At 35.9% G+C, this 57,671-nt stretch carries 51 protein-coding genes (1 of these 51 running past the window's edge); 45 read left to right on the top strand and 6 right to left on the bottom strand.

All coding sequences use genetic code 11. From position 1 onward, the window contains the following. The 26 genes from ACTND6_RS02130 to ACTND6_RS02005 all read left to right on the top strand — a co-directional run. Positions 1-326, top strand: partial view of a ParA family protein gene (locus ACTND6_RS02130; RefSeq protein WP_244343618.1) — the 3' portion only. 499 nt of this gene lie to the left of the window's left edge; the window shows 326 of its 825 coding nt (coding positions 500-825); its start codon lies off the left edge, out of view; its stop codon occupies positions 324-326. Then, positions 283-1,230 (top strand): ParB/RepB/Spo0J family partition protein, encoded by a 948-nt coding sequence (locus ACTND6_RS02125; protein ID WP_441021501.1) that lies wholly within the window; start codon positions 283-285, stop codon positions 1,228-1,230. The genes ACTND6_RS02130 and ACTND6_RS02125 overlap by 44 nt, the downstream gene beginning before the upstream one ends. 259 nt (positions 1,231-1,489) lie before the next feature. Next, complete coding sequence (locus tag ACTND6_RS02120) at positions 1,490-4,516, top strand: SpaA isopeptide-forming pilin-related protein (protein ID WP_441021503.1); 3,027 nt, start codon at positions 1,490-1,492, stop codon at positions 4,514-4,516. 2 nt (positions 4,517-4,518) lie between these two features. Next, a complete protein-coding gene (locus ACTND6_RS02115) occupies positions 4,519-5,271 on the top strand; it encodes a class B sortase (protein WP_441021505.1) in 753 nt (250 codons plus the stop codon). A gap of 100 nt (positions 5,272-5,371) precedes the next feature. Continuing rightward, positions 5,372-5,701: a hypothetical protein gene (locus ACTND6_RS02110; RefSeq protein ID WP_441021507.1), complete on the top strand. Its 330-nt coding sequence runs from the start codon at positions 5,372-5,374 to the stop codon at positions 5,699-5,701. Positions 5,702-5,704: 3 nt separating this feature from the next. Then, a complete protein-coding gene (locus ACTND6_RS02105; protein ID WP_441021509.1) occupies positions 5,705-5,950 on the top strand; it encodes a hypothetical protein in 246 nt (81 codons plus the stop codon). Next, the gene (locus ACTND6_RS02100) at positions 5,943-13,511 is read left to right on the top strand and encodes a DEAD/DEAH box helicase family protein (protein ID WP_441021511.1); all 7,569 of its coding nucleotides are present in this window, start codon (positions 5,943-5,945) and stop codon (positions 13,509-13,511) included. The genes ACTND6_RS02105 and ACTND6_RS02100 overlap by 8 nt, the downstream gene beginning before the upstream one ends. Positions 13,512-13,520: 9 nt before the next feature. Next, the gene (locus tag ACTND6_RS02095) at positions 13,521-13,853 is read left to right on the top strand and encodes a DUF3848 domain-containing protein (protein WP_441021512.1); all 333 of its coding nucleotides are present in this window, start codon (positions 13,521-13,523) and stop codon (positions 13,851-13,853) included. Positions 13,854-13,857: 4 nt separating this feature from the next. Continuing rightward, positions 13,858-14,811: a DUF3991 domain-containing protein gene (locus tag ACTND6_RS02090; RefSeq protein WP_441021514.1), complete on the top strand. Its 954-nt coding sequence runs from the start codon at positions 13,858-13,860 to the stop codon at positions 14,809-14,811. Further along, complete coding sequence (locus tag ACTND6_RS02085; protein WP_441021516.1) at positions 14,808-15,413, top strand: DUF3846 domain-containing protein; 606 nt, start codon at positions 14,808-14,810, stop codon at positions 15,411-15,413. Before ACTND6_RS02090 ends, ACTND6_RS02085 begins: the two co-directional genes overlap by 4 nt. Positions 15,414-15,546: 133 nt before the next feature. After that, complete coding sequence (locus ACTND6_RS02080; protein ID WP_441021518.1) at positions 15,547-15,681, top strand: hypothetical protein; 135 nt, start codon at positions 15,547-15,549, stop codon at positions 15,679-15,681. Further along, the gene (locus ACTND6_RS02075; protein WP_441021520.1) at positions 15,665-16,003 is read left to right on the top strand and encodes a plasmid mobilization protein; all 339 of its coding nucleotides are present in this window, start codon (positions 15,665-15,667) and stop codon (positions 16,001-16,003) included. The genes ACTND6_RS02080 and ACTND6_RS02075 overlap by 17 nt, the downstream gene beginning before the upstream one ends. Next, on the top strand, positions 15,994-17,352 hold the full coding sequence (locus ACTND6_RS02070; protein WP_441021522.1) for a relaxase/mobilization nuclease domain-containing protein: 1,359 nt from the start codon (positions 15,994-15,996) through the stop codon (positions 17,350-17,352). Before ACTND6_RS02075 ends, ACTND6_RS02070 begins: the two co-directional genes overlap by 10 nt. Further along, a complete protein-coding gene (locus ACTND6_RS02065; protein WP_441021524.1) occupies positions 17,349-18,128 on the top strand; it encodes a PcfB family protein in 780 nt (259 codons plus the stop codon). The genes ACTND6_RS02070 and ACTND6_RS02065 overlap by 4 nt, the downstream gene beginning before the upstream one ends. A gap of 5 nt (positions 18,129-18,133) precedes the next feature. Beyond that, entirely contained in the window at positions 18,134-19,015 is an 882-nt protein-coding gene (locus ACTND6_RS02060; RefSeq protein WP_441021526.1) for an ArdC-like ssDNA-binding domain-containing protein, read from the top strand. A 5-nt stretch (positions 19,016-19,020) separates the two neighbouring features. After that, positions 19,021-19,215 carry a hypothetical protein gene (locus tag ACTND6_RS02055; RefSeq protein ID WP_441021528.1) on the top strand — a complete coding sequence of 65 codons (195 nt, stop codon included), beginning with the start codon at positions 19,021-19,023 and terminating at the stop codon, positions 19,213-19,215. Beyond that, on the top strand, positions 19,202-20,995 hold the full coding sequence (locus ACTND6_RS02050) for a VirD4-like conjugal transfer protein, CD1115 family (RefSeq protein WP_441021530.1): 1,794 nt from the start codon (positions 19,202-19,204) through the stop codon (positions 20,993-20,995). The genes ACTND6_RS02055 and ACTND6_RS02050 overlap by 14 nt, the downstream gene beginning before the upstream one ends. Positions 20,996-21,012: 17 nt before the next feature. Beyond that, positions 21,013-21,369, top strand: coding sequence for a glutamyl-tRNA amidotransferase (locus tag ACTND6_RS02045; RefSeq protein ID WP_244343655.1), 357 nt, complete (start codon positions 21,013-21,015; stop codon positions 21,367-21,369). Positions 21,370-21,436: 67 nt separating this feature from the next. Then, entirely contained in the window at positions 21,437-22,273 is an 837-nt protein-coding gene (locus ACTND6_RS02040) for a hypothetical protein (RefSeq protein WP_441021532.1), read from the top strand. Between the two features lie 67 nt (positions 22,274-22,340). Next, positions 22,341-22,622: a hypothetical protein gene (locus ACTND6_RS02035; protein WP_441021534.1), complete on the top strand. Its 282-nt coding sequence runs from the start codon at positions 22,341-22,343 to the stop codon at positions 22,620-22,622. A 56-nt stretch (positions 22,623-22,678) separates the two neighbouring features. After that, positions 22,679-23,044, top strand: coding sequence for a PrgI family protein (locus tag ACTND6_RS02030; protein ID WP_441021536.1), 366 nt, complete (start codon positions 22,679-22,681; stop codon positions 23,042-23,044). After that, positions 23,037-25,376 (top strand): VirB4-like conjugal transfer ATPase, CD1110 family, encoded by a 2,340-nt coding sequence (locus tag ACTND6_RS02025; protein ID WP_441021538.1) that lies wholly within the window; start codon positions 23,037-23,039, stop codon positions 25,374-25,376. Before ACTND6_RS02030 ends, ACTND6_RS02025 begins: the two co-directional genes overlap by 8 nt. A gap of 75 nt (positions 25,377-25,451) precedes the next feature. After that, a complete protein-coding gene (locus ACTND6_RS02020) occupies positions 25,452-27,098 on the top strand; it encodes a CHAP domain-containing protein (RefSeq protein ID WP_441021539.1) in 1,647 nt (548 codons plus the stop codon). Positions 27,099-27,312: 214 nt separating this feature from the next. After that, on the top strand, positions 27,313-27,519 hold the full coding sequence (locus ACTND6_RS02015; protein WP_441021541.1) for a helix-turn-helix domain-containing protein: 207 nt from the start codon (positions 27,313-27,315) through the stop codon (positions 27,517-27,519). 18 nt (positions 27,520-27,537) lie between these two features. Beyond that, the gene (locus ACTND6_RS02010; protein WP_441021543.1) at positions 27,538-29,043 is read left to right on the top strand and encodes an N-6 DNA methylase; all 1,506 of its coding nucleotides are present in this window, start codon (positions 27,538-27,540) and stop codon (positions 29,041-29,043) included. Continuing rightward, positions 29,033-29,536, top strand: a complete 504-nt coding sequence (locus ACTND6_RS02005) for a restriction endonuclease subunit S (protein WP_441021545.1) — start codon at positions 29,033-29,035, stop codon at positions 29,534-29,536. Before ACTND6_RS02010 ends, ACTND6_RS02005 begins: the two co-directional genes overlap by 11 nt. On the opposite strand, the gene ACTND6_RS02000 is transcribed toward ACTND6_RS02005, so the two are convergent. After that, positions 29,533-30,213, bottom strand: a complete 681-nt coding sequence (locus ACTND6_RS02000; RefSeq protein WP_441021547.1) for a restriction endonuclease subunit S — start codon at positions 30,211-30,213, stop codon at positions 29,533-29,535. The genes ACTND6_RS02005 and ACTND6_RS02000 overlap by 4 nt on opposite strands. Positions 30,214-30,279: 66 nt before the next feature. On the opposite strand from ACTND6_RS02000, the gene xerA reads away from it, so the two are divergent. The 17 genes from xerA to ACTND6_RS01915 all read left to right on the top strand — a co-directional run bounded on the left by xerA (position 30,280) and on the right by ACTND6_RS01915 (position 51,884). After that, the gene (xerA, locus tag ACTND6_RS01995; protein ID WP_441021549.1) at positions 30,280-31,266 is read left to right on the top strand and encodes a site-specific tyrosine recombinase/integron integrase; all 987 of its coding nucleotides are present in this window, start codon (positions 30,280-30,282) and stop codon (positions 31,264-31,266) included. Positions 31,267-31,279: 13 nt separating this feature from the next. After that, complete coding sequence (locus ACTND6_RS01990) at positions 31,280-32,485, top strand: restriction endonuclease subunit S (RefSeq protein WP_441021551.1); 1,206 nt, start codon at positions 31,280-31,282, stop codon at positions 32,483-32,485. A gap of 83 nt (positions 32,486-32,568) precedes the next feature. Further along, entirely contained in the window at positions 32,569-35,643 is a 3,075-nt protein-coding gene (locus ACTND6_RS01985) for a type I restriction endonuclease subunit R (protein ID WP_441021553.1), read from the top strand. A gap of 23 nt (positions 35,644-35,666) precedes the next feature. Further along, on the top strand, positions 35,667-37,796 hold the full coding sequence (locus ACTND6_RS01980; RefSeq protein ID WP_441021555.1) for an AAA family ATPase: 2,130 nt from the start codon (positions 35,667-35,669) through the stop codon (positions 37,794-37,796). After that, the gene (gene mcrC, locus ACTND6_RS01975; RefSeq protein ID WP_441021557.1) at positions 37,793-38,812 is read left to right on the top strand and encodes a 5-methylcytosine-specific restriction endonuclease system specificity protein McrC; all 1,020 of its coding nucleotides are present in this window, start codon (positions 37,793-37,795) and stop codon (positions 38,810-38,812) included. The genes ACTND6_RS01980 and mcrC overlap by 4 nt, the downstream gene beginning before the upstream one ends. Continuing rightward, a complete protein-coding gene (locus tag ACTND6_RS01970; protein WP_441045039.1) occupies positions 38,793-41,195 on the top strand; it encodes a hypothetical protein in 2,403 nt (800 codons plus the stop codon). The genes mcrC and ACTND6_RS01970 overlap by 20 nt, the downstream gene beginning before the upstream one ends. Positions 41,196-41,207: 12 nt before the next feature. Then, positions 41,208-41,867: a hypothetical protein gene (locus tag ACTND6_RS01965; protein ID WP_441021561.1), complete on the top strand. Its 660-nt coding sequence runs from the start codon at positions 41,208-41,210 to the stop codon at positions 41,865-41,867. Then, a complete protein-coding gene (locus ACTND6_RS01960; RefSeq protein ID WP_441021563.1) occupies positions 41,864-42,862 on the top strand; it encodes a helix-turn-helix transcriptional regulator in 999 nt (332 codons plus the stop codon). Before ACTND6_RS01965 ends, ACTND6_RS01960 begins: the two co-directional genes overlap by 4 nt. A gap of 24 nt (positions 42,863-42,886) precedes the next feature. Beyond that, positions 42,887-44,332: a HamA C-terminal domain-containing protein gene (locus tag ACTND6_RS01955; protein ID WP_441021565.1), complete on the top strand. Its 1,446-nt coding sequence runs from the start codon at positions 42,887-42,889 to the stop codon at positions 44,330-44,332. A gap of 1 nt (position 44,333) precedes the next feature. Beyond that, the gene (locus tag ACTND6_RS01950) at positions 44,334-46,943 is read left to right on the top strand and encodes a DEAD/DEAH box helicase (protein ID WP_441021567.1); all 2,610 of its coding nucleotides are present in this window, start codon (positions 44,334-44,336) and stop codon (positions 46,941-46,943) included. Between the two features lie 150 nt (positions 46,944-47,093). After that, on the top strand, positions 47,094-47,231 hold the full coding sequence (locus ACTND6_RS01945) for a hypothetical protein (RefSeq protein WP_244343680.1): 138 nt from the start codon (positions 47,094-47,096) through the stop codon (positions 47,229-47,231). A 352-nt stretch (positions 47,232-47,583) separates the two neighbouring features. Then, a complete protein-coding gene (locus tag ACTND6_RS01940; RefSeq protein ID WP_441021569.1) occupies positions 47,584-48,171 on the top strand; it encodes a sigma factor-like helix-turn-helix DNA-binding protein in 588 nt (195 codons plus the stop codon). A gap of 102 nt (positions 48,172-48,273) precedes the next feature. After that, positions 48,274-48,807, top strand: coding sequence for a type II toxin-antitoxin system PemK/MazF family toxin (locus ACTND6_RS01935; RefSeq protein ID WP_441021571.1), 534 nt, complete (start codon positions 48,274-48,276; stop codon positions 48,805-48,807). A gap of 124 nt (positions 48,808-48,931) precedes the next feature. Further along, positions 48,932-49,138: a DNA-binding protein gene (locus ACTND6_RS01930; protein ID WP_244343686.1), complete on the top strand. Its 207-nt coding sequence runs from the start codon at positions 48,932-48,934 to the stop codon at positions 49,136-49,138. Position 49,139: 1 nt separating this feature from the next. After that, a complete protein-coding gene (locus ACTND6_RS01925; RefSeq protein ID WP_441021573.1) occupies positions 49,140-50,246 on the top strand; it encodes a tyrosine-type recombinase/integrase in 1,107 nt (368 codons plus the stop codon). 1 nt (position 50,247) lies between these two features. Further along, positions 50,248-50,595, top strand: a complete 348-nt coding sequence (locus ACTND6_RS01920) for a plasmid mobilization protein (RefSeq protein WP_441021575.1) — start codon at positions 50,248-50,250, stop codon at positions 50,593-50,595. 140 nt (positions 50,596-50,735) lie between these two features. Next, positions 50,736-51,884, top strand: a complete 1,149-nt coding sequence (locus tag ACTND6_RS01915) for an AlbA family DNA-binding domain-containing protein (RefSeq protein WP_441021577.1) — start codon at positions 50,736-50,738, stop codon at positions 51,882-51,884. Between the two features lie 667 nt (positions 51,885-52,551). On the opposite strand, the gene ACTND6_RS01910 is transcribed toward ACTND6_RS01915, so the two are convergent. The 5 genes from ACTND6_RS01910 to ACTND6_RS01890 form a co-directional block, all read right to left on the bottom strand. Beyond that, positions 52,552-52,878 carry a plasmid mobilization protein gene (locus tag ACTND6_RS01910; protein WP_441021579.1) on the bottom strand — a complete coding sequence of 109 codons (327 nt, stop codon included), beginning with the start codon at positions 52,876-52,878 and terminating at the stop codon, positions 52,552-52,554. Continuing rightward, positions 52,871-53,956, bottom strand: a complete 1,086-nt coding sequence (locus ACTND6_RS01905; RefSeq protein ID WP_441021581.1) for a tyrosine-type recombinase/integrase — start codon at positions 53,954-53,956, stop codon at positions 52,871-52,873. Before ACTND6_RS01905 ends, ACTND6_RS01910 begins: the two co-directional genes overlap by 8 nt. Next, positions 53,943-54,149, bottom strand: a complete 207-nt coding sequence (locus ACTND6_RS01900) for a helix-turn-helix transcriptional regulator (protein ID WP_154459559.1) — start codon at positions 54,147-54,149, stop codon at positions 53,943-53,945. Before ACTND6_RS01900 ends, ACTND6_RS01905 begins: the two co-directional genes overlap by 14 nt. 73 nt (positions 54,150-54,222) lie before the next feature. After that, positions 54,223-54,591 carry a type II toxin-antitoxin system PemK/MazF family toxin gene (locus tag ACTND6_RS01895; protein WP_154459558.1) on the bottom strand — a complete coding sequence of 123 codons (369 nt, stop codon included), beginning with the start codon at positions 54,589-54,591 and terminating at the stop codon, positions 54,223-54,225. A gap of 619 nt (positions 54,592-55,210) precedes the next feature. Further along, entirely contained in the window at positions 55,211-56,485 is a 1,275-nt protein-coding gene (locus ACTND6_RS01890) for a DUF4368 domain-containing protein (RefSeq protein WP_441021584.1), read from the bottom strand. Between the two features lie 160 nt (positions 56,486-56,645). On the opposite strand from ACTND6_RS01890, the gene ACTND6_RS01885 reads away from it, so the two are divergent. Together ACTND6_RS01885 and ACTND6_RS01880 are read left to right on the top strand one after the other, a co-directional pair. Beyond that, a complete protein-coding gene (locus ACTND6_RS01885; RefSeq protein WP_441021586.1) occupies positions 56,646-56,921 on the top strand; it encodes a DUF3847 domain-containing protein in 276 nt (91 codons plus the stop codon). A gap of 435 nt (positions 56,922-57,356) precedes the next feature. After that, the gene (locus ACTND6_RS01880; protein WP_441021588.1) at positions 57,357-57,545 is read left to right on the top strand and encodes a cysteine-rich KTR domain-containing protein; all 189 of its coding nucleotides are present in this window, start codon (positions 57,357-57,359) and stop codon (positions 57,543-57,545) included. Positions 57,546-57,671: the final 126 nt, after the last annotated feature.

The raw sequence follows: 57,671 nt of genomic DNA, 5'->3' as shown, positions 1-57,671 counted from the left end.
AATTGCTTCAGACAGTCAATCGAGTTAAGAAGTATATCAATCCTAGTCTTAAGGTCGATGGTATTTTATTAACTATTGTTGATAATCGAACCAACCTCGCCAAAAGCACAGTAGAAGCTTTGAAGCAGAATTTTGGTAGTCATATCAAGATCTATGAGTCAAAGATTCCATCTGGTATTAAAGCTGCGGAAACGTCATCAAAAGGTAAAAGCATTTACGCTTATGAACCTAATGGAGCAGTAGCTAAAGCCTACGAAGGATTTACAAAGGAGGTGCTATCAAGTGACAGGAAGAAAGAGCGACTTCACTCTCACGAGTCTAGATGATTTATTTAAATCGCAAGAAGTAAGAGATGAAGAAAAGCTGTCTAAAATTAGAGATATTCCTCTATCACAAATCGATGACTTCCCAGACCATCCGTTTAAGGTAAAAGATGATGAAGATATGATGCAGCTTATTGAAAGTATCAAAGAAAGAGGAATTATCACTCCAGCTACTGTGCGATTAAAAGATGACGGCAGGTACGAACTTATTTCCGGTCATCGACGCAAAAGAGCTTGCGAACTAGCGGGATTTGAAACTTTAAGATGCGAAGTAGTAGATCTCACAAAAGATGAAGCAACCATATTAATGGTCGAAAGCAATTACCAAAGGTCACAGATACTTCCATCCGAAAAGGCTTTTGCGTATAAGATGCGTCTTGATGCAATGAAAAGACAAGCAGGCAGACCTAGTAAAGATAATTCATCCCCACTGGGTATTGATTTACGAGGAAAGCAAACGCTCGATCTTATGAGCGAAGAATGCGGAGATAGTCGAAATCAAATTCATCGGTATATCCGTTTAACAAATCTTGTTCCAGAACTGCTGGAATTTGTTGATGAAGGACGAATAAAGATGCGCCCAGCTGTCGAACTTTCATATCTTGATGAAGATTGTCAGCGTGATATTGTTGATGAGATCGATATGAATGAAGTCACACCATCACACGATCAAGCTATTCGTATGCGTAAGTTTTTTGATGAAGGAAAACTTACAACGGAAGTTATCCAGGCAATTATGAGTGAAGAAAAACCAAATCAAAGAGAAAAACTGGTTTTTCGCGGAGATAGAGTGCGAAAACTGATTCCAAAGTCTATCCCACTAAGTCAAACAGAAGATTATGTCTGCAAAGCTTTGGAACACTACAACAAGTTTTTACAACGAAACCGTGACCGTAATTCAAGATAGACAGGTTTTACGGTTTCCCCCTTTCTCACACTCTAACCCCTTATACTTGCTGTATTCTTTACTAGCTCAAAAAAATAACTAATTATCTATCTCTTAATTTATACTCTATCTACTAAGCTATAACTATCTATTAAGGGATATCAAGACAAACACATTCTTTTTCGGCTGGTAAAAGAAAGACAAATTACACATTACTTGTTTATTGGAACTCACTAGTTAGAGTTCTTTTTATTTTCACAAACAATGAAAGGAGAAAGAAATGACAGACAAGTTATCTAGGCTGCTTAAAACACTTTTAGCAGCGTTCATTATGATCACTTCTCTTAGCACATCATCGATTGGTGTTTTTGCAGAAGAAAATGATGATGAAAACTATGATGCAACAGAAGAAATCATCAGGCTTGGAACCTATGATGAAGTCTTTGGAGCAAGTACAAATGGTATCAGCACCTTTTCTATCAATACACCATCGATCGGTGAAAGATATGCCAAGATCCCAGTCTTTGAAAATGAACTTGGCTATTCTTATGTTGCTCATCTAAGGATCAATGGAAATACGGTTTTTTGTATTCAGCCAGGTTTATTGTTCAAGGAAGATGGCCAATACCCTGAAAACTATGTCTATTGGGACAGTTTGAGCAAAAGCCAAAGACAAGCGATTTGGGAAATATCTTACTATGGCTATGATTATCCAGGACATCAGACACCAAATTACTATATCGCAACACAGCTAATGATCTGGGAAGTTGTTTCAAAATGGTATGACCCATATACACCAGATGGCTCATCGATGATGGATGTAAGTGCAGAAGTTAATGAGATCAATCGTTTAAGAAGTCAACCACAAGGTAGACCATCATTCCACAACTCAACGATCAAGATGGGGTTAAATACACCAGTCACAGTCTCTGATACAAAAGGTGTTTTAGGAAACTTCAATATCACTTCCAGTAACGGTGTAAAAGCCAGTGTAAGTGGCAATAGTGTTACTTATGAAATCACATCCGAGAATTATGATCGCAACGCAACATATCAAAGTAATGTATCATCTTACGAGTGCAATATCATCTATGGTGCCCCAGGTGAACAAACCGTTCTTTACTTGGCAAAACGAAAAGATCCAACACGAAACTTCAGTGTGAACTTTGAGTTATTATATGCTGATATTCAAGTTGAAAAGCAAGATGTCGAAACTGGTAATACCCCTCAGGGCGACGCCACATTCAATGGAGCCGAATTTGAATTAAAAGACCTAAGTGGTAATGTCTTGGAAATGTTAACCACCAATGGTGCCACTGTTAAATCAAAGAAGTATCCGGTTGGTACAAGTTATCAAGTATGCGAGGTGGCCCCGCCTACCGGTTATCTTGATAATGACACCTGCAATCGTGTTGATCTGACTTTTAGTGGTGATAGTACACCAGAAACTTTCTATACTGTTTATCAAGATAAAGTCATCAAGGGACGTATTGAGATTGCTAAATCGATTGAGCAGGAAACCGAATATCCTTATGAATCCGTTATTCAAAAACCAGGAGTTGGCTTTAAGTTTGATATCTTCTTAAAATCCAGTGGCGAAAAAGTTGCAACACTTGTAACCGACGATGAAGGAAGAGCAATCAGCGATTATTTGCCTTATGGTCTTTATGTCGTCAAGGAACAAGCGACAGAAGGATATGACACCTTAAAACCTTTTGAAGTAATGATCGATGAAAATGAAAAAGTATACTTCTATAACATCTATAATGATACTTTAAAAGCTGAGCTGAATATCTATAAAACTGATACTGAAACAGGCAAAAGGATTCCAGCCAGTGGTGTTGAATTCAAGATAAAAGACAGTAATGGAAATTTCATCAAACAAACTGTCACATATCCTGAAAAATACGAGACTGATGTTTTTGTTACCAAGGAAGACGGCTCTGTTCATTTACCGGAACCACTTATCTATGGTAAATACAAGATCGTTGAGATCAAAGCGCCATATGGTTATGTTTTAAAAGATGAAGAAATTCCTTTTACTGTTGATGGTTCTACAACCGAGATCTTTATGAACTTTGATAATCAGGCTCAAAAAGGTCAGATAACGATTGAGAAGTATGGTGAACAATTCACTAATGCCGACTTTAGGCTGACTGAATATGGGATGATGTATTCACCTATCTATGAAAATAAGCTGCTACCTGGAATCACTTATGAAATCAGAGCCAAAGAGGATATCGTTGGTCAAGAAGGCACGGTTTGGTTCAATAAAGGGGATCTTGTCGAAACACTGACTACCGATGATGAAGGTAAGATCATTTCATCCAAACTTCCACTTGGTGAATATACGATTCAAGAAGTAGAAACACTTGAAGGATTTGTCTTAGATTCTACGGTCTATGAAGTAAATATCGAATACGAAGGACAGTTAGTAGAAGTTGTCTCAAAAAACTTCACGATGGTCAACGAAAGACAAAAACTGGATCTGGAATTGAAGAAGACTTTTGAGGACGATGACAAGACTGCCTACAAGGATGTTTTGTTTGGAGTCTATACAAGTGAAGACATCAAAATTGGCGAAGATATCATTATTCCCAAAGACGCTTTAGTTGGTGTTTTAACACTGGATGAATCTGGCAAAAACAATGAACAGTTAGATCTTCCAGTCGGGGATTACTATGTTAAAGAACTTGAAACAAATGTCGGTTTCGTTCTTGATGAAAATAAGTATGAGTTCACCTTCGCTTATGATGAAGATACAACTAAGGAAACATCTTTTATTGAATTAGATGAGATCCATAACGCTAAAAGACGATTAGATATCGAGATAAAAAAAGTCGATAAAGATAATGGCGATGTACTACTAGATGGAGCGGTATTTGAAGTTATCGATAAGACTACAAATACAAATCTTGGCATTGTAGTCTCGGGCAAATTAGCAATTAAAGGTGATTCAGCAAATGAAGAATATGAGATTACTAAAGATGAAGATTTTAGCGAGATCGTTCAAACAGTAAAGACAAATGATTCAAAAGAAATCATCCTGGATCTTGATGAAGGCGTTTATTATTCACGCAAAAAAGGTAGCGAAGAAGTCTCTAAACATATCGTAAAAGATGGTCACGCTGTATTTGCAAATGCTATCTATGGTCACGAATATGAATTTAAAGAGATCGAAGCGCCAGCTTCTTATGAATTATCAAAAGAACCATTTGAAGTAAGCGTGGTCGCTGATAAAGATCAAGATACTATCACTTATGTCTTCAAAAATGAGCGAATCGATATACCAAATACAGGAGTTTGATTATGAAATATAAAAAGAGAGTAGCATTAATCTCATTAGCAGCGATGCTTTTGGTGGGGTTTGGAATCTATGCCTTCATCAATCAAGAGAAAAAAGCTTATGACTACAGCGATTTCTATGTACCAGTAGAAAGCGAAAAAACAACTACAGCCACTGATACCAGCAAAGAACCTGAAGAACAAATTCAGGTTCTTTCTTTAGATCTTCTGAAACAAAGAAACAAGGATGTCGTTGGTATTATCGAATTTGATGAGCGAATGATCTATGAACCGATCGTTCAAGCAAGTGATAATGACTATTATGTAAGACGTAATATTGACCTTAATTATGCCAGTGCTGGAATTCCATTTATTTCCTATGATGGGAATATCGATTCTACTAATGTAGTGGTTTATGGCCATTCAAGTACTACTGGCAATATCATATTCACGCCTTTAATGAACTATCTAGAAAAGAATTTCTATTTATCACATCCGACTTTCAATTTTGTTTTGCCAGATGAAGTTAGAACTTATCAGATCGTATCTGTTTTAAATATCGATCTAGATAATCTCAATGATTCACTTGAATTCACCAAAAGTTCTTGGCGTAATCAAGATTCATATGCATCGTTTTTAAGATCAGTTAAAGAAGATGCTGTATATGAAACAGGAGAAAGCATTTCAACTAGTGATAAGCTTATGACTTTGGTAACTTGTGATACAAGAGATGGCAATAGTCGAGTGGTAGTAGTTGCAAAAGAAATCAAACAATAAATGAATAAGAATGTTTAGCGATGACGCTTATTCTAATCCATATCAATCGCGGGCGAGCAAAAAACTGTTCGCCCTTTTTATTTTGTAAAGGAGGACACTTATGAATAATCCATATACCATCGAAAAAGTTGTTTTAGAGATCTTAAAAGCAAATGAAGAAGCAAGGAATGATGATATGAAACTTTATTTGCTTGTTTGTGAAGCAGTGAATCCTTATCCAACTTGTGATCGGGATATTGGCTCATTCTCTTTTTCTTCAGTGATGAATCATTATCGAGAACTTAGATTGCCTCATTTTGAAAGCGTCAGACGATCAAGGGCAAAGATACAAGCTGAGATTCCTGAGCTTGCCGGGGATCGAAGCTGTCGTCAAAGAAGAAAAGAACTGGAAATACTTTATCGAAATTACGCAACAAATAAGGAGGAATAGGCTATGCCTAGTGAAGTCACGATGCAACAAAAAATAAAGGTCATTACTAAGCTTGCAGAATCTGGTTATGACACAGAAAAGAAACTTCAAAAGTTGGAAATGGAGAACATTCTACAAATCAAAGGAATCACGATTCCTGAGATGAGCATCATCTTGGCTCTGCAAAAGAGCACAAAAAGCGGAAAGCTATACTCCTACTTATGTGGTGGCGATGATGAAGTAGATAAACAAGGTGAAAATAATGGCTAGGAAATATGAGCTTATCACTGATCTTTATTATCAAACGATTAATGAAGTAAGTGAAAATGCTGATAGCTGGAAGTCTTTCTTAAAAACAGCGGGAAGGAATTTCCGCCTTCGCTTTGATGAGCAGATACTTATCTATGCGCAAAGACCGGATGCAATAGCTGTATTAGAAATCGAAAAATGGAACAATCGCTTTGGAAGATGGGTCAATAAAGGTGCTAAAGGTATTGCAGTATTTGCTGATGAAGATAGATTAAAGCAACGCCTTACCCATTACTTTGATATTTCAGACACCCACGAAAGTCGCTATTCTCGTCCTGTGCCCATTTGGCAGATGAAAGATGAGTATTTGCCAGAAGTCATAGAGACGTTATCAAATACTTTCGGTATTAGTGAATCTAGTAGAAACCTTGCTTCTGTTATAAAGGCAGGTATCACAAACGGAGTTGATGATAACATCAGCGATTATTTATATGATTTGCCTGTGGCTGTTTATGGCTCAAATCTTTCGGCTTTAAGTGATGATGAAATAAAGTCAAAGTTTGAGAATTTAGTAAAGAACAGTGTCTCCTATATGCTAATGGCTCGGCTTGGCATTGATGCAGATCATTATTATTCTAGAAATGATTTTGATGATATTGCCTTGTTTAATACAGTTGATAGTTTAAATGCACTTGGATTTGCAACAAGCGATATCGCCGAAATGGGATTATTACCGATCAGCAAAACGATTAATGCACTTAACATACAAAATCGCACAATTGTTTCATCCAATGAAAGCAACTACAATGAAGTTGAAAAGAAAAATGAAAGGAGCCTAAATGATGAAAGAGATAACATATACAATGGTAGGCGATTACAATCTACCGAATCTGAGTCTTCCCGAACAGCCGGAAGTGATAATGGGCAAATGGGCTCAGATGAGAAAGGATTATTTGAAGAACCATCACAGGATTCTTTATTACAACCTATTGACCAAAGGAGAACTGTCCAAACACCTATCGGAGATTCAAATGCAAGCGATGAGCTTGGAAGAGAATCTGGTCAAGGAAATGGCAACGAAGGAAGGATTGACGGAGGAACTCAAGGCGAAGGATATGATGACTTGGGTAACCAAGATGAACAACTTTCGTCAATCAGCAAGCGAAATAATCAAAACGCAGATCATTTACGCCTAGAGGATATAAAACCTCTTCCAAGTGTTAAAGATCAGTTAACTTTATTTCAAGATCAAGCAGAAGAATCAAAAACTTCTGCTTTTTCGATACCGCAAGAAGTAATTACGGCTGTTATCAAAAGCGGATCAGGTTTTGCCGATGGTAAGATGCGCATCTATGAGCAATTTCAAAATAGCTTCTCGGCTAAAGATAATGCTAACTTCCTTAAAAATGAATATGGAATTGGCGGTTCTACTCATGCCGGTGGCTTTGAAGGATATAATCAGGATCACGATGCCAAAGGTCTTTTGATTAGGAAAGGTTATGGGGATAATGCTCCAAAAGTTCTTTTAAAATGGTCGGAGGTAGCAAAACAGATATCCGATCTTATCCGCGCTGATAACTATCTGAATGATAAAGAAAAAGATCGCTATCCTGCTTGGCTAGAGAAGGAAACAATCAGACGTGCTGAAATAGAAGATCAAAAAAGGAATAAGAAAATTCTTTCTACTGCTCCTTCTTTTTCAGATGATAACTTTGATCCTAATGACATTATCGGTAAAGAGATCAACATAGATCAAAGATTATTTGTAATCGAACGTGTTGATATGTTCGGTAAAGATGTCTCAATGAAGGACGTAACTTTTCAAAACGAAAATGGATTCCCAATCAATCGTGTAGAAAAGTTAGATTATGTCTTAAGACTTTTAAATGAGCAATATCCACTAGCTCAAAAAGAAAATACAGAGACATCAAATGCGACTTACGAATATCATCTTGGAGATAAGGTATATATTGGTTCCAACCCTTATGAGATTCTCTCTATCGATGATGAAAGAGTCATGCTTTTTGACTATGATATGCCTCTTTTCAACAAAGAGTTTCCAAGAGATATATTTGATGCAAGAGTAAGAGAAAACCCTTTAAATGACCATTTGATCATTGTGCAAAATAAAGAAGAACAAGACCTTGCAACAAGGCTTGCTTTCTTTGCCAAAGACTTCGATTTCTATAACTATCAAGACAATTTGGACAGTTGCGATAGCGATGAAGATGCTATCGAAAATGTCCGTAATGGACTTAGTAAGTCTGAATATGTCAAAGGGATTATCACGTTCTTAAATGATATAGACACTGAAGATTTAGATTCTAATCAGCAAAAAGAACGAGATTATCTGTTTGGTGAGCTTACTAAAATAGATAACGATTTATCTGAAGAAAACTTGCTAGAAAAAGCCAAGCAGATCATCAATGACTATTGCCAAGATGAGTTTGAAAGCGATGCTGATTTTTCGAATTTAAGTTCTATTGGGGTCGCCTATACCGAGACAGAAGATGGTGACTATCCTATTCAAGCAATAGTGGATTTGAATAACTTCAAGATTGAAACAAAAGTTTTGGATTTAACAACGCATTTAGAGCAATATTCAAGTCTTGAAGAATTGATCGATCAAGGCTTAGTAAATCTAGATTTCTCAGAGCTTACCTACGTCTCTGATGAGGATATGGAAAAGATTAAGTCTAATGATGACCGGACTGAACAAGTAACACCCGCTTGGGAACAAAAACGTACTAGGAAAATCAATAGCTTTGATCTTCATCCCGAAATACCACTAGCTGAAAGAAGAACATTTGATCTTAGAAATCATCCTGTTGAAGTTGTTAGTAAAAAAGAACGCTTTAATCGAAATATTCAAGCGATAGAAGTATTGAAAAGACTTGAACTTGAAAATCGATTTGCTACTGATGATGAACAGGAGGTCTTGTCAAAGTATGTTGGTTGGGGTGGGATTCCCGAAGCATTTGATAGTAACAATACAGTCTGGACAAGCGAATATCTGATACTTAAAAACTTACTAGACAGCGATGAATATTCTCTTGCAAGAGAAAGTACGCTGACTGCCTTTTATACGCCACCTGTTGTAATTGATGCAGTTTACAAAGCACTAGCACAGATGGGATTTAGTAATGGTAATCTTCTTGAGCCATCTTGCGGTATCGGTAATTTTATCGGGATGTTACCTGATTCAATGGCTGAATCAAAGGTTTATGGTGTTGAGATTGATAAAATTTCTGCAGCGATTGCTCAGCAGTTATACCAAAAATCTTCCATTGCCTCTATGGGGTATGAGGAAGTAAATCTACCAGATAACTTCTTTGATGGAATCATCGGTAATGTTCCCTTCGGTGATTTTAAAGTCTTAGATAAGCGATACGATAAGTATAACTTTTTAATTCACGATTACTTCTTTGCCAAGTCCTTAGATAAATTAAGACCTGGCGGAGTTATGGCTTTGATAACCAGCAAAGGTACGATGGACAAAGCTAATTCATCAGTCAGAAAGTATATTGCTCAAAGAGCTGACCTTGTCGGAGCTATCAGGCTTCCAAATGATACCTTTAAAGGAAACGCAGGAACAGAAGTTGTATCTGATATTTTGTTCTTACAAAAGCGTGACAGGATCATCGATATCGAGCCAGATTGGGTTCATTTAGATACAGATGAAAACGGCATTAAGATGAATTCTTACTTTATTTCACACCCAGAAATGGTGCTTGGTGAAATGAAAATGATCACTGGAAGATTTGGTCAAGAAGCAACTTGCCTTCCATATGAAGGTGCAAATCTTATCGATTTATTAGATGATGCCATCAGCAATATTCACGCTGAAATGAAAAGCTATGAAGTGTCTGATGACCTAGAAGAAGACGATAACTCTATACCAGCCGATCCAACTGTTAGAAACTTTTCCTTCACGATATTAGATGACAAGATCTATTATCGGGAAAATTCAATGATGCGACCTGTTGAAGTCTCTGCCACGGCACAAAACAGGATCAAGGGAATGATTGCCATTCGTGATGCAGTTAGAAATTTAATCGAATTACAAACAGAAGACTATCCAGAAGAAGATATCAAAGATGCGCAAACAAAGCTGAATGTCGCTTATGATACCTTTACCAGTAAATATGGTTTGATCAACAGTCGTGCTAATATATCTGTCTTTAGTGATGATAGTTCTTATTCCTTGTTATCAGCATTAGAGGTCATCAACGAAAATGGCGAGCTTGAGCGCAAGGCCGATATGTTTTATAAACGTACAATCAAGCCACATCTACCTATTGTTGAAGTTGATACTGCCAGCGAGGCATTAGCTGTATCAATTGGTGAAAAAGCAAAGATCGATATGGAGTTTATGACTTCTTTAACGGGTAAAAGTGAAGAAGATCTATTCAAAGATTTGCAAGGGGTTATCTTTTTGAATCCTCTTTATGACGAGACAAATAGCTTGTCAAACAAATACTTTATGGCTGATGAATACTTATCTGGAAATGTCAGGGAAAAGCTCAGACAAGCTAAAATGGCAAATCAAGCGGAACCTAGTAAGTACACGATCAATGTTCAAGCACTGGAAAAAGTGCAGCCTAAAGATCTTCCTGCTAGTGATATCTCAGTTCGCTTAGGAGCAACTTGGATACCAGCTGAAATAGTAGAACAATTTGTCTATGAGTTTTTGGATACTCCTAGATGGGCAAGATGGAATATCAAAGTTCATTTTTCTGATTTTACAAGCGAGTGGAACATCGAAGGAAAATCTTATGATCGAAGTAATGTCAAAGCCTATAGTACCTATGGTACTGGGAGAATAAATGCTTATAAGATCATCGAAGAAACACTAAATCTAAAAGATGTTCGTATCTTTGATTATGTAGAAGATGAAGACGGTAAAAAGAAAGCTGTATTAAATAAAAAAGAAACAGCTATCGCCCAATCTAAACAGGAACTCATCAAACAAGGTTTTGAAGATTGGATATGGAAAGATCCATCACGAAGAGAAAGATTAGTAAAGCTTTATAACGAAAGATTCAACAGCATTCGCCCACGCGAATATGATGGAAGTCATATTGTTTTCAATGGTATGAACTCGGAGATCACATTAAGAGAACACCAAAGAAATGCTGTAGCGCACATTCTTTATGGTGGTAATACTCTTTTGGCTCACGCAGTTGGTGCTGGTAAAACCTTTGAAATGGTTGCTGCAGCACAAGAATCAAAACGACTGGGCCTATGTAACAAATCCTTATTTGTCGTACCCAATCACTTAACAGAACAATGGGCAGCTGAATATTTGCAACTCTATCCTTCCGCTAATATCTTGGTAGCGACAAAGAAAGATTTTGAAACAAAGAATCGTAAAAGGTTCTGTGGAAGGATCGCAACGGGGGAATATGATGCAGTTATCATTGGGCATTCGCAGTTTGAAAAGATACCGATGTCGATTGAAAGACAGCGAGCTTTATTAGAACAACAGATTGATGAACTCACTCAAGGTATCGCAGATCTCAAAAGAAATCGAGGCGAGAATTTCTCTATCAAACAGCTTGAAAAATCTAGAAAGTCTATCAAGCAAAAGCTAGAAAAACTTAATGACCAAAGCCGAAAAGACGATGTTGTCACTTTTGAAGAACTTGGTGTAGATCGTCTTTTTATTGATGAAAGTCATTATTATAAGAATCTGTTTCTTTATACGAAGATGCGAAATGTTGGTGGGATTGCCCAAACTGAGGCACAGAAATCCTCCGATCTTTTTATGAAATGTAGATATCTTGATGAGATAACCGGTGGCAGAGGAATTGTATTTGCAACAGGGACACCGATATCAAACAGTATGGTCGAACTATATACGATCCAAAGATATCTTCAATATGACACGCTTGTTAAGAACAATTTACAGCACTTTGATGCCTGGGCATCCACTTTTGGTGAAACAGTTACAGCGGTTGAATTAACACCAGAAGGAACAGGCTATCGGGCAAAGACAAGATTCGCTAAATTCTATAACCTTCCTGAGCTTATGAGTATGTTTAAGGAAGTTGCAGATATTAAAACAGCAGATATGTTAGAACTTCCAGCGCCAAAGGCTGAGTTTCATAACATTGCTGTTAAACCATCGGATATGCAAAAAGAGATGGTCGCGTCACTTGCTGAACGGGCTGAAAAAGTAAGAGGTGGCGGTGTTGATTCAAGCATTGATAATATGCTTAAAATCACAAATGATGGTAGAAAACTTGCACTAGATCAGCGGATGCTTAACGAAATGTTACCTGATTTTGAAGGCAGCAAGATCAATGCCTGCGTGGATAACATCTATCGTATTTGGAATGAAACTAGTGATGATAGATCAACACAGCTTGTCTTTTGCGACTTGTCTACTCCTAAAAGCGATGGAACCTTCTCTATTTACAACGATATCAAAAATAAACTTATTGCACTCGGTGTTCCAAGTGCTGAAGTGGCTTTTATCCACGATGCCGATACCGATATAAAGAAGAAAGAGCTTTTTAGGAAAGTGAGAAAAGGAGAAGTCAGGATCTTGCTAGGTTCTACCCAAAAGATGGGTGCAGGCACAAATGTTCAAGATAAACTTATCGCTTTGCACGATGTAGATTGTCCGTGGCGTCCTTCCGATTTGGAGCAAAGAGCAGGACGAATCATCAGGCAAGGCAACAATAACGAAGAAGTTCATATCTATCGTTATGTTACTGAACAGACATTTGATGCCTATCTATATCAGCTGGTTGAAGGTAAGCAAAAGTTTGCTAGCCAGATTATGACAAGTAAATCTCCTGTTCGATCTGCTGAAGATATTGATGAAACTGCCCTTTCTTATGCGGAGATCAAGATGCTGGCAACCGGAAATCCTTATATCAAAGAAAAGATGGATCTGGATATCCAAGTACAGAAGTTAAAGCTATTGAAGTCTAATTATCTATCCGAAAAATACAGTTTGGAAGATAAGATCATTAAGTATTATCCGCAAAGGATAGCAAGCCTTTCAAGTCACATCGAAAATTTTAAAGCAGATATATCAACATTAAAAACGCATCCAAAACCATTAGATGATTCCTTTATCGGAATGAAGGTAGCGGGTGCGTTTTACTTTGATAAACAAGATGCTGGAAAAGCGATCATTGCTGCTTGTAAGTCTATGCAAAGCCCAGACCCTATCGCACTTGGAGAATATCGCGGTTTTAAAATCGAACTATTCTTTGATACTTTCGAGAGAAATTACGTTGTCAAAATCAAAGGAGAAACAAGCTATAACGTGGCTTTAGGTGATGATGTATATGGAAATATCACAAGACTTGATAACGCCATAGAACGCTTTCCAGACCTATTAGAGAAGACAACTGAAGAACTTGAAAGCACGAAGCAACAGTTTGAAACAGCCAAGATTGAAGTAGAAAAACCATTTGCCAAAGAAGATGAGCTTAAAGAAAAGCAACATCGTTTAGATGAGTTAAACATTCTTCTTAATATGGATAAAAGAGAAAACGAGATCGTTGGCGAAGTAAGCGATGATGCAATTGAAGCATCTTCTAAACAAAAAGATTATGAAAGATGAGGTACAACTATGTTTATAGATTATGTTCAAATTTTAAGAATCAAGGTTCAAAAAGAATACGATGATTTCATCGAAAAGCTGAAGAATATCCCTTCTAGTGAAGCAATCAATTATGTCTACGAAAAGGTGATAAAAGAAGACATTTTAATATGCATCTTAAATGAAAACATCGATAATGCGAAAGCTAAGGCACTTTCATTCAAATCATATCCACTAGATTATTGCTATATCGAATGGCTTAAAAATGACTGCTCTAATATGGAACTTGTATCAGAGACCATCGATAACGCAATGCAAAAAGCCACGAAAGAGAGACAAAAAGACGAAAGAGAAAGCAGGTGAGTATATGCCATATATCTCGCCCGAAATCATCTTGGAAGCAAAGAAGATCGACCTTTTGACCTACTTGAAAAACTATTACCCTGATGAGCTTATCAAGTGTTCAAGGAACACATATTGTACAAGGGAACACGATAGTTTAAAGATTTCAAATGGAAAATGGATGTGGTTTAGTCAAGGGATTGGTGGAAAAAGTGCGATTGATTATTTGATTAAAGTTCAAGGAATGAGCTTTATCGAAGCAGTTGAGCACGTAACTGGTAAGTGCGCTATTGCACCGCCAATTCGTTATTCTCAATCGTCCAAGCAAGATAGACCGTTGCTCTTACCACAAAGAAGTAATACCAATGATGTGGTAATCAACTATCTTACAAAAAGAGGAATCGACCACGAGATCATCGATTATTGTCTTAAAAACAATTTGATTATGGAATCTCTTCCCTATCACAATGTTGTTTTTATAGGTTACGACGATCAGCAAAAAGCTAGATATGCAGCATATCGAGCAACAAGTAATTCAAGGATTATGGGCGATTGTTCAGGTAGTAAAAAGGACTATTCCTTCCGTTTGCTTGGTTCAAATAAAAATGAGATCCATCTTTTTGAAAGTGCCATCGACCTACTGTCTTACGCAACTTTATACAAGTTAAGAGGTGGCGATTGGAAGGAACTGACACTCATTTCTCTTGCTGGTGTTTACTCTCCTGCTCGAGATATCGGTAATAGTAAAGTGCCTGCCGCACTTAAAAACTACCTTGAAGACAATCCGCAAACAAAACGTATCACACTCCATTTGGATAATGATATGCCTGGAAGAATGGCTAGCAAAGCATTGCAACTTGTTCTTCCTAACCATTTAGAAGTCGTTGATGATCCACCAAGTTATGGTAAGGACGTTAACGACTTTCTTTGTTTTAAATTGAATATCAAACGCAATAAAGAAAGGAAGTATGAAAGATGAATATCGAAAATATCAAAGAAAAATACACTGAAGGAACAAGAATTGAACTCAATCTTATGAAAGGCGAAAGCCAGATGCCAAGTGGACTTAAAGGGACGGTAACACACGTTGATGATGCCGGACAGGTTCATATCGATTGGGATAATGGCAGCACCCTCGCCTTAAATGTGATTGAAGATTCTTTCAAGATCATTGATGAGGATACAAAAATCAAGGTGCTTTTTATTGAACCACATAAGTATCCCAGAGTCGTTAATCTCAATGACACCTTAGAAGATATGCAGAAACTTGTGGGCGGAGATATCGAAGAATATATGCCTTTTGATGATGAAGTTGCCATTGTCTGTAATGAATCAGGCAAGATCAACGGCGAAGAACTTAACCGTGCAATCTATGGTGATAATGGTCATTTGCTAGATATTATCGCTGGAAAATTCTTTATCTGTTATGCACCAATTGAAAGCGAACGGTTCTTGAGTATGCCTGATGATCTGCTTAAAAAGTACGAAAAACTCTTTAAATACCCAGAAAGAATCACAGTCTCTGAAAACAAAATTGAAGTTAAACCATACAAACCAATGAGCAAAACATTGGAAAGATAGATAAAACTTTGGGGGCAGTAAAACTCTCTGTTTAATCTTAGCGAGCAGACCATTTATGGATAGGCATATCCAAAACGGTACTTTCTCGTTAGGGGACTATCCCCTAATACCCCGCAAAGAAGGAGGAATCATTATGTTAGAACTGATTTATTTAGGAGTTGGAATTTTAATTGGAAGCGTCTGGGGAATCGTTTATATGTGCGTTGTTCAGATCAATCGTTTAACAGATGAAAGAAAGGACGAAGTCGATAATGAAACGAAGTATTGAAAAACATATCTTGATGAATAAAGCTGAAGCACAGGATCTTCAAAGAAAAGCCAAGAAGGCTTGCTTATCGGAAGGAGGACTTATTCGATTGCTTATTAAAGGATATGAGCCAAAAGAAAAACCTGATGATAGATTTTATGATGTGATGCACGAACTTTCGTCAATCGGCAATAACATTAATCAACTGGCGGTTAAAGCAAATGCGTTAGGTTATGTTGACACATTGATGATCAAAAAAGAAGCGGAGAGATGGCATAAATTTCAAGCGGATATTGAAAGAACATTTTTGAGACCTGATCGAAGTGATATGCGATGGCAGTAAGTAAGCTATGGCCCGTTACAAACAATCTAAACAAGGTCATTAACTATGCGACTAATCCTGAAAAAACTAGTAAAGATGTTTATAGCGAAGAACAATATCAGGCTCTTAAAGATGTCTTATCTTATGCCAAAGATGAAGAAAAGACCGAACAGGAATTTTATGTCGAAGGGATCAACTGTAATCCGTCCACCGCCCGCGATCAGTTTATAAGTGTAAAACAAGCTTATGGTAAAGAAGATGGTATTCAAGCCTATCACGGTTATCTAAGTTTTAAGGAACAAAACATATCACCTAGTCTTGCTCAAAAAATCGGTATGGAATTTGTTAAAGAAGTTTGGGGCGATCGTTTTCAAGTTGTAGTCACGACTCATTTAAATACGAAGCATCTTCATTGCCACTATGTTATTAACTCTATTTCATTTAAAGATGGCAAAAGATTATGGGGCAATGAGAAAGCTTGGTTTAAATTTAGGCTTATTGCCGATAAGATTTGTGAGAAGTATGACTTGTACTATAACCCCAATCCAAATAGGTCGAAACAATCGTCTTATTATTACAATCTTGAAAAAGCTGGAATGCCCACAAGATATGATCTGGCTAGAAAAGCAATCGATGAAGCTATTCGCCACAGCACTAACCTAAAAGCGTTTGATTATGCTTTAACGCAAATGGGTTATGTACACTCTTTGAGTGAATCAAGAAAATATTGGACGATCATTCCTAAAGGTTATTCCAAACCGATCCGTCTTAAAAATTTAGGTGATAATTATACGGAAGAGGCTATTAGAAAAAGGCTTATTGAAAATCAACGTATCAATATCTCTCCCTTTGAAAATAAATACTATAAGCCACGCCAATATACCCTTCCAACAAGACAAGATAAGATCCAAAAGAAAAGTGGTATCTATCGTCTATATCTTTATTACTGCTATAAGCTTGGGTATCTGCCAAAATACAAAAAGCAAAATGTATCAAGACTTCATTATTATCTTAAAGAAGACCTAATGAAGATCGACAAGATTTCTATGGAGACAAGGCTGCTTGCTAGAGAAAATATTTCTACTATCGAGCAGCTTTTCTCATATAAAAATTCAATCGAAAAAGAAATAGATTCTTTGGTCGATATAAGAGAAAGCTTACGAAGAAATGTAAGAAAGAATGCTGATGAAATTAAAATATCGAAAATCAAAGATGAAATTTATGATTCGACTAGAAAAATCCGAGAGTTACGAAAAGAAATAACTCTTTGCGATGGAATTGCTGAGCGTTCAAAAGTAATTGATGATCGCCTAAAGCAAATCCAAAAAGATGAAGAAAAAGAACGAATGAAAGGAGGAAAAGTACGATGAATAATTCAGGCGATGCTGCTGAACAAGTAGTCCGATTATCTTTAGAAGGTTTAGAAGTAGCTGCACGATTAAGTGGTTCGGCTGCTAAAAACATTGCCATCTTACTTGTATCAGTTTTAAAGGAAGAGCAAAAAACCAAAGGCAAGGCAAGACTTACCAGTATGATCAAATCGGGCAAAGAACTTAAAGTGTTTTCTATTCCTAACAGGGATTTAAAGAAATTCACGGAACAAGCTAAACGTTATGGTGTGCTCTATTGTGTGCTTAGAGATAAAAGCACGAAAGCTGATAATGCACCAGTAGATATTATCGTTCGTGCCGAAGATGCTTCTAAGATTCAACGCATCGTTGAAAGATTTGAACTTGGCAAAGTCGATAAAGCTGCAATTGTCACTAAAGCTCAAGAAGCGATTGATAAACGTCAAGATCAAGACAAAGGTCACGAACCTAAATCTAAAAACGAGATCATTACGGAAGAGGCAGTCAGAAAACCGATCCAAAAGGAGGAAAATTCTCCTTCAAACCCCGAGATAGCCAAAACGGACAAAAACCCTCCGTCAAGGCAAAACTTAAAGCTCGAAGATACGCATACTGATAAGGGTGTTGTTGATAAGACGAAAAAGCCGTCTGTAAAAGAAAAACTTGATAGATATAAGGCTAAGTTAAGTCAGCAAAAAGAAACAGAGCGTAAAGAGCCACAAAGGAATACTGCCAAATCTAAAAACAATACGACTGTTCAAAAACAGCCAAAGAAAAAGAAAATGAAAGAGAGGTAGTTTATATGACTAACGATTTTAATGTTCAAAAGAACAATCCTTCTTTACGACTATCGAAAGAAGAATACGTCGAAAAAAAGAAAGCAGAAAAAGATGCAATCTATAAATTGATTGATGATACTGCCAAACAAGTTGTAAACGATCCAACTAAGTTTGCCACTTTTCTAGATACTCAAAGTAAGTTTGATCGGTATTCAGCAACCAACGCTTTACTGATCTATGCCCAAAATCCAGGTGCGACTCAGCTTAAAGATTTTAATGATTGGACAAAAGATAATGTCAAAATCAAAAAAGGAGCTAAAAGCATCAGCATCTTAGAGCCGATAGAGTATGCAAGAAAAGATGGATCGACAGGTATTTCCTATAACATCAAAAAGATGTTTGATGTGAGTCAGACAAACAGTAATAGGCAACCAAGTGTAACGATCGATCGTGACCCCAAAGAGCTTATTACTGTGATGTTAGATTCATCGCCTGTTACCGTTGAAGCAAGCGATGAACTTCCTTATCCAAATATTGCTGCTTACTATGACAACGATGCTCAAAAGCTGTATGTGAAACGAAATGTGGGCGATAGCGTTAGAGTATGCCAGTCTGTCGCAAGCGAACTAGCTCACGCACAGATATCTATCAATTCTGATTCCTACTCTCGCTCTGATTCTGCTTTTTCAGCTACTTGCATTGGCTATATGCTATGTAAAAAGTATGGAGTAGATACAAAGAGTTTTGCGATTGATCGTATTCCTGATTCTTTGAAAAATGCCGAGCCAAAAGATATCCGCAAAGAGCTTTCAAAAATGCGAAATGCAATGGCTGAAATGTACTCTGGTATATCGGATGAGCTTTATAAGAAAAAGCAAGAACGAAACAAAGGATATGAAAGGTAATTCTTATGAAAGAAGATAAGTATCAAGTATCCTTAGATGACAACGAGCACGGTATCGTTATTCGATGTTTGAACGATAAAAGAAATGAGCTTATCAAAGAAGGCAAATATACCGATGCGGTTGATGATCTACTTGTTAAAGTTGGTAATGCACCAAAAAAGAAAGTAAGGACAAAGGATGGTCGTGATGAATCGAGATAATGAAAAGCAATCTGAAATCATTTTGGCATCACTTGGAATTATCCCAATTGTTTGGATATCGCTTCTTATCGCTCCATATATTAGCGAAGGTTTGCTAGGGTTATTTTCGAAGCTTGGCGATATATTCGATAATCCATTTCATATTGTGTTATGTAAGGACAGCCTAAAAACTGTCCTTATTTTCTTGATAATCTATGGAATGGGTATAGGTATTTACTTTTCAACAAAGCGTAATTATCGAAGAAAAGAAGAACACGGTTCAGCTAAGTGGGGGAATGCCAAAACGATAGATAAGAAATACAAGCAAAAACCACCTTCTGAAAATAAGCTGATGACCCAAAACGTCAGTATTGGTCTAGATGCTAAAAGACATAGAAGGAATCTTAATACTCTTGTTTGTGGTGGATCTGGTGCTGGTAAGACAAGATTCTTTTGTAAACCAAATCTAATGCAGTGTAATACCTCTTTTGTTATTTTAGACCCTAAAGGTGAGATCTTAAGAGATACGGGGAATCTTTTAAAAGATAAAGGATACGATATAAAAGTTTTAGATTTGATCACAATGGAAAAAAGTCATTGTTACAATCCTTTTGTTTATCTTCAAAGCGATAATGATGTACAAAAACTTGTGACCAATCTTTTTAAAAGCACTACACCAAAAGGCTCGCAATCCCAAGACCCATTCTGGGATACTTCGGCTTCGATGCTGTTATCCGCTCTTATCTTCTATCTTCATTATGAAGCTCCAGAAGATGAACAAAACTTTTCGATGGTAATGGAAATGTTAAGAGCTGGAGCAATAGAAGATGAAGAAGATCCTAGGCCCTCACCACTCGATGAGTTATTTGCTGAACTTGAACTAAAGAATCCTGAACATATTGCTTTAAAGTATTATCGTTCATATCATTCGGGTTCTGCCAAAACTTTAAAGTCTATTCAAATTACTTTGGCAGCAAGACTTGAGAAGTTCAATCTAGAAAGCCTTGCATCTTTGACAATAACGGACGAAATGGATCTGACATCATTAGGCGAAAAGAGAGTTGCCCTATTTGCCTTAATACCTGATAACGATACGAGTTTTAATTTCTTGGTATCGATTTTATATACACAGCTTTTTCAGCAATTATTCTATGCAGCTGATCACATCTATGAAGGTTCACTAAAAGTGCCCGTTCATTTTTTGATGGATGAATTTGCCAATGTCTCATTACCTGATGATTTTGACAAGATACTCTCGGTAATGCGTTCACGTGGTGTATCCGTAAGCATCATCTTACAAAATCTAGCCCAGCTAAAAGCGCTATTTGAAAAACAATGGGAAAGCATTGTCGGTAATTGTGATGAGTTTTTGTATCTTGGTGGTAACGAACAATCGACCCATAAGTATGTGTCGGAAATGCTTGGGAAAGAAACGATAGACACAAATACTTATGGAAAAAGCACCGGACACGGTGGCAACTATTCAACTAATTTTCAAATCAGCGGCAGAGAGCTTTTAACTGCAGATGAAGTAAGGATGCTCGATAACCGTTATGCAATTCTCTTTATCCGTGGTGAGAGACCTGTTATTGATTTAAAATATGACATTTTAAAACATCCAAATGTTGCCTTGACTGCTGATGGTAAAGCAAAACCATATAAGCACGGCGAGGTGACTCTTGACATCTCTTCTGTTCAAGTTCTGGATATTGATCCAATTACTGTAAAAGAAAACAAAACAGAAGAGTCAACTTATGAGCTTCTATCCGATGAGGATTTTGAAGGTGCTAACAATTTTTGATTTGGAGGTAATAAATAATGAAATTTGTTAAGAAAACAAAAAACACAAACTCTATGGAATTCCATATGACTAGTAAGGTCAAAAAAGCATTTACAACTTATTGTGCTTTGATCGCCGTAACAACATTTATGGCTTTGTCTATAACACCTGTATTTGCGGCTAATGATCCGATTACTGTTGTCAACAACCTTTCTGATTTTATATTTGGACTTATCAGAGCAATAGGTATGATATTGCTTGGCTTTGGAATCGTGCAAATTGGTTTGTCTTTAAAATCTCACGATCCATCACAAAGAGCGAATGGCTTTTTGACTCTTGCAGGCGGTGTCATCATTACTTTCGCTAAAGAGATTTTAAGTTTGATAACCGGCTAATGAAGACAAGTAGCTCTAGGGTAGGTCATATGGCTTACCCTTCTTTCTTAAAAGGAGGTGCAATTAGATGAGTGATAACTGGGTAGTTCAAAATCTGATCAACGCTCTTAATACTTGGAATGAGAAGTTATCAGAAATATGGTCTTTACTCACCACTACCCCACAAGAGTTCAAAGACGGTAGTATCTGGAATGTGATGGTGAATATTAACAGCGCAATGCAAGCAATAGGATTAGCACTCCTTGTTTTATTCTTTGTGGCTGGTGTGGTTAAGACCTGTGGATCATTTACCGAAATAAAAAAGCCAGAACACGCATTAAAACTATTTGTAAGATTTGCGATTGCCAAAGGAGTCGTAACTTATGGGATGGAGTTGATGTTAGCGCTGTTTGATATAGTTCAAGGTACGATTTCTTCCATAATGACGGCTTCTGGACTTGGAGGCATAGAATCAACGACATTACCACAGGAGATGATTGATACCATTGAAAACTGTGGTTTCTTTGAAAGTATCCCTCTATGGGCGGTCACTCTTATCGGAGGATTATTGGTAACAGTTCTATCGTTCATTTTGATAATGACGGTATATGGCAGATTCTTTAAGCTTTATATGTATACAGCGCTTGCCCCTATTCCATTATCAACCTTTGCAGGTGAGCCATCACAAAATGTAGGTAAAAGCTTTATAAGAAGTTATAGTGCTGTATTACTAGAAGGTGCGGTCATTTTACTAGCTTGTATCATATTCTCTCTTTTCGCTTCTACACCGCCTGTCGTCGATACAAGTGCAGCGGCCGTTACGCAGGTTTGGTCATATATCGGGCAACTTGCATTTAATATGTTAGTGCTTGTAGGAACCGTAAAGATGAGTGATCGGATCATCAGAGAAATGATGGGACTGTAAATTTTTTGATAAATTTTTAGGATTTTTGCTGATTCCTTACTAATAAGAATATGAAGGAGGAATCATTATGGAAGAATTATATTTCGCGCAAACAGGTGTTTTTATGGAGTTGCTTACGAATGTTCAAGAATTTGTTCTAGGAGAAATTTCCGCAAGAGAATTCTTAGTGATTCACGAAAGCTCATACGGACTATACAAGCGCCTAAAAAGATTATGCCGTGATGAATCGTTATTTTTGCAAAGAGTAAATCGAAAAGCAATTCGATATGACAGTTCAATCACTGCAGAAGAAAGCGAAAAACTAAGGCTTTCGCTTGAAAAACTGTTAAATAGATTTATGTCTGATTAGCAAGCCACAAGATCAGCATCTCTGCTGGTCTTTTTATATGGAGGAGTGAATTAAAAATGGAAGTAAAAATCAATCGAGAGATAAGAGACTATACCGAATCGATGTTTTTTGGGTTGTCACTAAGACAATGCATTTTTTCGTTTCTAGCGTGTTTAGTAGCTGTAGGAGTTTTCTTTTTATTGAAACCCTATTTTGGTATAGAAACACTGTCTTGGCTATGCATTATAGCTGCAGCGCCATTTGCGGCATTAGGTTTTATCAAATACAACGGAATGACTGCAGAAAAAGCTATTTATGCCTGGTATAAGTCCGAGGTGAAAATGCCAAAGAAGTTGCTATTTAAGAATACAAATATCTACTATTCAATGCTCAAACCATTAATCGATAAGAAACATAAGGAGGCAAAGAAGAAAAATGATTAAGACAATTTCCAATATGTTAAAACAAGACAAAGAGAAATTCGTTGTTCCTAAAGGCGTTCAAGATGTTATTCCAATCAAAGTTATTTATGATGATGGCATATTTAAGGTTGGTAAGGATAAATATTCCAAATCTTTTAAGTTTTCGGATATCAATTATGCTGTTGCTAGTCGAGAGGACAAGGAAGCTATGTTTTTGGAATATTCAGAACTTCTTAATTCTTTTGACAGCGGTGCAACAACAAAGATCACCATCAACAATCGACGTTTAAATCGTTTGGACTTCGAAAAGACGATCCTGATCGAAGAAAAAGATGATGATCTTAACGAGTACCGAAAAGAATATAACAAGATCCTTTTAGATAAAGCGACCGGATCAAATGCCATCGTACAAGATAAGTATGTGACTATTTCTATCAATAAGAAAAATATTGATGATGCAAGACAATACTTTGCTAGAGTAGGTGCTGATTTGATTGCACATTTTTCTAGACTCGGCAGCAAATGTGTGGAACTTGAAAGCGAAGAAAGACTTCGAATCGTCCACGATTTCTTTAGGACTGGAGAAGAAAGTTCATTTTGCTTTAACTTAAAAGCAACCAGAAAGAAAGGTCACGATTTTAAGGATTATATATGCCCGGATACGATGGAATTTAAAAGTGATTATTTTAAGATGGGCAATCGCTATGGGCGAGTTCTCTTTCTTAGAGAATATGCATCCTTTATCAAAGACAGTATGGTTGCAGAATTGACAGATATGAACCGAAATTTGATGATGTCGATAGATGTTATCCCTATTTCTACAGACGAAGCAGTTAGAGAAGCTGAAAACAGATTGTTGGGTGTAGAAACAAATATTACTAATTGGCAAAGAAGACAGAACTCAAATAATAACTTTTCAGCTACTGTTCCTTACGATATGGAGCAGCAGAAAAGAGAAATGAAGGAGTTCTTAGACGATTTAACGACTCGAGATCAAAGGATGATGTTCGCGGTCATTACGATGGTTCATACTGCTGATACAAAAGAACAACTTGATAATGACACAGAATCGATTCTGACTACCGCAAGAAAACATCTTTGTCAGTTTGCTACGTTAAAATACCAGCAAATGGATGGACTCAATACAGCGATGCCTTATGGCACACGAAAGATCGATGTATTCAGAACGCTGACAACCGAAAGTCTTGCGGTATTTATCCCCTTTAGAGTTCAAGACATCTATCACGAAAACGGAATCTATTATGGGCAAAATGTCATCAGCAAGAATATGATCATCGCTGATAGAAAACAGCTTCTAAATGGTAATGAGTTTATTCTTGGTGTATCTGGTGGTGGTAAATCATTTGCTGCAAAAGGAGAGATCATCAATCAAATGTTATCTTCTGATGCAGACATCATTATTATCGATCCAGAGCGAGAATACTCTTCGCTTGTTAAAGCGATGGGTGGCGAGATTATTAATATTTCTGCTACTTCGCCTAATCATATCAATGCGATGGATATGAATCGAGAATATGGTGATGGCACAAACCCAGTTATCTTGAAAAGCGAATTTATTATGTCACTATGTGAGCAACTCATTGGTAGCAATAATCTAGGTGCAAAACAAAAGTCCATCATTGACCGCTGTACCGCCAGTGTTTATCGTACTTATCAGCAAAATAATTACTCAGGTACCCCTCCTACTCTTCAAGATTTTAGAGCAGAGCTTTTATCACAAGATGAGCCAGAAGCAAAAGAAATAGCATTGGCAATCGAACTATTTACTAATGGATCACTTAACACATTTGCCAAACAAACTAACGTTGATACAAATAACCGATTGATCTGTTATGACATCTTAGATCTAGGGAAACAGCTGATGCCAATTGGTATGCTTGTAGTGCTTGATAGCATATTCAATCGAATCACACAAAATAGAGCTAAGGGAAAACATACCTTTATCTTTATCGATGAAATCTATTTATTGTTCCAGCACGAGTATTCTGCCAATTTCTTATTCACGCTTTGGAAACGTGTAAGAAAGTATGGTGCTTATGCTAGCGGTATCACACAAAACGTAGATGATCTGCTTCAAAGCCACACGGCTAGAACGATGTTAGCAAACTCAGAATTTATCATTATGCTCAATCAAGCATCTACTGATAGAGTTGAGCTTGCAAAGTTATTGAACATCTCAGACTTGCAACTATCATATATCACAAATGTTGATGCAGGGCACGGGCTTATTAAAGTTGGTTCTTCTCTTGTACCTTTTGCCAATAAGTTTCCAAAGAATACCAAGTTGTATAAGTTGATGACGACCAAACCTGGTGAAACCTTAAAAGACTAAGTATTGATGCGTATAGGCTTTATAGAAATATATGGCTTATACGCACTTTTTGTTATGTAGAAAAGGAGGCAACAAGTGAAAGATATAAAGACCAAAGACTCAGCTAAAAAGACGATACGAACACTAGATAAAGCTGTTGTTGGAACGCAAAAGATAAAAAAAGAGTTTATCAATTCCAAGGATAGGATAAAACAATCGAGCGATAGCGATGGCGAATCTGCTCAAGAGTACGCTGCTAACAACGCAGAATACTCCATTGAAAGTATTTATAAATCTGGGATATCAAAAGCAAATAAGATTGGGCGTAATAGCTTTATAGAAACGAAGAATAAACTAACCAAGCGTATCAAGTCAGGACAAGAAGCTAAGGAACAGTTCAAATCAAAGCAAGGTATTAAGTCTTTAATTAAGCAAAAAGATGCAACTAGATCAGCTATCCGTGATATATCAGATACAACTAGCGCTAGCCAAAGTATTAACACAATGGATAAAACGATCAAGACGTCATCCAAAACTATCAAAACATCGTCTCAAAACATAGCGGCTACTAAAAATTCTGCTAAACAAGCTAGTAAATCAGCAACTATGTTTAAAGAAAGAGCAAAGAAAGCAGCACAAAGTTCTAAAAAAACAGTCAAAGCGCTAGTCTCATATGTTAGGAAGATCATTCTTGCACTTAAGTCTTTTTTAACTGCACTACTTGCTGGAGGATGGCTAGCTACAATGATCATTGTGGTGATTGTTTTGATAGGACTAGTATGTGGATCAGTATATGGTATTTTCTTTTCAGGGGAAGATTCTGGTACAGGAATGACAATGAAAGATGTAGTCAGAGAAATCAATACAGAATATGAAGATAAACTCGATGATATTAAAGAATCTGTTGAATACGATGTTCTTGAAATGAACGGCAGTCGGGCTGTGTGGAAAGATGTCTTAGCAGTATATTCTGTCAAAGTAAACACCGATGAAAGTAACCCCCAAGAAGTAGCAACGATGAATGAAGAAAAGAAAGAACTACTTAAAGATATCTTTTGGGAGATGCACAAAATTGATTCAAGTACAGAAACGAGAACAGAAACAGTAGTTACTGAAACGGATGATGGGGAAGGTAACATTATTGAAACAGAAGATGAAGTAACACAAACGTATTTATATATCACCGTATCACATAAGTCGGTTGATGAGATGATTACACAATACAGTTTTGATATGACGCAGCAAAAATATTTAGCAGAACTTTTAAGTGAAGAAAACAATATGTTATGGTCGCAAGTCTTATATGGAATTGGGACAGTGGATGGTGAGATTGTCACGGTTGCTCTATCTCAAGTTGGAAATGTAGGTGGACAACCATACTGGTCTTGGTATGGATTTAGTTCACGTGTTGAATGGTGCGCTTGTTTTGTATCTTGGTGTGCTAACGAATGCGGGTATATCGATGCAGGTGTTATTCCTAAATTTGCTGGCTGTGTTCTTGGATCACAATGGTTTATGGAAAGAGGCCAATGGGCAGATGGGTCAATTGAACCATCTGCAGGCGCAATAATTTTCTTTGATTGGCAAGGAGATGGCATTACCGATCACGTTGGTATTGTAGAGAAATGTGAAAATGGAACGGTTTATACAGTCGAAGGAAACTCTATAGGTGATTCCTGCAGACAAAGAACATACTCTGTTGGCAGTAGTGTTATCTATGGTTATGGATTACCTGCTTACTAATTCCAAACTGCCTGAAATATGGCAGTTTTAATACATTTTCCTTCAACTCAAGTTATTTTTTCATAAAAATATGCTTATGATGTTTATAAAAATAGACAACATACAACTGTTTTAGTGGTAAATAAATCTTAATGTATTGAGAAGGTAAAAACTTTACGCTATAATTTTAAATGTATAAGTGCATCTTTAATCCACATAGAAAAGGAGTGCAAATATGCAAATCAGTTACAATAAATTACTTAAATTAATGATTGATAACCAAATGAAGAGAACCGATTTAATCAGAGCGGCTCAAATTAGTAGTAGTACGGCTGCTAAACTATTTAAAAATGAGCCAGTATCATTAGAGGTTCTTATGCGCATATGCAAGGTATTCCATTGTGATATCGGAGATATATGCGAAGTTATTTTAGAAGAGTAATGCTGGAGGTTGATATATATGACACAAAAAAACAACGCTAATATTGGTTTTGAGAAGCAGATTTGGGATGCAGCCTGTGTATTGTGGGGGCATATTCCTGCAACGGAGTATAGGAAGGTTATTATAGGTTTAATCTTTCTCAGATACATATCTAGTTCATTCGAGAGACGGTATCAAGAACTAGTAGCCGAAGGCGATGGTTTTGAAGATGATAGAGATGCATATATTGAAGAAAATATTTTCTATGTGCCTAAAGAAGCTCGGTGGAATGCAATTGCGTCAGCAGCACATACACCAGAAATCGGTAAGATTGTTGACGATGCAATGAGAGCTATTGAGAAAGAAAATCCATCACTAAAGAATGTTCTTCCAAAGAACTATGCAAGTCCAGATCTGGATAAGAGAGTTTTGGGTGATGTAGTTGATTTATTTACAAATATGGATATGTCTGATACAGAAGATAGTAAAGATTTACTCGGAAGGACATATGAATACTGTATCCAACAATTTGCCGCACACGAAGGGGTTAAAGGTGGAGAGTTCTATACGCCGGCCAGCATTGTCAAAACAATTGTAGCCATTTTGAAACCATATAAAAATTGTAGGGTATATGATCCTTGTTGTGGATCGGGTGGTATGTTTGTACAAAGCGCAAAGTTCATTCAAGCACATAGTGGAAAGCGTGGAGAGATTGCTGTTTATGGTCAAGAGTCAAATGCTGATACTTGGAAAATGGCTAAGATGAATATGGCAATTCGAGGTATTGATGCAAACTTTGGTCCATATCAAGCAGATACATTCTTCAACGATTTACATCCAAATTTGAAAGCAGACTTTATAATGGCCAATCCGCCATTCAATCTTTCAAGCTGGGGTCAGGAAAAATTAAAAGATGATGTCCGGTGGAAATATGGTATACCTCCGGCAGGCAATGCCAACTACGCTTGGATTCAGCATATGATTCACCATTTAGCACCTAATGGCAAAATTGGTTTAGTCTTAGCAAATGGTGCATTATCATCTCAATCTAGTGGAGAAGGTGAAATTCGAAAGAACATTATAGAAGCAGATCTTGTCGAAGGAATTGTGGCTTTACCTACGCAGCTATTTTATAGTGTTACCATTCCTGTAACTCTCTGGTTTATTTCCAAAAACAAGAAACAAAAAGGCAAAACTCTATTCATAGATGCTCGCAAGATGGGTCATATGGTTGACCGCAAACATAGAGATTTCAGCGATGAAGATATTCAAAAACTCGCTGATACATTCGAACAGTTTCAAAATGGAACACTTGAAGAAGTTAAGGGATTCTGCGCTATTGCTGACCTTCAAGAGATTGCAAAGCAAGATTATATTCTCACACCAGGAAGATACGTTGGCATTGAAGAAGTCGAAGAGGACGATGAACCATTCGGAGAAAAGATGAACAGACTTACCTCTGAGCTTTCAGAAATGTTTGCTAAGTCACACGAACTGGAAGAAGAAATCAGGGAAAAGCTGGAGGCTATTGGGTATGAAATATAGGCTTTCAGATATATGTGACTATGTCAAGGGCAAGATTGATGTCGCAGCGTTGGATGAAGATACATATATCTCTACAGAAAATATGATGCCCAATAAAGGTGGGGTCAAAAAAGCATCGTCCCTTCCAACGATATCACAAACTCAATCTTTTTCTACTGGAGATGTTCTTGTATCTAATATTCGTCCGTATTTCAAGAAAATTTGGTTTGCGGAATATGATGGTGGGTGTTCTAACGATGTACTTGTTCTTAGAGCGAAGGAAGGAGTTAGCAAAAGATTTCTTTATTATGTCCTCGCTGACGACACGTTTTTTGATTACTCAATGGCAACATCAAAAGGCACAAAAATGCCTCGAGGTGATAAAACAGCCATAATGGAATATGAAGTGCCAAAGTTTACATACGAGGAACAAGAAAGAATTGTGGAGATATTGGGGGTGCTTGACAGAAAAATACGGCTAAATACTGACATAAACAATAATTTATCGCCTTAAATCTCAACATCAGAGACATCGATTTCGCCGGACATTAACTTAGGGAGTAACACATCCCTTGTTTGAGCTAGTTTCTTGTTCTCAATCCTGTTTGAGATGAGTAAATCGTAAATTGGTTGTAGTAGATTTCCTATTCGTTGATAATCATCTTTATTAGGTATTAAAACTTCTGCTTTAGAAAGTTCATCTCGTTTAATATGTCCCATTGTAGTAGCTTTATCGGCTGCTACTGCTACAAAACGGTCGAGATGATGTTTAGTCCAAGCATAGTAGAACCACTTATCATATTTTTCTGAAGTTACCTTGAATAAATGTTGATTCAAGCCACAAGTACCGCCACACCAAAAATCAACTAGTAAGCTACCAGACCAAGAAAAAATAACATCGCCATCGTGTACTATATATTCAGTTTTTATGCTAGGAGAACACTGATCGCTACTTAAATCACACATTCCTTGTCTTAGTTCTTTAATTTTAAGGACAGGAATACCTATTTCATCATCAGTGGGACGATACTTCTGCATTGCTAAACCGTTTAAATAGTCTGCGATGTCAATCAAACTGGATTTGGTCCAGCCGTCTGGCATCGAATCAAAAGAAAGAAACTCGTTTATAAAAATAGACTTAGCTTGCTGCTCTAAATTATTGTTTATACATATAACTCTTGTGAGTGGCAAGAGTTAAACATAAAGAACACCACTCCATAGTTGTTCTAAACTTATTAACTAATGAGGAGAATGACTATGAAAGAAATTATTAAAAATGAAGTCTTACAAAGTATGATTCATCTATTAAGGGATGATCAATATGAAAAACTAAAAGAAGTATTAGATATGGTATTAGTAAATTATAAGATTGAAGAAATTAACGATGAACTGAACAGCAAAGATAATCAACACTATGTTGAATCTTTCTTATCATCTAAGCGTTTAGAAGGATGTTCAGAAAAGACTTTGAATTATTATAAGTCAACCATTGAAATACTTCTTAATAAGCTAGGAAAGAATGTTAAACATATTACTACTGATGATCTGAGAAAATATCTAACTGATTATCAAAATGATCATAAGTCAAGCAGAGTAACTATTGATAATATCAGAAGGATATTATCAAGTTTCTTCTCTTGGCTAGAGGACGAAGACTATATCGTTAAAAGTCCAGTTAGAAGAATTCATAAAGTAAAATCAGCAAGCACCATTAAAGAAACATATTCTGATGAATCTTTAGAACTGATGAGAGATAACTGCTCTAATATTAGAGATCTAGCTTTAATTGATATATTAGCTTCAACAGGAATGCGTGTTGGTGAACTAGTTTTACTTAATAGTGATGATATTAACTTTAACGAAAGAGAATGTGTTGTTTTTGGTAAAGGTGATAAAGAAAGAATCGTTTACTTTGATGCCAGAACTAAGATCCATCTTCAAAACTATTTAAATAGTCGAAAAGATGAAAATAAGGCGTTGTTTGTTTCGATTAGGAGCCCTCATAACAGATTAACCATTGGGGCTATTGAAACGATTATTAGAAATCTGGGTAAACAATTAGATATACCAAAAGCACATCCGCATAAATTTAGAAGAACACTTGCCACTAAGGCTATAGATAAAGGGATGCCTATAGAGCAACTTCAAAAGTTGTTAGGGCATCAAAAGATTGATACAACTTTGCAATATGCGATGGTTAAACAAAGCAATGTGAAGATTGCACATAAAAGATATATTGGATAACGGAGGAAAAGCTATGGATGAATGGGTAGAATGCAAAATTTCTGATATTGGAACAGTTGTTGGTGGCGCAACACCTTCGACAAAAAAACCAGAAAACTATGAAGATGGGAAAATCGCATGGATAACACCGAAGGATCTATCAACTTTTTCAGGACGATATATTGAGCGAGGCGAAAGAAATATCACAGAAGTTGGATTAAAAAGTTGCTCTACTAAACTTTTACCAAAAAATACTGTTTTGTTTTCTTCAAGAGCGCCAATAGGTTATGTTGCAATTGCAGCCAATGAAGTTTGCACCAATCAAGGATTCAAGAGCGTTATTCCTAACGAAAATACTGATCCTCTATTCCTTTTCTATCTTCTGAAATACAACAAAGATAAAATTGAAGGGATGGGAAGTGGTACAACATTTAAGGAAGTATCTGGTAATACAATGAAAAACATTGTTGTAAGCGTTCCTAGAGATAAAAGTGTACAGAAAAAGATTGCAGATATTCTTAGTAGCATTGACGATAAAATTGAAGAAAATGGGCGGATAAACAATAATTTAGAGCAACAAGCTCAGGCACTTTTCAAGTCTTGGTTTGTTGATTTTGAATTATTTAATAAAACAAAACCATCTGATTGGACTTATGGAACAATACAGGATTTAGCTTCAGAAATTGTATGTGGTAAAACACCTTCTACAAAGAAAAAAGAATATTATGGAGAAGATATTCCATTTATAACAATTCCTGATATGCATAACTCTGTATATACAGTAAAAACAGAGCGTTCTTTATCGTTGCTTGGTGCTGATTCTCAGCCTACAAAAACACTTCCCAAAAACAGCATATGCGTAAGTTGTATTGGTACAGCAGGTTTAGTAACATTAGTTTCAACACCTAGTCAGACAAATCAGCAGATCAATTCAATAATTCCAAAAAAGAACGTATCCCCGTATTTTGTTTATCTACTTATGAAAACAAAAACAGATGAAATAAATAAATATGGTCAAAGTGGTAGTACAATAGTAAATCTTAATAAAACTCAATTTGCAAAGTTAGAATGTATTATTCCTTCTACGGATTCTTTGATTGAGTTTAACAATTTATTAGAACCGCTTTTTAATAAAATTCTTGTTAATATGAGAGAAAATATAGCGCTTACTGACCTGCGAGATACACTACTTCCAAAACTTATGTCAGGTGAACTTGATGTCTCTAACATCGACATTTAAGCCACTAAATTATTGTTTACCCACGATATTAATCGTTAAAATATATGTAAGCTAGGCGACGAATCGAAAGGAGAAGAAGATTTATGGGATTATATACTGAAGCAGATTATGAAAATTCCGTAATCGAACTATTTAGAAATGATCTAGGGTATGAATATGTTTATGGTCCTGATATAGATAGGGATTTTTATAGTCCATTATACGAGAAAGTATTAGTAAATTCCTTGTACAGTTTAAATAAAGATTTGCCTGAAGATGCTATTCAAGACGCGTTATTTAAACTAAAGAATTTTGAAAATGGCGAACTTGTTCAAAAGAATGCTGTTTTTATGGACTATCTACAAAATGGTATCCCAGTAAGATATTTTGTAAACGGAGAAGAACGGTCATCTATCTGTTATCTCGTTGATTATCAAAATCCCAATAACAACTCCTTCATCGTCGCTAATCAATGGACTTTTGTTGAAAATAGCAATAAGAGAGCTGATATTATCTTATTTCTTAATGGTTTACCTGTAGTATTAGTCGAACTTAAATCTCCTTCTCGAGAGGAAACAGATGTTTCAGAAGCGTATAGACAACTAAGAAACTATATGCAAGAAATACCATCGATGTTTATTTATAACGCTATTTGTGTTATGAGCGATCAATTAACGTCGAAGGCTGGTACTATCACTTCTGGTGAAGATCGCTTTATGGAATGGAAAACAAAAGATGGAAGCTATGAAAATACACAATATGCCCAATTTGATACATTCTTTGAGGGAATGTTTCAAAAAGAAAGATTGTTAGATATTATCAAAAACTTTATTTGTTTTTCTAACGAAGGAATCCAAACCTTTAAGATTCTTGCCGGATATCATCAGTATTTCGCAGTTAGAAAGGCAATCGAATCTACTAAACGGGCTACTGTTACCGATGGTAAAGGTGGTGTTTTCTGGCATACACAAGGAAGTGGGAAATCTTTGTCAATGGTTTTCTATGCCCATTTATTGCAAGATGCACTAGACAGTCCAACGATCGTTGTATTAACGGATAGAAATGATTTAGATGACCAATTGTTTGGCCAGTTTTCTAAATGTAAAGATTTTTTAAGGCAAGAACCAATACAAGCTATAAGCCGAGAAAACTTAAAACAATTATTAGACGGCAGAAAAGCCAACGGAATTATATTTACAACCATGCAAAAGTTTGAGGAGTCACACGATCCTTTATCTGAGCGTAGAAATATTATAGTGATGGCAGATGAAGCCCATCGAGGACAGTATGGCTTAGCTGAAAAGATCAAATTCACGAAAAACGATCAAGGAGAGGAAGTTGCTAAACGAGTAGTCGGCACCGCTCGAATCATTCGAAATAGTCTTCCTAATGCGACTTATATCGGATTCACAGGTACACCTATATCTTCAAAAGATCGAAGCACTAGAGAGGTATTTGGTGATTATATCGATATTTATGATATGACCCAAGCTGTCGAAGATGGTGCTACACGTCCAGTTTATTATGAAAGCCGTGTTATCAAGTTAAAGCTTGATGAAAACACTTTAAAGCTTATTGACGCTGAATACGATATTATGGCAGAAAATGCCGATCCTGAAGTGATCGAAAAAAGTAAGCATCAGCTAGGCCAATTAGAAGCAGTGCTGGGTAATGATAATACAATTGATTCCCTTGTATGTGATATCATCGATCATTATGAAAACTATCGTGAGAATCTACTGACCGGAAAGGCAATGATAGTTGCATATTCTCGACCAATTGCAATGAAAATATATAAGCGAATACTAGAACTAAGACCTTCTTGGAAAGAAAAAGTTGGCGTTGTAATGACTTCGGGAAATAACGACCCTGAAGAATGGCACGAAATAATCGGTAATAAAAAACATAAAGAAGAATTAGCTAAGAAATTTAAAGATAATAACGACCCTTTAAAGATCGCTATCGTTGTTGATATGTGGTTAACTGGTTTTGATGTGCCTTCTTTAGCTACGATGTATGTTTATAAACCAATGGCTGGTCATAATCTGATGCAAGCTATAGCGCGTGTAAATCGTGTATTCAAAGATAAAGAAGGCGGATTAGTTGTTGATTATATTGGGATAGCTGGCGCATTAAAACAAGCAATGAACGATTATACAACACGTGATAAGAAAAACTATGGTGATACTGATGTATCTAAAGTTGCCTACCCTAAATTTTTGGAGAAATTATCAATTTGTAAAGATTTGTTCCATGGATATGATTACAGTAAATTTACGAGCGGAACCGATCTTGAAAGAGCCAAGACGATTAGCGGTGCTGTGAACTTTATCATTGCTAAAGATAAAGAAAAAGAGAAAGAAGCTTTCACTAAAGAAGCTTTGATGTTACATCAAGCTCTTTCACTATGTTCTTCTTTAGTTGATGAACAAACGCGTTTTGAAGCTGCATTCTTTGAATCTGTACGAGTATTATTGCTTCGTTTATCAAACACTGGAACAGGCAAAAAGATTTCATTACCAGAAATCAATGCCCGTATCAATGAATTGTTAAAGCAGAGCATTAAGAGTGAAGGAGTCATCAATTTATTCTCGGATATCAAGGAGGAATTCTCACTTTTTGATCCGAATTTCTTAAAAGAAGTTGCCAATATGAAAGAGAAGAATCTAGCAGTCGAATTGTTAAAGAAGCTTATTGCAGAGCAGGTAAGCGTATATAAACGCACCAATGTCGTGAAATCTGAACAATTCAGCGAAATAATGCAGAAGTCTCTCAACGCATATCTTAATGGAATGCTGACAAATGAAGAAGTAATTGCAGAGATGTTAAAGCTAGCTGAACAAATAGCCACCGCCCAAAAAGAAGGTGCGAAGCTTGGACTAACTGCTGATGAACTAGCGTTCTATGACGCTTTAACTAAACCACAAGCAATTAAAGATTTCTATGAAAACGAAGAGCTGATTGCCATCACAAAAGAGTTGGCAGAAACACTTCGCAAGAATAAGACAATCGATTGGCAAAGAAGAGAATCAGCAAGAGCGAAAATGCGGATGCTGATCAAAAAACTTTTGAAAAGGCATAAGTATCCGCCAGAGGGTATGGAAGATGCAGTACAGACGGTTATGGTTCAATGTGAATTGTGGACAGATAACAACGATATGACAAGCGATAACGCTTAATCATATGCAATTAGGGAGGATGTATGGAAGATACTAGATTTGCTTGGGTTAGTTTTTATGAGGAGCTAGCAACATCATTGCTTGCATATAAAAATAATCGTTCAGATCTTTTAAAGATACTTGAAATTATTTTTAAAGATGCAGGTTTGAATTATCCATTTAAAGAAAAAGGACAAGAAAAATACGAGGATATCTGCCCGTTTACAGTTTTTGGGTCGTTCAATAAAGGGATTAAAGACTCTAATAGGATTGCATTACTGGAACAATTTGCAAAATACTTTTCCATTAAAGCGAATGTACCGGAAGATTTTAGTGGCATTCCTGTATTGATGAATGTAAGTGCCTGGTTTTTCTCATATAAAGAAAGCCGTGGGGAACACGATATAGATAACTTATGGGAGTTATTTGATAAAGCAATCCAATATTCTGAAAATCCATCAGCTCAAATTAAAAATGAGTTTGTTGGCTATTATGATCAAGTAACTAAGCAAAAGATGATCAAGTGGAATATTACGATGGGTTTGTTCTGGATCAGACCATATACTTTTATTAACTTGGATTCCACTAACCGGTCATTTATCACTAATGTGGATAATATGCCTCATTATATTACAAAGATCTTTCAAAACATTAATAAGGGATTGCCAGATGGAAGTAGTTATCTATTTATGTGCGAACAAGCAAAAAACGCTCTTAAAGATGGTGAATATGACTATCATAACTTTCCGGAGCTATCTTACTATGCTTTTAATGCACTAAGAAATGAAAATGATCCCTCTGAGAATAGTTCTCCTGATTCAGGCGTAAAAGAAACATCATATTGGATCTATTCTCCAGGTAGTAATGCTTCGATGTGGGATGAGTTTTACAAAGATGGAATAATGGCTTTGGGTTGGGATGAAGTCAAAGATTTGAATGAGTTTTCATCAAAAGAAGAAATCAAGACTTATATGAAGCAAATATATGACGCTAATTATTCATACAAGAATAATGCTCTATGCTTATGGCAATTTGCTAAAGAGATTAAAATTGGAGATATCATCTTTGTTAAAAAAGGGATCAATAAAGTAATTGGAAAGGGTGTCGTTACTTCCGATTATATTTACGATACTTCTAGAAAAACATACAGGCACATAAGAAAGGTAGATTGGCAATTTAAAGGTGAATGGGAACATCCTGATAAAGCAGTTGCAAAGACATTAACGAATATTACACCTTATTCTGACTACGTAAAGAAACTGCTAAATCTATTTGAAGAAGAATCTTCTGAAGAAGATCAAAAAGAAATTGAAATCACTTATCCTTCTTATTCTAAAGATGATTTCTTAAACGAAGTATTTATGGATGAAGAATCGTATGACACTTTAGTAAATCTGCTTAGCACAAAATATAACGTTATTTTACAAGGGCCACCAGGTACTGGTAAAACGTATGCTGCAAAGCGTATTGCTTACTCAATTATGGGTGAAAAAGATACAAGCCGTGTTGCCTCGGTTCAATTCCATCAAAGTTATTCTTATGAAGATTTTATTCAAGGGTATCGGCCAACTAAAGAAGGGTTCGAACTTGTGAATGGAAGTTTTTATAAGTTCTGTAAGGAAGCTGAAGAAGACAACGAAAGATTATACTTTTTCATTATCGATGAGATCAACAGAGGAAATCTAAGCAAGATTTTTGGCGAGCTTATGATGCTTATCGAAAAAGATAAACGTGGACAAAAACTCAAGCTTCTTTACAAAGATGAGTGGTTTACAGTCCCTAAAAATGTACGGATCATCGGAATGATGAATACTGCTGATCGAAGCTTAGCTATGATGGATTATGCCTTAAGAAGAAGATTTGCTTTCTTTGATTTTGCTCCTGCATTTTCAACGGATGGATTTAGACAGTATTTAGATAACAAGAACAGTGATGAACTAAATAGATTAATTCAAACTGTTGAAAGTTTAAACAATGCCATATCAAGTGATGAATCGCTTGGAGATGGCTTTAGAATAGGCCATAGTTATTTCTGCACCGATGATGAAATCACGGATAAATGGCTTAATTCCGTTGTTGAATATGAGCTAATTCCACTTTTAAAAGAATACTGGTTTGATGAACCATCTAAAATCAGGGATTGGTCAGCTAATCTAAGAGGATCGATCAGATGATTCGTGTAAAGAATATCTATTATATGCTTTCTTATGCATTTCAAATATTAAACGAGCAAGGATATAAGAAGATATTAACTGAAGAATTTGATAATGTTGCAGAATTGTGCGCGTCTATACTTTCTAAAGGTGTAGCTTTACAGATAAAAAGAGGTTTGGGTAAAGAATATTTACTTGATTCCGATTCTCTTTCAACACTTAAAGGAAGAATTGATATCTCCACTTCCATCAAGGAACAGTCGCTTTTAAAAAGACAGCTAGTATGCAATTATGATGAATTTTCAGTAAATTCATATATGAATCGCATCATCAAAACGACGATGGAATTGTTACTACATTCTGATATCAGCAAAGCTAGAAAAAAAGATATCAGAAAACTTTTAGTGTATTTTACTGAAGTAAGTTCTCTTGAAATAAACAGCATAAATTGGAGATTGCAGTTTAACAAGAATAATCAAACATATCAGATGCTCATTTCAATATGTTATCTGATCATTAAAGGGCTTTTACAGACTAAGACTGATGGAACAACCAAATTGCTGGATTTCCTTGATGAACAACGTATGAGTAGATTATACGAAAAATTTATTTTGGAATATTACCGGAAAGAACATAGGGAACTGCATGTTTCATCATCGCAAATTCCTTGGAATCTTGACGATGATGAAGGTTCGATGTTGCCAGTTATGCAAAGCGATATTATGCTTCACAGTAAAAGCAAAACATTAATCATCGATGCGAAATATTATTCAAGATCTATGCAAGATCGATACGACGTCCATACTGTACGATCGAATAATTTGTATCAGATATATGCATATGTCAAAAATTATGACAAAGATAAAACTGGTAATGTTATGGGGCTGCTATTATATGCAAAAACCGATGAAAACATAACTCCGCATAACACATATCAAATGGACGGAAATACGATTATGGTAGACACACTAGATTTAAACTGTGATTTTAATTTGATAAGGCGGCAATTAGATCAGATTGTTAAAACACATTTTTAAAGTAACGAAAGGAAATGAGCAAACGATGAATGACAAACTTGAGATCAAACTATTAAATGAGTCAGAAATGGCTAGAACTGATTATGAAGCCACGATTTTTGAATTGCAACAAGCTTTAGACAATATGACAAGCCAAGCTGACAAATTAGATTACTTTGTATCGGTTGCTTCAGGGGTTCTATGTTCGTTACTTGATATTGTTTGGGTCGGTGAGTTTAGTATTGATCGCGGAAGAAATGTTGCTAGTGATGATGTGGATCAATTTGTAATAAAAGTCTCAAAACTTTTAGGATGCAAAGAAGACAGTATAGATGGATGTGTATCTTTCTTGGAAGATAGATTTCCTATCCCTTCTGATGGAAATACTCCAGATTTTGGAGGTGGAAAACAGCATCATCTTAGAGATTTCGCCCATCACCCTACAATTGTTGGATTGATGTTTTCTTTACTAACCCAATTTACAAAAATGTCTTATGGAACTGATGTAAACGGGGTGTTCAAAGTAGTACCGGTTCCCGAAAAAAGTTTAAAACATATTGGTGTTGATGTGCCAGACAAGATACTAAAAGGAACAATAATTTGGTTCTTCCATTTAGTAAGTGATATGGCCGGCTCAAGCAGTACTGCAGGTTTAAGTGGAGGTACAGGCATACCTGGACCTCTCCTATCCCTTGTAAAAGAATTTTCAGCTCTTCCTATTGCTCAAAACATTCAAGTTAACGATAAGTCTCTATCATTATTTCTGTCAAAGTTATTTAACGGAACATTGTTTGCTAAACACGATGAAAACGGCAAGATAATTAAAGACTCTGTCGTTCGATTTGACTTACGTACTGAATTGGGCGTTGCAGTAGAACTTGGAAAACAAGCTGTACCAGTTGTTGCTAATGAGTGTATAGTCCGAACATTTTATTTCATTAGAAGATTTATTAATGAGATTAAAGATAATCATATAGAACACATTAATGAAATATCTAAAATAAGCTGGGACGAAATAAAACCATATAAGAATCCGACCTTGACCAGAATGTTAACAATATCAACTGGTGTGTTTACTACGATAGATATTACTGAAGCTGTTATAACTCAAAAATATTGGGTATCAGTAAACTATGTGGGCGTTGGAAGATTTACAGTAGCTTTAACTTCTGAAATGATAGGCTTCTTTAAATACCGGAAAGTTCAATTAATTCAACAGATGTACCAAAGTATCGAAAGAAACACATATAACACAACAGACAACAACATATATGAAAGGATGGGCAAAGAAATGGATTTAGATAGGTTCGGATTGAATATTAAGGAAATAGAAATCCTTTATAACCTTGAAAATCAGAAAGTTATTAACGATATTGAAAAGACATCAAACATCATAGGCAAAGAAAAGTTAATTAAATTAAAAAAAGAATGGCTTGCTGAATGGAAAGAATATATCAGTGCTGGATTCCCAGACTTTGTAGGCGATAGAGACGCCAAAATAAAATGGTTTGATAGCGGAGAACTTAAGAAAATAGTGTCAGAAAGCCATACTAAGGATACTTGGTTTCGTTTGGTGTTATTAGAGACTATGTTGTTTGATCCTTATTATCCTTTAACTACAGAAAAAAATAAAAAAGGAAATGAAGTCCCTTGCAAGAAATATAAAGGTCTTAAATGTGACAAATCTGAAGGAGATAAATTTTTAGATAGTTATTTTAGTGAACCATTTTATAAAGCAGGCTATATTAAGCGACTAAGAAAATGCTATAAAAAAGTAACTAAAGAACTTAATGAAGTTATGAAAACTGCACTGATTTCATTATCGGTCGCCGCAGGCGTAGCTTTATTAACTGTTATTACAGCGGGTGCATTTGCCCCTGCCATTGCTGTTGCCTTGGTTGGCTCTAATTTTGCAGGGTTAAGTGGAGCTGCTCTTACAAGTGCTTGCTTAGCCTATCTAGGCGGTGGTGCTGTTGCAATCGGTGGATTGGGAATGGCAGGCGGAACGATGGCAATCGTTGGTGGTAGTGCTATTTTAGGTTTAGGCTTGGGTGCTGGTGTCGGTGGTGCTGCTGGTACGGTAAGCATTATGGGTAAAGAACAAACTATACTTCAATCAGCAAAACTTATGGTGTCGGTTAGAGAGATATTCCTAAATGATGAGCACGATGTAGAATATTCAAACTCTATTCTTGAGCAATATGTAAATAACGTTACAGATATAGAAAAAGGGTTGGTTGAGCTAAAAATTAAAGCCGATCTTGCTAGCAAAGATGAGAAAAAAAGACTTAAAAAACAAATTAAAAGCGCTGAAGAGTCAGTCAATGCGATGAGAATTGCAATGAAAAGTATGCAAAAATTCAACAGTTCTTTTGAGTTCGGCTTAAATCAAAGCAATGATTAGAGGTATATTGCTATGATGATTTCTCCTGAATATTACTATGAAGAATATTTAAAAGGTAAAAATGAAAAGCAGATATTGTCTGCCATTCGAGGATTGAAAAACCGTATTGGGCATTTGAAGAATGCTATGGAAAATCCTAATTATGGTACCGAACCGATGATTCACCCAAGCGAAGATGTTCAAATATCTTGTGATCGTTTATATCTTCAAAGAGCCATCAAGGCTTTAGAGGATATGGGTTATCCTTATAAATATTCAAAAGCAGAATTGAAGAGTATTAAATTTCAGAATGATCTTGAATATACCTCAAAGATTACTTTTGAAATTGGAGGATACTTTCAAGGATTTACTGAATATACGATTGAAATAGCTGATAATTCTGCAACTATGAGCAGTACAAATCGCTTATCGCCAGAACGAAATGAAACAGAAAAGAAAATTGATAAAAATGAACTTCTATATCAGTTATCAGAACTATATATCGGTGAATGGCGAAAAGATTATAACCCTGAAAGATTTGGCTTTGCTGTTTTAGATGGAACTCAATGGCAATTAAAACTTGAGTTTAATAATGGCAGGAAGTCTCACGAATTTTGTGGCAGTAACAGTTATCCATATAACTTCAATAAGCTATTGGATATTTTCGAGATAGATGGTGATGTTGAATTATGACGGTAAAAAAAGTAAGTGAGGCAAAACCAAGAGTTTTATGCCTATTGAAATTGTTAGAAAAATATACAGATGAGGATCATCAATTAACAACATCTGAGCTTTCGTCGTTGCTTGAAAAAGAATATGGACTAACTGTCCATAGAGTAACGTTCAAAAAAGATATTGAAGCACTGCAAGCTATGGGTTATGACATAGTTGAAACGCGTTCTTCTCAAAATAAATACTTTTTAGGTGCGCGAGACTTTGAACTGCCAGAATTAAAACTACTAATAGATGCCGTTGAATCTTCTAAGTTCATCACATCAACTAAGAGCAAAGAGTTGACTGCAAAGCTTCATAGTCTAGTAAGTGTTCACCAGGTTGAAAAGTTGAAAAGGAATAACTATGTTGTAAAGAATGTTAAGCCTAATAACGAGCAAATCTATTATATTGTCAATACTATTAATGATGCTATCAACGCCAATAAACAAATATCGTTTCAATACTATGACTACACTGGTTTAAAGAAGAAGGTTTTAAAAAACAAAGGCGAGATCTATAAAATAAGTCCTTATCATTTAGTTTGGAGTGGCGATTATTACTATGTCTTAGGTTATTCAGAGAAAAGAGAAAAAGTCATATCTTTTAGAGTAGATAGGATTGCAAATGTACCCAATATACTTGAAAAAGATAACATCCCTATGCCTAAAGATTTTGATCTTAATGAGTTTACCAAGTCCGTGTTTTTTATGTATGGCGGCGATAGGGTTCAAGTTAACTTACGGTGTGAAAATGGTTTGATGAAAACAATCATCGACCGCTTTGGCGAAGATGTAACCACTTTAGCATACGATATGGAATCGTTTAGAGTTGTTGTTGATGTAGAAGCTAGCCCGACGTTTTATGGTTGGGTATTTGGCTTTGGTGGAAGGATCGAAATATTAGGTCCGGCAAATATTAAGCAAGAGTTTGAACAGATGGTTGTTGAAACTTTTAACAAGATAAGCAAACAGTAATCTGTAGCTGTAAGGTGGCATTCGATGAAAAGATTATGTTTTGGAACAGCGTTCAAAATATTATGTCAAGCTAAAGCAAATATAACAGACGAAAAGCTTTTGCATGCCCTCTACGCTGTTTATGGAGTTGACGGAACTTTAATTGGTAGCCAAACGACACATATTAAATCTGGTCACGATAATGTTCCAAGAGAATTGGTGGAAAAAGCAAAATGCTTGCCTTATCAAGAAGTAGAGATTTCATTTCAAGAAAAAGTTATACCACATCTTCGAAATGAAATGAAAAAACCTATAATTTTAGCGCTTCTTGATGTTCTACAAGAAGATAAAACCATAGATGATGAAGCGATAATTGGATATATTACAGGGTATGAGAAGAAAAAGCTGATATCTAGTGACGTGTTTAATTTTTCCTCATTTTTAACATCAGTTTTCTTTTATGCAATTGTTTTTACTTCAAATAAAGACTGTAAGAATTCTATTAAAGAAATAGATAAAGAATATGTTTCATCGTTTATACATAAAGGTGATAGCATCGATTTTGAAAGCACGGCTTCTTCTGATATAACTCCACTAAAAACCACATTAAACGATTCTACTTTTAATAGTATTTTTGAGAAAGTGTTTGAAATGCCTATTTCAAATTCATATAACACTTCTAACCTTCAAATTTACTCAGTTGACATTCTTAACAACACATTTCGTTTTAAATCGATGAAAGAATTTATAATACGAAATATAGCTGAATATGTAATGTCCAGACAAAGAATAAATAATGTAGACAAATATACAAAACTTACTGCAATTGGTGCTGATGCTGTATTGAAGTATATTAATGCTTCTAACGCTTCCTTAGATACAATTCTATCTGAAACCTTGCTGTATGTTTTCTTGGAAAAGGGTCTGATTGCCCCCAAAATAATGAGCAAAATAGAGATTAACGATATCAATGGAAAAAGTAAAAGCGATGGGGTTCATTTGTATAGATTCGATCGTTTGGGATTGCCGTTTCATCAAATTGTTTTCGGATCATCTAATATTGTTGGAGATATGAAATCGGCTATAGATAACATATTTGCAAAAGTTATCGAAATAAAAGAAAACGCCGATAACGAGCTACAGATGGTCGAGTCAACTATTAACGAAAAGTATTTTAGTCAAAATGAAATTGAATATTTGGTGAAAGTGTTGATTCCTCAAAAGGATAAAAGTATTTCCGCTGATTTAGCTTTTGGTTGTTTTGTTGGATATACCTTTGAAATGCCAACACAGGGTATGAGCAACGAAGAATTTAAAAGGTACGCTAAGAAAAAGATGGAGGAAGATATTATAAAAATTCAGCCTTATATTGCTGGAAAAATACTTGAAAAAGGTTTGTTAAATTATAGCTTTTATTTCTATATCTTACCATTTAATAATGCAGATAAAGAAAAAGAGACGATTGTCAAAGAAATAAGGGGAGGAAATTAATATGCAAATACCGAGAAAACACACCCTCTCTGAAGTCTTGTATAAAGATTTGCTAAATAATAGCTATTTGGTTGAAATATACCAAAATCTTTTGATGAATTATTCAATCAAACTTTTTGGCATTAATACCCCTATTATAGAAATTAATATTGATGATGCCCTTCGGTTTGCTGATTTGTTGTCGAAGTCCAATGACGCAAGTAGATATGAAGAACATCGACTATTGGGACAAGAAATTGCAATATTGTTGAATCTTATTTATCCGAACAACATTAAAATTAAATATTACCTTGGATCGATTTTATCTTCTCTTGGAAACTATCGAGGATTAAAAGCGAATGTTTTAGATGGTTTCAAAAGTATTGATTTACTTGACAGTATTTATTACGAATACGATATGGAAAATCATTTAATTCCAGGAAAGGAAAATGAATATTTTTTCCACGATCAAAAAGATGTTTATGACAATTTAGAGACTCAATATTTTAGCTATTCTGGTCCAACTTCAATGGGGAAATCATTTGTTGTTCAAACATATATAGAAGAACAAATTAAAAATGGTTCGATAAAGAATTACGCAATTTTGGTCCCTACGAAAGCATTAATTAACGAAGTAAAAAGCAATATTATTACTAATCTAAAAAATATGATGGTAAATAGAGATTATCGTGTAGTTAGTGCTGCAGGAGATATAGTTTTAAATCAAAAGCACCATTTCGTATTTGTTATGACTCCTGAAAGACTATTATATCTTTTAATAAATTATCCAAATATTAAAATTGATTTTCTATTTATTGATGAGGCTCATAAAATCTCTGATAGAGGTGGAAGAAGTGCTTACTACTATAAAGTTGTTGCACAAATAATTAATTCAAATCGGAATACAAAGATTATATTTGCTTCTCCTAATATTCCAAATCCAGAAATTTATTTTGATATCATCCCTGATATTAAGAATAAAACAATAAAGAAGATTGTTTCTAAATACAGTCCAGTGTGTCAATTTAAATATTATCTAGATTTAGAAAACCAACATTACTATGTATATGATAGTTATTCAAAACAACAAATACCATTAGAGTACAAATCGAGTGATAGAAGGTTAATTGATGTAGTAAAAACAATTGGGGGAAATTCTCAGAACTTAGTTTATTGCGCATCAAAAAGAAAAGTTTTGGAACTCGCTATAGAATATGCTAAAACATTACCTAATATTAATAATCCAAAATTAATAACTTTATCAAACGATGTAAAAAGTGATGTTCACGAGCAATGTTATCTTGCGGATCTTATTTTAAAGGGTGTTGCATATCACGTTGGATACCTACCTGCTAACATTAGATTAAGAATAGAAAAAAGTTTTGAAGATGGTGATTTAAAAACTATATTCTGTACTAGTACTTTAATTGAAGGAATAAATCTTCCTGCTGATAACTTGTTTATTTCAAGTTATAAAAATGGTCTTTCAAATATGAATGAAGTTGAATTCAAAAATTTGATTGGAAGAGTAGGAAGAATAAAATATAACCTTTATGGCAATGTTTTTTTAGTTCGAGATGATCATAAGTTATCTTCTGCAAAGTATATTAATTTATTACAACAAGATATTCCTAATCAATCATTACCTATTTCTAATAAGTCTAATAAAAAGTTAGTAAAAAATATTGTTAAGGATCTATCTGAAGGGGATTTAGAGCTTTCTAATGCACGTAAGATGGCGAAGGCAGAGAAAGATTATAGTGCAGCTAGAAATTTCTCTATGATTCTTACACGTGATATAGCTTTAGATTCTAATACACCTTTAAGACAATCTTTTATTAAAAATGGAGGATTAAATAAAGAACTTGAATTCAAAATAAAAAACAAATTTCCTGTAGATAAAACTAGTGATGATATTACATTGTCTTATGATCAAATTAGAAATTTGAGAAAAGCGATAGCTGATGGATTATCTTATCCAAAAATTACTAATGGCTTGATTGAATTTGATGAAGTTGTTCACTTTATGAAAAAATTAAGGCGAATTTTTAAATGGGAAATTTATGAACCTAATAGTTTAGGCAGAATTGGAAAAAACTCTAGTGATGGAGTTTTAAAGTGGTATTCTTTGCTGTTGATGAGATGGATTCAAGGATATGGTTTAAACCGTATAATTCACTACAGTCTAAAATTTAAGAATAATAATCCTGAATCTGGGGTTTGGATGGGATTTTCTAAACTCGCTGATTATTACGATGGCTCCAAATCTCATCAAAATTATGTTATCTCAGAGACATTAAGCGACATTGAAAACATCCTACTTTATAGTATTTCAAATTATTTTAGGCAATTTTCGATAGAGTATAAAAAATACTATAATATCGATCGATTCGATAACGATTGGTATGATTTCGTAGAATACGGAACAACAAATCCTCTAACTATGTTTCTGCAACAAGCGGGTTTTTCAAGACAAGTTTCCATTTATATCAAAGATAATAGAAATAAGTATTTGCTAGAAAGCGAAGAAGGAATACTTATAAAGAAAACCTTATTGGAATGTGGGAATATTGGTGTAGAAACAGAAGCGAATGATATACAATTCAATATGCCAGAACTTTTTGTAGATTGAGAGTAATGACTATATTTGACCTAACGCAAATAGAACGTTAGGTCTTTTTTTATTTCCCCTAAATTTTCCCCTATTTTTCCCTAGGGCTACCCCTAAATTTATGGACATGGACATCTTATACTGAAGGCATAAAGAAAGGAGGTCAAAATTATGGCTAAGAGTTGTAAACATACATCTGGGAAAGTCGCTAAAAAAGCCAGCGGAATTTTACGTGATGGTCGCTACGGAAAAGCGGCTAAATCCGTTGCTGGCAGTGCTTTGTCGCAAAGACAAAAACACAAACATTAATGGATGGAAGACAGGTATAGTCTTCTAATGATCACTCTCAAGTGATAGACAAGCAAAATTAAATATCTAAAGTCTGATTAGCTATAGGACTTGGGATACGAAAATAGCACAAAGTTACAAATCAAATTGTAACAGGTGCTGTTAAGGTACCCATTTTACCTCATGCTTTTTAGACACGGGTCGGTACCTTAATGGTGCCGGCCCTATTTTTATATTTCATTTCTTTAGCAGGTTCAGACGGAAAGGAAAAGCGAATGAACCTACTGAATTGTTTGAAATGTCTAATCGATAAATACCCATAACCTCACGGACTTTTGAACTGGTTTTGCTCAAAAGAAACGGAGGTAAGGAAATGAGTATTAATCAATCGATCAAGCAACAAGAAATATTATTTTCAAGTGAATGCAAAGTTATTGATTTGCGATTCGAATACATTGGCTATAACGGCGCTGAAAAGTATGCCATCGTTACCGATTTAACTAAAGAAGAATTATTGGATAGATATCCAGATGTTATTTGCCGATATACCCCATTTATTCATCTCTCAATAACACACGGTGAAGTTATTCGTGAATTTCATAGAAATGAGGATAAATTTCAAAAACGCGACAAGCGAAATCACGATCTATATGGCTATGAAGAAGGGATATCAGAACGTTCAAATTCTAAGCTTGTAGATATATACGAAGATCCAGTTCAATTGTCCATACGTGAAGAATACGAAATAGCAGTTGAACACATTCGCCAATGCAATATTTTAAAGGTTAAAAAAACACTATCTTTGATGAAACCAATTCAAAGGGATAGGCTGATCAAATCAGTCGTAAAAGGGATGAGTTCTAGAGAAATTGCAAAAGAAGAGGGTGTTAATTACAGCACGGTTGATAAATCAATAAGTGCTGCAAAAAAGAATTTTAAAAAATACTTCGAAAGCCTCTAAAAGGGTGTGCATTTTAGTGGTGCTTGTCTAAATAGGTGAAGGGAATAATATGCTCCGACATGCGCTCCCTTCCTACATATAAAACAGAAAGGAAAGGATTCAATGAAGAAGAATAAAATTATGCGTGGAGATCTTTTCTATTACGACTTCGGAGAAAGAGAAGGATCGATTCAATCAGGTATTCGCCCTGTACTGGTTGTTCAAGCTGATGAATTTAATGCTAATGCGCCGACTATCATTGTCGCATCTATTACAACCGTATTAAAGAAACGCTATTTACCATCACACATTATATTGGGACAAGAATTTGGATTAAAAAAGCCTTCTATGGTGCTATTGGAACAAATACAAACAGTAAATAAAAAAGGTCTTCTTGAGTATATTGGAACAATAGATGATGAACGTCTGATGAAGCGGATTAATAACACGCTGAAGAAAACCTTTGGCTTTTGGTTCTATAAAGAAATTGATAAAGATACTATTCGTTGCCTTTGCCCAAAATGCTTAAAGGACTATATGAGCACGAATAATTATGTTATACGACGGCTCGATCCTTTTGCTAAAAGAAAGTCAAAATGCGATAAATGTGGAAGACTTGGGTGGCAGTATACAGTTATAGAAAAAGCAAGGAAATAATAAGTAATTTGTCAAGTATGCGATCGCTTAAATCGCACAATTGTCCACTTAGCACATAGATTTTAAAATGTGGTCGAAAGGACGAAAGGTGGTGATTTGAGAAGATCCTAGGAAGGAGAACACGGTGGAACAAAGAAAGATGCTAAATGCAAAACAAGTAGCTGAAATGCTAGATATTTCAAATTCATATGCTTATAAGATTATTGATCAACTTAACGATGAACTAAGAAAAGCTGGTTATTTAACTATTCCAGGTAAAGTGGATTCGTTGTATTTGATGAAGAGGTATTTTCCAAGTGAAGAGAAGATATATGTAGATAAAGGAGGATAATATGCCACAGTATAAATATCCGGTATCAAAAGGATTTAAATGGTTGACGAAATTTAACTATGTTGATCCAATTGATGGAAAAACAAAATCAAAACTTAAAAGAGGTTTCGATAGTAAAAGAGATGCTAAAAAGTTTGAAGAGGATTTTATAGAAAGCTTAACGATACCAGAAGAAAACAATGAAGCAATAATTAAAACTTTCGGTGATGTTTTTCAAGAATATCTGACGTCGCATAAACATTCTGATATTAAGGAGTCTACACTGGAAACTAAATTTAACATCTTCAATAAACATATATTTCCTGTATTTGAAGATATGCCAATTGATGAAATAAATGAAGATATCATTGCCGAATGGCAAGAAGGAATAAAAGAAACTGTACAACCAAATGGTAAGCCATTCTCTCAAGCTTATCTTCGAACGATCCAGTGTCAATTTAACTCCGTTATTAATTACGCAAAAGATAAAGGATATCTAACTACAAATCCTTTGGTTGATATTAAGAATATGGGTTCAAAAGGAATACGGGTTCAATTTTGGACATTAGAAGAATATGAGAAATTTGCTTACCACGCAATGAACTATCCAAGATATTACTACGCATATGAAATCCTATATTGGTGTGGATTAAGAGTTGGTGAACTATTGGCTTTAACTCAAGAAGATATTGATTTTGAAGAAGGAGCCATAAATATCACTAAAACCTATCATCATATGAATGGAGAAGATGTTATAACTTCTCCTAAAACTCCGAGTTCTTTTAGAAAAGTAAGTATGCCAGCATTTCTGGTTGATGAAATTAAAGAATATATTGAGCAGTTGTATAATCCAAAGCCTGACGAAAGAATATTTAAATTCAGACGACATCAATTAAACAAAAATCTTGATTACATTATTGATCAATATAAGTTAAAGAAAATAACCATCCACGGATTAAGGCATTCTCACGTATCTCTTTTGATCAGCAGGAAATACGATATATTCGAAGTGTCTAAAAGAATCGGACACAAATCGATTGTTACAACACAGAATATTTACGGCCATTTATTTGATGGCGTACAAAAAACTATTGCTAACGACTTAGATAAAATGAGAAGAGGTGTATAAAATGTCTAAAAGGAACCAAGATAATCATAATCGTTTTCGGTCGAAAACCATTGCATTTAGGGTATCACCAGAAGAAGATGAGCAATTAAACATTGCTGTATCTCTAACAGGGATGACAAAGCAAGACTTCATTATCAGTAAGCTTCTTGATAGAACAATCAATGTACAAGCTAATTGTAAAGTACATAGAGCAGTATTTGATCGGCTAAGCGAAGTTTTGGAAGAATTGCACAGGCTCGAGTCTTCGAATGATATTGATGATGAGCTAATGGATAATATTGCGCTCATATTAGCTGTGGCTAATGGTTTATATTATCCTAAGGAAGAAACGAAAAATGGACTGGTATAACCTAAACAGTCTCGTAACAATTATGTTGCGAGGCTTAATTTAATGGCGCTGGGATTGATGCTGCGTGTCTGGTAAAATTAATATATAAGATACGAAACAGATTTTGAATCAATATAAGTGAAAAGGAGGTTGAAATACCTATGAACAATAGTGAATTAAAGGAATTAGTATTGTCCTTAATGGAACGAGGAAAAGAGGGAGAATACTGGGACTTTAAGCAAGAATGGCACGATGATATAGCTGATTTACTAAAGGATATTATATGTTTAGCTAATACTGTGCATAGCAAGGATTGCTATATTATCTTTGGTGTCGCTGATGATTTAACAGTTACTGGAATGGCTAAAGACAGAAGAAAGCAATCGGATATTATTGATGCAATATCGAAATTAGTTTTTGCTGGAGATATATATCCTAAAATTGAACTTACAACGGTTAACATCGATGGTGAAGATGTTGACATTTTAAAGATTTTCGATGTTGAGAAGACGCCAATTTATTTAAAAAAGCCTTACGGAAAAATGAGACAAGGCTGTATCTACACAAGAGTTGGTGATAAAAATACGCCAGATAACGGTAATGCCGATATGACGGATATAGAAAATCTTTGGCGAAAAAGATTTGGCTTAACGAAGTCCAAGCTGGAATATATTTATGATCATTTAGCTAATAAAATAGAATGGAATGAATTCGAGGAATCATTCTATAACATTTACTATCCAGAACTAACAATAGAAATTAAAAGAGACGAGAATAATGATCGTATGGCTCCAGAATTCTATGCGTTTGCAATGCCGAATCATAGCACCTCTTATGAAATTCTTGATATTAAGTGTCACCAAACGCTTTTAGAATCATACCAGATTGTAGTTCTAGATAGTGGAAGACTATTTGTCCCTACTCCCATATGGGGAGATGTAATTCGTGAAAGAAATGGTTTTAATAAAAAATACAGCTACAAATATTATGAGAAAGATAGCTTAAGGTATAAGATCTTTCAATTTTTATACGACCAAGAGAATGGAGATCACAGATACGCATTGATGCATTATCAAGAAGTTGTTTTGTTTTATGAATCAGAAAAAGAAAGAATAGAATTCGAAACCTATATAAATGAGAATAGAGAGAAATTTGAAGAACGCCGTAAAGAGCTTGATAGGAAATTTATAATTGATTTAGCTGATAAAACTTTAGATAAAGGTGTTTATATGGAGCGACTAAGAACTGGATATGTTTTATCTGAAATGTACAAAGAATGGCGATTTGAAAATTCTCTTAAAAACATCTAAGCCGATTGGAACTATTCTTTTTGGATAAATGATACAGATATTGATACGAAAAATTTGATAAATAAAATAATGAGTGGATAATTTACAGAAAATAGCCTTAAATCCTTATGATTTATACCATAAATAAGGTAAAAAATAAGGAAGGTAAGGAGTTCGAATAGTACCCAAAGTGCTTAAAACCGCTAATATTAGCGGTTTTTTTGATGTCTATAGCTTCCGTGAAAACATTTTGAAAACATTTGGATGAATTTTTGTGTTTTCAGAGCAAAAAATCAGTCAATTTTGGACTATTTTTGCCCTCCGTGAAAACATTTTGACCTGTTTTTTGCCAAAAGGTACCCGGTGGCTTAGACGTTGGTATTTTTGGACCCTGAAGCAAACCGTGGCTTAGAGGTTCACACCTCCAAGCCACCAGGAACATTTGCCTTATTTATCAGTTAAACAGCTCAATAATCACATGAAAATCATAGATACGAATAAAAAAACTTGATTTCTGCATTCGAGAATCTATGTAGAAACATAAAAAATAGCCATTTTTGATCTGAAATCAGATGAAAATGACTAAATTCTTACACATGAAGAATGGTTCCTAATCACAAAAATTTGCCTTATTTAAGCCATTTTCACGTTGTACTATTCTCATGTGAAAACATTTTTGAAAACAAAATTACGGTTTTACGATTGTTTTGTCCTTTGAACGCATTGCCAGGATCATTTCTAATACCCAAACCATCATTTCCTCATCATCGGAATCAATAGATGTTCCATATAGATTAGCAAAGTGGACGAGTTCATCATGAAGACTTCTGAATACAAACGGACTTCCATAAACAACTATCTCCTTGCCAAGAATCGAGTTGATTATGTAATCCTGTTTTGTTAGTCCTGATAACAAAACACGACGTTTTAGAAGTTTGGCTTCCTCTTCGGACACACGGAAGGAAATAATCTTGTTTCTGAATCTTCCTTTCTGATCTACATTCTTCTTACTCATTGAAAGCACCTCCTCTGAAATCAGTAAGCTTATCAGCAATTGCCTTGTCTTTGGAAGGGAACATATGAGCATAACGATAGGTGATCTTTACGCTTTCATGGCCAACACGGTTGGCAATATCAACAGCAGAGAATCCCATCTCAATAAGCAGCGATACATGTGAGTGTCTAAGATCATGGATACGAATCCTTTTGACTCCGGTTTCCCTGCATCCTCTGTCCATTTCATGGTGCATGCCGGATTTAGTAACTGTAAAGATTCGGTTATTTGGTTTAAGCTCGTATTGCCTGGATAAATAGTCTTCCATTTCATCTGCCAGGAAATCTGGCATCTGGACAACACGGTTACTTTTGATGGTTTTAGGATCTGTTATTACATCCTCGCCTTTGATACGTTGATAGCTTTTGTTGATCCGAACGGTTTTCTTGTTAAAATCAAAATCAGAAGGCGTTAATGCCAGCATTTCGCCAAGTCTTAATCCGCACCAGTAAAGCATTTCAAATGCCTGGAAGATTCCATCCTTTTTCATCATGGCTTTGGAGAAGATCATGTATTCCTCTTTGGTCCAAAACTGCATTTCACCATTTGTTTCCTTTCCCATATTGCCGGCAACTCTAGCAGGGTTGCTGCTCAAGCCATAATAGCGGACGGCATAATTGAAAATTGCACTCAGTTGGTTATGCAGTGTTTTTAGATAGGTGGGGGAAAACTCCTTATCCGTTTTGGTAGTTTGCTTCATCATCTCATTCTGCCAGCTGATTACATCGGTTGGCGTTATCTCGCAAAGCTTCTTGTTCTTGAAATAGGGCAGTATCTTCTTTTCAATGATTGCTACTTTCGTCTGAAGTGTATTTTCCTTCAATCTTTTTTCCATTGAATCCATATAGATTTCAACAAAGCTTCCAAAAGTCATTGATAGACTGTTATCTTTCTTTTCAGAAAATTCAACTTCATAACGCTTGGCTTCAACCTTGGACTTGAATCCTCTTTTAGTTGTGGTCCTAAGCTTGCCCGTCCAGTCCTTATAGCGAGTAACGACATACCAGGTTCCTCTTGATTTATCCTTATATACCGGCATCTGAATCTCCATCCTTTCCAAAGAATCTTTCATAGAAATAAGGATAGATAACTCTTCCACGCACATACATGTAACCTTTCTGCGCAAGCTCTTCATTCAGCTGCTGAATCAGCCTATATGCAGCAGACTTGGATAATCCGGTAAGTTCCATGATTTCTTTTGCATCTACGAATCTGTTTTTGTTTTTATCCATCTGGTTATCCTCCTTTCCTTTGTTATAGGCTTTTAATAAAAAAGAATCCCAACTGCAAAAGTGGGATTTGTACCTATGATTTTTGTCTATGTATATTCTTTAGACCGAGTGATATTTTGATCTTGTGATCGATGATGTGCATATGTCCTTTTGAAATATGGCAGATCTTCTTTAGCAGCCTGGACTTATCGATGACCTTAATCTGTTCGCAAAGAACCATGGATCGATGTTTGAGGCCAATGCCTTCCGGAAGAATGTAATGAGTTGGAAGATGGGCTTTTGATTCAATTTTGGAAGATAGACAGGCAACAATGGTTGTAGGACTATGCTTGTTTCCACAGTTGTTCTGGATAATAACGACCGGTCTAACAAAAGCCTGTTCAGATCCGGTTGCATCACTTAGATTAGCAAGAAAAACATCTCCTCGTTTTACTTTGAACATAAATGTTTCAGCTCCTTCATATGTAAAGCCAGGCTGTTGAACCTGGCTGATAGTTTAAATACATTATTCATCTTGTTTTCTATTTATCCCTGATAACCCGAAAACGATAGGGAATCCTGCTAAAGTAGATGGTTGTCAGCCATCAGTCATGGGAGTTTCACCCACGCATCTTACGTGTGCGCTCATCGCTGAAAGTATCATTATCCTGCATGCTGTCATGGCACAGTTGACTGCTGCTGATCATTCTGAAGTATCATCGCTCTTACCATATATTATTTATAGGCTGTATATGGTAGTCATTGCGCATCATTGATCTAGCTCGGGCATACAGGTTTTGGTTTTAACAGTTGTTATCCTATTTTCAAAGATCATGGGGAATAAAGGAAATTCTTATCCCTTCACCCTAATAGGCCATGAAATGAATGATTATTGGACAACAAATTAAAAAAAACGATCTTTTATTGATCGTCTTGTAAAGAATTTGCACCTGCTTCATATCCAATCTTGATTCCCTCTTTGAAACCAGCTTGATATGATTTCAGTATTTCATCACATAGTATTGAAATCATTTCTTCCCGTTTCCCTTAGTTAAAGATATTGTTGGGTATCTCAAGATGTGTCATTCGATTTTGCCGATAAAGCGGTAGAAGATTTCCACTTCCTGTTCCCGGCTTCCGTCCTCACTTTTGACCGCTTCATGGACAAGGATTTTTTCAATCAGCGTATTCAGAAGTTCAGCCGTCAATTCTGTGGGATTGACATACTGTTTCATCAGACCTATCCACTTTTCAGCGTCAACCGCTGTCTGGGCGGCGGTCTCCATCGCTTCGTGAAGCCGTTCAATTTTTACGTCCAATTCTCGCTGTTCGCCCTGATACTTTTCGGACAGCATATTGAAATTGTATTCTGTAATGCGTCCGGCAGACCAGTCCTCATACATTTTTGCAAACAGGGTGTCTACTTCTGCTTTGCGCTTTTCCGCCTTTTTCAGTTCGGCTGTCTGCCGCTTCCTTGCAGTATTGCGTTCCTTGTCGCTGGCGTTAAGTAGCCGTTTCAGAAGTTTGTCCCCATCCTGCTGTGCCAGCACAGACCAGTATTGCAGACGGGAAAGGACATAGGCGTAAAGCACATCATAGCGGATATAGTGCATGGAACACTGGTGCAATCCTTGCCCGTACTTGCTACAATGGTAGTGGGCATAGGGATTTTTGTTCTGGCTGTTCATACCATAGGCCAGCGACCAGCCGCAGTCCGCACATTTTACCAGCCCGGAAAATATCTGTGTTGTGCCGTTCTTCTGCCGTCTGCGCCTGTTGCAAATCTGCTCCTGTACTTGACGGAACACATCTTCGGAAATAATCGCTTCGTGGGTGTTCTCCACACGATACCATTCCTCTTTTGGCTTGCGTACTTTCTTCTTGTTTTTGAATGAAATGTTGGTCTGCTTATTGTGGACGCTGTGTCCGATATAGGTTTCCTCTTTCAGAATACTTTTCACCTGCGCTATCGTCCACGCATAGGCTTTTTCCTCCGGCGCTCCGGCATAGATATTTGCGAAAGTGCCGTATCTCTGGAAATTCAGCCAGCCGGGAGTAGGTACTTTTTCTTCGACCAAAATCCGTGTAATGCTGGCGGCTCCCCGGCCATGAACGGCAAGGTCAAAAATCTTTTCGATAATCCACCTTGTTTCCGGGTCAATCAGAAGATGGCCTTTCTTATCTGGGTCTTTGACATAGCCAAGCGGAGCATAGGCTCCATAGTGTGCGCCATTTGCGAACCGTGTCCGCATGGCCGCCTTTACCTTTTTGCTGGTCTGGCGGGCGTGCATTTCATTCAGAATGTTGAGGAATGGGGCAAGCTCATTCTCTCCGTTGATTGGCGTACTCTCACACATTTGACAATCGAAGCTGATGTTTTAATAGGAATGTATTAAAGGGCGTATTGATATTTAATATTCCCATTTATTGAGCAGAACGGAGTAAACCAAACACCCTAATCAAAAGGACAGCCGAGGAAATCGACTGTCCTTTTTCTATGCCGACAGGTAGAAAGGAGTGACCACCCATGACGAAACCGAGAGAAAAAAACGCGAGGAATTGCAAGCCGAGATTGAGGACGGGAAGAAGAAAATCCGGCAGCTTGAAAATCGGGAAAAGGTGTTGCGGCAAAAGTTATCCCAAGAGGAACGCAGGACGCGCAGCCATCGGTTGATCGTCCGGGGTGCGGTCTTTGAGAGCATTGTGCCAGAAGCAAAGACCATGACCGACGAAGAAGCCGCCGCCTTTCTCCGGCTTGCCCTGACGAGCGAGGAAGCGCGGGGAAATATATAACTCGTCGCTTACCTTTTTGCGGCTCTCGCCGTATTCATTTCTCGCGGCTTTTATAGCTGCCCCGAAAGCCTTAAAGTCGTACAATGGTACGGGTCTTTTTGCCATTTTCATTCACCCTGTTACATTTTACAGTTCACCTTTCTTTTTGGATATGTCCACACAATTCATATCATTAGGTTAAATACTTCCTGTTGTGTATTGACAGTAGACTGATTTTCTGATAAAATAAAATTTATGTAAAAAGAGGCGGCGTTTATGTTGTATAGCATGCGTATTAGATAAGCATTGAAAAAAAGGATTTTCCCATTTTCAACATGGGCTTTTTTGTCATGCTTATTTTGCGGATGCTATACAAAAAACTAACGACGTATAGATATAGTATAGACATAGTGCAAGCTATGCCTTAGTTTTGTTGTACTGCTCTGTGCATTATAAATGCAGGTCAATGCTCATGTTGAGGAATGTCCGATTTGTAACGGAAAGACGAGAGTTCAAGTATTTCATAATACTGTATTAAAAGATTTTCCTCTTTTCTGCCCTAAATGCAAATTGACGCATATCATTGATGTAGAAAAATTAGAGATTGTAATCAAAAATACAGAAAAACAAACTTTTATTATTTAGAAGAAAGGATTTAACTATAAGGAAGTCAAGTAATAAATGAAAGAAATTGGGGAATGTTAACAAATCCAGCAGGTTCCCAAACAGATCTTTGAAATTGTGAATAAAGTACTATTAAAACAACTACAG

The organism is Bulleidia sp. HCP3S3_C9 (assembly GCF_052064035.1).
Taxonomy (GTDB): domain Bacteria; phylum Bacillota_I; class Bacilli_A; order Erysipelotrichales; family Erysipelotrichaceae; genus Bulleidia.
Note: the sequence above shows the minus strand (reverse complement) of the source record. Positions and strands in the feature narration are given on the sequence as shown.

Coding starts and splice junctions, on each gene's coding strand:
- ACTND6_RS02005 (WP_441021545.1), top strand. CDS start 29,033: ATGAAATATAGGCTTTCAGATATATGTGACTATGTCAAGGGCAAGATT.
- ACTND6_RS01950 (WP_441021567.1), top strand. CDS start 44,334: ATGCAAATACCGAGAAAACACACCCTCTCTGAAGTCTTGTATAAAGAT.
- ACTND6_RS01955 (WP_441021565.1), top strand. CDS start 42,887: ATGAAAAGATTATGTTTTGGAACAGCGTTCAAAATATTATGTCAAGCT.
- ACTND6_RS01915 (WP_441021577.1), top strand. CDS start 50,736: ATGAACAATAGTGAATTAAAGGAATTAGTATTGTCCTTAATGGAACGA.
- ACTND6_RS02010 (WP_441021543.1), top strand. CDS start 27,538: ATGACACAAAAAAACAACGCTAATATTGGTTTTGAGAAGCAGATTTGG.
- ACTND6_RS01980 (WP_441021555.1), top strand. CDS start 35,667: ATGGAAGATACTAGATTTGCTTGGGTTAGTTTTTATGAGGAGCTAGCA.
- ACTND6_RS01985 (WP_441021553.1), top strand. CDS start 32,569: ATGGGATTATATACTGAAGCAGATTATGAAAATTCCGTAATCGAACTA.
- ACTND6_RS01935 (WP_441021571.1), top strand. CDS start 48,274: ATGAAGAAGAATAAAATTATGCGTGGAGATCTTTTCTATTACGACTTC.
- ACTND6_RS01890 (WP_441021584.1), bottom strand. CDS start 56,485: ATGTGTGAGAGTACGCCAATCAACGGAGAGAATGAGCTTGCCCCATTC.
- ACTND6_RS02025 (WP_441021538.1), top strand. CDS start 23,037: ATGATTAAGACAATTTCCAATATGTTAAAACAAGACAAAGAGAAATTC.
- ACTND6_RS02120 (WP_441021503.1), top strand. CDS start 1,490: ATGACAGACAAGTTATCTAGGCTGCTTAAAACACTTTTAGCAGCGTTC.
- ACTND6_RS01925 (WP_441021573.1), top strand. CDS start 49,140: ATGCCACAGTATAAATATCCGGTATCAAAAGGATTTAAATGGTTGACG.
- ACTND6_RS01960 (WP_441021563.1), top strand. CDS start 41,864: ATGACGGTAAAAAAAGTAAGTGAGGCAAAACCAAGAGTTTTATGCCTA.
- ACTND6_RS02075 (WP_441021520.1), top strand. CDS start 15,665: ATGAAACGAAGTATTGAAAAACATATCTTGATGAATAAAGCTGAAGCA.
- ACTND6_RS02070 (WP_441021522.1), top strand. CDS start 15,994: ATGGCAGTAAGTAAGCTATGGCCCGTTACAAACAATCTAAACAAGGTC.
- xerA (WP_441021549.1), top strand. CDS start 30,280: ATGAAAGAAATTATTAAAAATGAAGTCTTACAAAGTATGATTCATCTA.
- ACTND6_RS01945 (WP_244343680.1), top strand. CDS start 47,094: ATGGCTAAGAGTTGTAAACATACATCTGGGAAAGTCGCTAAAAAAGCC.
- ACTND6_RS02085 (WP_441021516.1), top strand. CDS start 14,808: ATGAATATCGAAAATATCAAAGAAAAATACACTGAAGGAACAAGAATT.
- ACTND6_RS02080 (WP_441021518.1), top strand. CDS start 15,547: ATGTTAGAACTGATTTATTTAGGAGTTGGAATTTTAATTGGAAGCGTC.
- ACTND6_RS02035 (WP_441021534.1), top strand. CDS start 22,341: ATGGAAGAATTATATTTCGCGCAAACAGGTGTTTTTATGGAGTTGCTT.
- ACTND6_RS02045 (WP_244343655.1), top strand. CDS start 21,013: ATGAAATTTGTTAAGAAAACAAAAAACACAAACTCTATGGAATTCCAT.
- ACTND6_RS02060 (WP_441021526.1), top strand. CDS start 18,134: ATGACTAACGATTTTAATGTTCAAAAGAACAATCCTTCTTTACGACTA.
- ACTND6_RS02050 (WP_441021530.1), top strand. CDS start 19,202: ATGAATCGAGATAATGAAAAGCAATCTGAAATCATTTTGGCATCACTT.
- ACTND6_RS01940 (WP_441021569.1), top strand. CDS start 47,584: ATGAGTATTAATCAATCGATCAAGCAACAAGAAATATTATTTTCAAGT.
- ACTND6_RS02015 (WP_441021541.1), top strand. CDS start 27,313: ATGCAAATCAGTTACAATAAATTACTTAAATTAATGATTGATAACCAA.
- ACTND6_RS01965 (WP_441021561.1), top strand. CDS start 41,208: ATGATGATTTCTCCTGAATATTACTATGAAGAATATTTAAAAGGTAAA.
- mcrC (WP_441021557.1), top strand. CDS start 37,793: ATGATTCGTGTAAAGAATATCTATTATATGCTTTCTTATGCATTTCAA.
- ACTND6_RS01910 (WP_441021579.1), bottom strand. CDS start 52,878: ATGAGTAAGAAGAATGTAGATCAGAAAGGAAGATTCAGAAACAAGATT.
- ACTND6_RS01895 (WP_154459558.1), bottom strand. CDS start 54,591: ATGTTCAAAGTAAAACGAGGAGATGTTTTTCTTGCTAATCTAAGTGAT.
- ACTND6_RS02065 (WP_441021524.1), top strand. CDS start 17,349: ATGAATAATTCAGGCGATGCTGCTGAACAAGTAGTCCGATTATCTTTA.
- ACTND6_RS01905 (WP_441021581.1), bottom strand. CDS start 53,956: ATGCCGGTATATAAGGATAAATCAAGAGGAACCTGGTATGTCGTTACT.
- ACTND6_RS01900 (WP_154459559.1), bottom strand. CDS start 54,149: ATGGATAAAAACAAAAACAGATTCGTAGATGCAAAAGAAATCATGGAA.
- ACTND6_RS02110 (WP_441021507.1), top strand. CDS start 5,372: ATGAATAATCCATATACCATCGAAAAAGTTGTTTTAGAGATCTTAAAA.
- ACTND6_RS02055 (WP_441021528.1), top strand. CDS start 19,021: ATGAAAGAAGATAAGTATCAAGTATCCTTAGATGACAACGAGCACGGT.
- ACTND6_RS01880 (WP_441021588.1), top strand. CDS start 57,357: ATGCAGGTCAATGCTCATGTTGAGGAATGTCCGATTTGTAACGGAAAG.
- ACTND6_RS01920 (WP_441021575.1), top strand. CDS start 50,248: ATGTCTAAAAGGAACCAAGATAATCATAATCGTTTTCGGTCGAAAACC.
- ACTND6_RS02030 (WP_441021536.1), top strand. CDS start 22,679: ATGGAAGTAAAAATCAATCGAGAGATAAGAGACTATACCGAATCGATG.
- ACTND6_RS02100 (WP_441021511.1), top strand. CDS start 5,943: ATGGCTAGGAAATATGAGCTTATCACTGATCTTTATTATCAAACGATT.
- ACTND6_RS01990 (WP_441021551.1), top strand. CDS start 31,280: ATGGATGAATGGGTAGAATGCAAAATTTCTGATATTGGAACAGTTGTT.
- ACTND6_RS02105 (WP_441021509.1), top strand. CDS start 5,705: ATGCCTAGTGAAGTCACGATGCAACAAAAAATAAAGGTCATTACTAAG.
- ACTND6_RS02090 (WP_441021514.1), top strand. CDS start 13,858: ATGCCATATATCTCGCCCGAAATCATCTTGGAAGCAAAGAAGATCGAC.
- ACTND6_RS02095 (WP_441021512.1), top strand. CDS start 13,521: ATGTTTATAGATTATGTTCAAATTTTAAGAATCAAGGTTCAAAAAGAA.
- ACTND6_RS02115 (WP_441021505.1), top strand. CDS start 4,519: ATGAAATATAAAAAGAGAGTAGCATTAATCTCATTAGCAGCGATGCTT.
- ACTND6_RS02040 (WP_441021532.1), top strand. CDS start 21,437: ATGAGTGATAACTGGGTAGTTCAAAATCTGATCAACGCTCTTAATACT.